This window comes from Caballeronia sp. TF1N1, assembly GCF_022878925.1.
Lineage (GTDB): Bacteria > Pseudomonadota > Gammaproteobacteria > Burkholderiales > Burkholderiaceae > Caballeronia.
In genome coordinates, this window is record NZ_CP084631.1 from 57672 (window position 1) to 114941 (window position 57270).

The 57270-nt window shown below is 58.8% G+C and carries 51 protein-coding genes and 8 pseudogenes (1 of these 59 cut by a window edge); 25 read left to right on the forward strand and 34 right to left on the reverse strand.

Annotation, left to right across the window (positions count from 1 at the left end; genetic code table 11):
- Positions 1–38 precede the first annotated feature (38 nt).
- Positions 39–269: pseudogene (locus LDZ28_RS31250) on the forward strand (IS110 family transposase); the annotation flags it as partial.
- Between the two features lie 314 nt (positions 270–583).
- Here the strand turns inward: LDZ28_RS31250 and LDZ28_RS31255 are convergent.
- Positions 584–2042 (reverse strand): annotated as a pseudogene (locus LDZ28_RS31255) (ISNCY family transposase).
- Between the two features lie 348 nt (positions 2043–2390).
- Between LDZ28_RS31255 and LDZ28_RS31260 the strand changes: the two are divergent.
- From LDZ28_RS31260 to LDZ28_RS31295, 8 genes and pseudogenes are all read left to right on the forward strand, one after another.
- Entirely contained in the window at positions 2391–3029 is a 639-nt protein-coding gene (locus tag LDZ28_RS31260; protein WP_244832296.1) for a TetR/AcrR family transcriptional regulator, read from the forward strand.
- A 125-nt stretch (positions 3030–3154) separates the two neighbouring features.
- Entirely contained in the window at positions 3155–4075 is a 921-nt protein-coding gene (locus LDZ28_RS31265; RefSeq protein ID WP_244832298.1) for an SDR family NAD(P)-dependent oxidoreductase, read from the forward strand.
- A 75-nt stretch (positions 4076–4150) separates the two neighbouring features.
- The gene (locus LDZ28_RS31270) at positions 4151–4891 is read left to right on the forward strand and encodes an SDR family NAD(P)-dependent oxidoreductase (protein ID WP_244832299.1); all 741 of its coding nucleotides are present in this window, start codon (positions 4151–4153) and stop codon (positions 4889–4891) included.
- Positions 4892–4976: 85 nt separating this feature from the next.
- A complete protein-coding gene (locus tag LDZ28_RS31275; RefSeq protein WP_244832300.1) occupies positions 4977–6239 on the forward strand; it encodes an MFS transporter in 1263 nt (420 codons plus the stop codon).
- 203 nt (positions 6240–6442) lie between these two features.
- Positions 6443–6808: pseudogene (locus LDZ28_RS31280) on the forward strand (IS6 family transposase); the annotation flags it as partial.
- A gap of 61 nt (positions 6809–6869) precedes the next feature.
- On the forward strand, positions 6870–7556 hold the full coding sequence (locus tag LDZ28_RS31285) for an IS6 family transposase (RefSeq protein ID WP_244832268.1): 687 nt from the start codon (positions 6870–6872) through the stop codon (positions 7554–7556).
- A 353-nt stretch (positions 7557–7909) separates the two neighbouring features.
- Positions 7910–8842: a hypothetical protein gene (locus LDZ28_RS31290; protein WP_244832302.1), complete on the forward strand. Its 933-nt coding sequence runs from the start codon at positions 7910–7912 to the stop codon at positions 8840–8842.
- A 423-nt stretch (positions 8843–9265) separates the two neighbouring features.
- A complete protein-coding gene (locus tag LDZ28_RS31295) occupies positions 9266–9460 on the forward strand; it encodes a YqaE/Pmp3 family membrane protein (protein WP_244832304.1) in 195 nt (64 codons plus the stop codon).
- A gap of 97 nt (positions 9461–9557) precedes the next feature.
- On the opposite strand, the gene LDZ28_RS31300 is transcribed toward LDZ28_RS31295, so the two are convergent.
- Together LDZ28_RS31300 and LDZ28_RS31305 are read right to left on the reverse strand one after the other, a co-directional pair.
- The gene (locus tag LDZ28_RS31300) at positions 9558–9734 is read right to left on the reverse strand and encodes a hypothetical protein (protein WP_244832305.1); all 177 of its coding nucleotides are present in this window, start codon (positions 9732–9734) and stop codon (positions 9558–9560) included.
- A gap of 43 nt (positions 9735–9777) precedes the next feature.
- The gene (locus LDZ28_RS31305; protein ID WP_244832306.1) at positions 9778–10488 is read right to left on the reverse strand and encodes an SOS response-associated peptidase; all 711 of its coding nucleotides are present in this window, start codon (positions 10486–10488) and stop codon (positions 9778–9780) included.
- A 192-nt stretch (positions 10489–10680) separates the two neighbouring features.
- Here LDZ28_RS31305 and LDZ28_RS31310 point away from each other — a divergent pair, with 192 nt between their 5' ends.
- Positions 10681–11628: a Ku protein gene (locus LDZ28_RS31310; RefSeq protein WP_244832107.1), complete on the forward strand. Its 948-nt coding sequence runs from the start codon at positions 10681–10683 to the stop codon at positions 11626–11628.
- Between the two features lies 1 nt (position 11629).
- Positions 11630–12454 carry a tetratricopeptide repeat protein gene (locus tag LDZ28_RS31315; RefSeq protein ID WP_244832108.1) on the forward strand — a complete coding sequence of 275 codons (825 nt, stop codon included), beginning with the start codon at positions 11630–11632 and terminating at the stop codon, positions 12452–12454.
- 100 nt (positions 12455–12554) lie between these two features.
- Here LDZ28_RS31315 and LDZ28_RS31320 read toward each other — a convergent pair whose 3' ends face one another.
- The 6 genes and pseudogenes from LDZ28_RS31320 to LDZ28_RS31355 all read right to left on the reverse strand — a co-directional run bounded on the left by LDZ28_RS31320 (position 12555) and on the right by LDZ28_RS31355 (position 17080).
- Positions 12555–12908, reverse strand: coding sequence for a hypothetical protein (locus LDZ28_RS31320; RefSeq protein ID WP_244832109.1), 354 nt, complete (start codon positions 12906–12908; stop codon positions 12555–12557).
- Positions 12892–13182, reverse strand: coding sequence for a hypothetical protein (locus LDZ28_RS31325; RefSeq protein WP_244832110.1), 291 nt, complete (start codon positions 13180–13182; stop codon positions 12892–12894). The genes LDZ28_RS31320 and LDZ28_RS31325 overlap by 17 nt, the downstream gene beginning before the upstream one ends.
- 546 nt (positions 13183–13728) lie before the next feature.
- On the reverse strand, positions 13729–14094 hold the full coding sequence (locus tag LDZ28_RS31330) for a type II toxin-antitoxin system VapC family toxin (protein ID WP_244832111.1): 366 nt from the start codon (positions 14092–14094) through the stop codon (positions 13729–13731).
- Entirely contained in the window at positions 14088–14306 is a 219-nt protein-coding gene (locus LDZ28_RS31335) for a ribbon-helix-helix protein, CopG family (protein WP_214884913.1), read from the reverse strand. Before LDZ28_RS31335 ends, LDZ28_RS31330 begins: the two co-directional genes overlap by 7 nt.
- Before the next feature lie 279 nt (positions 14307–14585).
- Positions 14586–16664 (reverse strand): annotated as a pseudogene (ligD, locus tag LDZ28_RS32955) (DNA ligase D).
- 200 nt (positions 16665–16864) lie between these two features.
- Positions 16865–17080 carry a hypothetical protein gene (locus LDZ28_RS31355; protein ID WP_244832113.1) on the reverse strand — a complete coding sequence of 72 codons (216 nt, stop codon included), beginning with the start codon at positions 17078–17080 and terminating at the stop codon, positions 16865–16867.
- 19 nt (positions 17081–17099) lie between these two features.
- Between LDZ28_RS31355 and LDZ28_RS31360 the strand changes: the two genes are divergently transcribed.
- Positions 17100–17354 carry a hypothetical protein gene (locus LDZ28_RS31360; protein WP_244832114.1) on the forward strand — a complete coding sequence of 85 codons (255 nt, stop codon included), beginning with the start codon at positions 17100–17102 and terminating at the stop codon, positions 17352–17354.
- Between the two features lie 33 nt (positions 17355–17387).
- Here LDZ28_RS31360 and LDZ28_RS31365 read toward each other — a convergent pair whose 3' ends face one another.
- The gene (locus LDZ28_RS31365; protein ID WP_244832115.1) at positions 17388–18698 is read right to left on the reverse strand and encodes a hypothetical protein; all 1311 of its coding nucleotides are present in this window, start codon (positions 18696–18698) and stop codon (positions 17388–17390) included.
- Positions 18699–19506: 808 nt separating this feature from the next.
- Positions 19507–19695 (reverse strand): hypothetical protein, encoded by a 189-nt coding sequence (locus LDZ28_RS31370; RefSeq protein ID WP_244832116.1) that lies wholly within the window; start codon positions 19693–19695, stop codon positions 19507–19509.
- 266 nt (positions 19696–19961) lie between these two features.
- Here LDZ28_RS31370 and LDZ28_RS31375 point away from each other — a divergent pair.
- A pseudogene (locus LDZ28_RS31375) lies at positions 19962–21067 on the forward strand (IS5 family transposase).
- A 139-nt stretch (positions 21068–21206) separates the two neighbouring features.
- On the opposite strand, the gene LDZ28_RS32960 reads toward LDZ28_RS31375, so the two are convergent.
- From LDZ28_RS32960 to LDZ28_RS31395, 5 genes are read right to left on the reverse strand one after another with little or no spacing between them, the layout of a single operon-like run.
- A complete protein-coding gene (locus LDZ28_RS32960) occupies positions 21207–21842 on the reverse strand; it encodes a type II CAAX prenyl endopeptidase Rce1 family protein (protein ID WP_370652305.1) in 636 nt (211 codons plus the stop codon).
- Positions 21824–22801 (reverse strand): aldo/keto reductase, encoded by a 978-nt coding sequence (locus LDZ28_RS31380; protein WP_244832117.1) that lies wholly within the window; start codon positions 22799–22801, stop codon positions 21824–21826. The genes LDZ28_RS32960 and LDZ28_RS31380 overlap by 19 nt, the downstream gene beginning before the upstream one ends.
- 19 nt (positions 22802–22820) lie before the next feature.
- A complete protein-coding gene (locus LDZ28_RS31385) occupies positions 22821–24233 on the reverse strand; it encodes a TolC family protein (protein WP_244832118.1) in 1413 nt (470 codons plus the stop codon).
- A gap of 32 nt (positions 24234–24265) precedes the next feature.
- Positions 24266–26416: a peptidase domain-containing ABC transporter gene (locus LDZ28_RS31390; protein ID WP_244832119.1), complete on the reverse strand. Its 2151-nt coding sequence runs from the start codon at positions 26414–26416 to the stop codon at positions 24266–24268.
- Complete coding sequence (locus LDZ28_RS31395) at positions 26416–27351, reverse strand: HlyD family secretion protein (protein ID WP_244832121.1); 936 nt, start codon at positions 27349–27351, stop codon at positions 26416–26418. Before LDZ28_RS31395 ends, LDZ28_RS31390 begins: the two co-directional genes overlap by 1 nt.
- A 177-nt stretch (positions 27352–27528) precedes the next feature.
- Here LDZ28_RS31395 and LDZ28_RS31400 point away from each other — a divergent pair.
- Positions 27529–27667 (forward strand): annotated as a pseudogene (locus tag LDZ28_RS31400) (IS6 family transposase); the annotation flags it as partial.
- Positions 27668–27683: 16 nt separating this feature from the next.
- Here the strand turns inward: LDZ28_RS31400 and LDZ28_RS31405 are convergent.
- Complete coding sequence (locus tag LDZ28_RS31405) at positions 27684–27845, reverse strand: EthD domain-containing protein (RefSeq protein ID WP_244832122.1); 162 nt, start codon at positions 27843–27845, stop codon at positions 27684–27686.
- Between the two features lie 105 nt (positions 27846–27950).
- On the opposite strand from LDZ28_RS31405, the gene LDZ28_RS31410 reads away from it, so the two are divergent.
- On the forward strand, positions 27951–29057 hold the full coding sequence (locus LDZ28_RS31410; protein WP_244829659.1) for an IS5 family transposase: 1107 nt from the start codon (positions 27951–27953) through the stop codon (positions 29055–29057).
- A 526-nt stretch (positions 29058–29583) separates the two neighbouring features.
- Positions 29584–30753: a porin gene (locus LDZ28_RS31415; RefSeq protein ID WP_244832124.1), complete on the forward strand. Its 1170-nt coding sequence runs from the start codon at positions 29584–29586 to the stop codon at positions 30751–30753.
- Between the two features lie 112 nt (positions 30754–30865).
- On the opposite strand, the gene LDZ28_RS31420 is transcribed toward LDZ28_RS31415, so the two are convergent.
- The 8 genes from LDZ28_RS31420 to LDZ28_RS31455 all read right to left on the reverse strand — a co-directional run bounded on the left by LDZ28_RS31420 (position 30866) and on the right by LDZ28_RS31455 (position 40424).
- On the reverse strand, positions 30866–31735 hold the full coding sequence (locus tag LDZ28_RS31420; RefSeq protein WP_244832126.1) for a LysR family transcriptional regulator: 870 nt from the start codon (positions 31733–31735) through the stop codon (positions 30866–30868).
- A 101-nt stretch (positions 31736–31836) separates the two neighbouring features.
- Positions 31837–33861, reverse strand: a complete 2025-nt coding sequence (locus LDZ28_RS31425; protein WP_244832127.1) for an FUSC family protein — start codon at positions 33859–33861, stop codon at positions 31837–31839.
- A 47-nt stretch (positions 33862–33908) separates the two neighbouring features.
- Positions 33909–34712 (reverse strand): SDR family NAD(P)-dependent oxidoreductase, encoded by an 804-nt coding sequence (locus LDZ28_RS31430; protein WP_244832129.1) that lies wholly within the window; start codon positions 34710–34712, stop codon positions 33909–33911.
- A gap of 48 nt (positions 34713–34760) precedes the next feature.
- A complete protein-coding gene (locus LDZ28_RS31435) occupies positions 34761–35258 on the reverse strand; it encodes a DUF3237 domain-containing protein (protein ID WP_244832130.1) in 498 nt (165 codons plus the stop codon).
- A gap of 89 nt (positions 35259–35347) precedes the next feature.
- The gene (locus tag LDZ28_RS31440) at positions 35348–36607 is read right to left on the reverse strand and encodes an MFS transporter (RefSeq protein WP_244832132.1); all 1260 of its coding nucleotides are present in this window, start codon (positions 36605–36607) and stop codon (positions 35348–35350) included.
- 26 nt (positions 36608–36633) lie between these two features.
- Positions 36634–37566 carry a VOC family protein gene (locus LDZ28_RS31445; RefSeq protein WP_244832133.1) on the reverse strand — a complete coding sequence of 311 codons (933 nt, stop codon included), beginning with the start codon at positions 37564–37566 and terminating at the stop codon, positions 36634–36636.
- A 51-nt stretch (positions 37567–37617) separates the two neighbouring features.
- On the reverse strand, positions 37618–39384 hold the full coding sequence (locus tag LDZ28_RS31450; protein WP_244832135.1) for an FAD-binding protein: 1767 nt from the start codon (positions 39382–39384) through the stop codon (positions 37618–37620).
- Positions 39385–39599: 215 nt separating this feature from the next.
- Positions 39600–40424, reverse strand: coding sequence for an SDR family NAD(P)-dependent oxidoreductase (locus LDZ28_RS31455; RefSeq protein WP_244832136.1), 825 nt, complete (start codon positions 40422–40424; stop codon positions 39600–39602).
- Between the two features lie 195 nt (positions 40425–40619).
- On the opposite strand from LDZ28_RS31455, the gene LDZ28_RS31460 reads away from it, so the two are divergent.
- A complete protein-coding gene (locus tag LDZ28_RS31460) occupies positions 40620–41282 on the forward strand; it encodes a TetR/AcrR family transcriptional regulator (protein WP_244832138.1) in 663 nt (220 codons plus the stop codon).
- A gap of 40 nt (positions 41283–41322) precedes the next feature.
- Here the strand turns inward: LDZ28_RS31460 and LDZ28_RS31465 are convergent, their stop codons facing one another.
- Positions 41323–42258: a LysR family transcriptional regulator gene (locus LDZ28_RS31465; protein ID WP_244832319.1), complete on the reverse strand. Its 936-nt coding sequence runs from the start codon at positions 42256–42258 to the stop codon at positions 41323–41325.
- Positions 42259–42439: 181 nt separating this feature from the next.
- On the opposite strand from LDZ28_RS31465, the gene gtdA reads away from it, so the two are divergent.
- From gtdA to LDZ28_RS31495, 6 genes are all read left to right on the forward strand, one after another.
- Entirely contained in the window at positions 42440–43483 is a 1044-nt protein-coding gene (gtdA, locus tag LDZ28_RS31470; RefSeq protein ID WP_244832139.1) for a gentisate 1,2-dioxygenase, read from the forward strand.
- Positions 43484–43539: 56 nt separating this feature from the next.
- Positions 43540–44238, forward strand: a complete 699-nt coding sequence (locus tag LDZ28_RS31475; protein WP_244832141.1) for a fumarylacetoacetate hydrolase family protein — start codon at positions 43540–43542, stop codon at positions 44236–44238.
- A 28-nt stretch (positions 44239–44266) separates the two neighbouring features.
- On the forward strand, positions 44267–44908 hold the full coding sequence (maiA, locus tag LDZ28_RS31480; RefSeq protein ID WP_244832142.1) for a maleylacetoacetate isomerase: 642 nt from the start codon (positions 44267–44269) through the stop codon (positions 44906–44908).
- Positions 44909–44927: 19 nt separating this feature from the next.
- On the forward strand, positions 44928–46130 hold the full coding sequence (locus LDZ28_RS31485) for a 3-hydroxybenzoate 6-monooxygenase (protein WP_244832320.1): 1203 nt from the start codon (positions 44928–44930) through the stop codon (positions 46128–46130).
- A gap of 151 nt (positions 46131–46281) precedes the next feature.
- Positions 46282–46893, forward strand: a complete 612-nt coding sequence (locus LDZ28_RS31490) for a MarR family winged helix-turn-helix transcriptional regulator (RefSeq protein ID WP_244832144.1) — start codon at positions 46282–46284, stop codon at positions 46891–46893.
- A gap of 90 nt (positions 46894–46983) precedes the next feature.
- Complete coding sequence (locus LDZ28_RS31495) at positions 46984–48273, forward strand: MFS transporter (protein ID WP_370652306.1); 1290 nt, start codon at positions 46984–46986, stop codon at positions 48271–48273.
- A 41-nt stretch (positions 48274–48314) separates the two neighbouring features.
- On the opposite strand, the gene LDZ28_RS31500 is transcribed toward LDZ28_RS31495, so the two are convergent.
- The 7 genes and pseudogenes from LDZ28_RS31500 to LDZ28_RS31525 form a co-directional block, all read right to left on the reverse strand.
- Entirely contained in the window at positions 48315–49025 is a 711-nt protein-coding gene (locus LDZ28_RS31500) for a LysR substrate-binding domain-containing protein (protein ID WP_370652307.1), read from the reverse strand.
- Positions 48967–49551, reverse strand: coding sequence for a LysR family transcriptional regulator (locus LDZ28_RS32965; protein WP_370652308.1), 585 nt, complete (start codon positions 49549–49551; stop codon positions 48967–48969). Before LDZ28_RS32965 ends, LDZ28_RS31500 begins: the two co-directional genes overlap by 59 nt.
- Positions 49496–49996 (reverse strand): FAD-binding protein, encoded by a 501-nt coding sequence (locus LDZ28_RS31505; RefSeq protein WP_244832145.1) that lies wholly within the window; start codon positions 49994–49996, stop codon positions 49496–49498. The genes LDZ28_RS32965 and LDZ28_RS31505 overlap by 56 nt, the downstream gene beginning before the upstream one ends.
- Entirely contained in the window at positions 49929–50936 is a 1008-nt protein-coding gene (locus LDZ28_RS31510; protein ID WP_244832147.1) for an FAD-dependent oxidoreductase, read from the reverse strand. The genes LDZ28_RS31505 and LDZ28_RS31510 overlap by 68 nt, the downstream gene beginning before the upstream one ends.
- A 131-nt stretch (positions 50937–51067) precedes the next feature.
- On the reverse strand, positions 51068–52519 hold the full coding sequence (locus LDZ28_RS31515) for an FAD-dependent oxidoreductase (protein ID WP_244832149.1): 1452 nt from the start codon (positions 52517–52519) through the stop codon (positions 51068–51070).
- Between the two features lie 27 nt (positions 52520–52546).
- Complete coding sequence (locus LDZ28_RS31520; RefSeq protein ID WP_244832151.1) at positions 52547–52792, reverse strand: hypothetical protein; 246 nt, start codon at positions 52790–52792, stop codon at positions 52547–52549.
- Between the two features lie 853 nt (positions 52793–53645).
- A pseudogene (locus LDZ28_RS31525) lies at positions 53646–53906 on the reverse strand (ATP-binding protein); the annotation flags it as partial.
- Here LDZ28_RS31525 and LDZ28_RS31530 point away from each other — a divergent pair.
- Both LDZ28_RS31530 and LDZ28_RS31535 read left to right on the forward strand, forming a co-directional pair.
- Positions 53904–54116 (forward strand): annotated as a pseudogene (locus LDZ28_RS31530) (ATP-binding protein); the annotation flags it as partial. The pseudogenes LDZ28_RS31525 and LDZ28_RS31530 overlap by 3 nt on opposite strands.
- Before the next feature lie 704 nt (positions 54117–54820).
- Entirely contained in the window at positions 54821–55855 is a 1035-nt protein-coding gene (locus LDZ28_RS31535; RefSeq protein WP_244832153.1) for an IS110 family transposase, read from the forward strand.
- A 408-nt stretch (positions 55856–56263) separates the two neighbouring features.
- Here the strand turns inward: LDZ28_RS31535 and LDZ28_RS31540 are convergent, their stop codons facing one another.
- Positions 56264–57270, reverse strand: the 3' portion of a protein-coding gene (locus LDZ28_RS31540) for an IS256 family transposase (protein ID WP_370652314.1). Its footprint extends 265 nt past the window's final position; the window shows 1007 of its 1272 coding nt (coding positions 266–1272); the start codon falls outside the window, past its right edge; it ends in the stop codon at positions 56264–56266.

Consider the following 57270-nt stretch of genomic DNA (forward strand, 5'->3'; position numbering starts at 1 on the left):
CGATGAAAACCGATGCCGATTGACAGAGGGAGTCATATCAACGCGGTGACAAACATCTGCGCCGTCTGCTCGTGCAAGGCGCGCGTGCTGTCATACAGCGCGTGCAAAAACGTAACGACAGGCTTGGAGATTGGATTCGTTCGATGTTGATTCGACGACACTCGAATGTGGTTGCATGCGCGCTTGCCAACAAGCTTGCTCGGATCGCTTGGGCCGTTCTGACGAAGCATACGGAATATCAAGGTTCGTTGTTGATTCACAAAAGTTGAGATTTTGCTAACCAGGTTTTGCGACTGCTGGAGTTTGATGGCCAACGGCTCAGCGACCGGACGAATAACCTGACAAGTTCTACAGCTCATTAGCAGCTGCCGACATTTTGAGGTTCGACTGGTGCGGTTTTCATCTCGGAACAACGGACGAGCGTCCGGCACGATTCCGGATAGATTTGCGCAAGCCACACACTGTCACAACCAGAGGTTGCAAAATTCGGGCTGGCCATAGATTTCTACTTGGCGGAAACACGACATCTGAATTTGGGACCTACATAACATGTTGCTGCTAAGTTCAAACGTCGGGGTTGCCGCTAAGTAGAGATGTCGGGTTTTGAACGGATGTTTCGGTTCAGGTTGTGGGGTTGGGGCGGCGCAGCCGCCCCCCGTTCCCTCATCGTTTTTGCACTGACCTCGAGAATCGCTTCGTTCATATCAGCGATGCTCAGTGCGCGTTGCTTCTTCAGTCCTTCAAGCGCCTTCTTGGCCCGAACCTGTTCACCGCGATGCGTGCGTGACGGCGCATCACGCACGACGATCGTCTCGTTTGGCTTGCAACAAGCGTGCGGCTTCGAGTGCATGCGCCAGCCGCTTGTTCTCAACTTCAGCGCCCTGATCAATCCGCGCAATACGGTCGTACTTGCCGCAGCAAAGCACCTCGCCGCCCGCCTGCACCTCGACGCAGCCATTCGGGTATTCGACCACCTCGACTTGCTGGTGAATCAAGAGGCGATTGGCGGGCGTGTCTTCCAGCAGATACATCACCCGGTCATATTGCACCGTCAGCGCGTGCGTGACCTTGCGCCAGACGCGATAGGCCAGCAGTTGCGTCAAATCGTCGTCGGCGCGCAGAGGCCGATGGGCATCATGGTCGCTACGCGGCGTCTTGCCAAAGCGCTGATTGAAATCGGCGATGAAGGAGGGCGCATAAGCGTTGGCCGCCTCCCAGGTGCTGATCCCGCGCAAGCGCAACTCCTTGACGAGCCGGTCCTGCAGGGTCAGGTTGGCGCGCTCGACACGCCCTTTGGCCTGACTCGAATTCGCGCAGAACGCCTCAATGTTCAGTTCGTACAAGGCTCGGCCGAACTGCGTCACGCCTTTACCAGCGGTCTGCGAGCGGTTCTTGACGTAGAAGACGCTAGCTTTGTCGCTGTAGAACGCCATCGGCTTGCCATGCGCTTGCAGATACTTCGACAGCGCCTCGAAATAGCTGAAGGTCGACTCGGTGGCCGTGAAATGCAGCGCCATCAGCCGACCCGTCGCATCGTCAATGAATACCAGCAGCGTGCATGCCGGCGCCCGCTCCTCGAACCAGCGGTGATCGCTACCATCGATCTGGATCAGTTCGCCCAGACACGCGCGGCGGTTGCGCGGCTGGTGAATCCGCGGCGGGCGTTGGCGGCGAGGCACAAGACCCGCTGCCGTCATCAGAGAACGAATCGTCTCGACGGCCAGCGCAATGCCGTGGCATTCCGCAGCTTCTCACACGCCAGCGTCGGACCAAAATCGGCGTAACGCTCGCAGATCAGCGCGAGCGCACGCTGCGCCACGCCGTCCGGCAACCGGTGATTACTCGTGCGAGCGCGCTTGCCGGACACCAGACCACGCGCACCGTCCGCACGATAACGCAAGACGAGCCGCTCGATCTGCCGCACGCTCAGACGCAGCCGCTCGGCGGCACGGCCTGGCGAGTTGGCGTTCGGCGACTGCCTGAATAACTCTCAGTCGGTCCAGCTCGCGCATCGTCATGGTGATGGTCCCGATCGTGTTCATTGCCCGCGCTCCTGACACGCTTGTCCGGCAATGAACTTAAGCCAAAAGGCGACATCTCTACTTGGCAGGAACACGACATTTGAACTTGGGACCTACATAACAAAAACCGATAATTAGGTTTATGTTAAATCAGTGCGCTCTCCGTGTCATTGTTGGCCTGGTGTAAGTGACCAGTCAAATTCAACGCTTGGCCAGAGGCTTAACTTGATTGGAGCGACATGCGTCTTTAGGAAAGGCTTTGTTCCAGCCGAATGTTCAGATGTGCTCCCACCAAATCTTTCGAACCTCCTTTTGCGCGTAAAATCGTGTTCTTTTACCGCGCTATATTCCCGCACCCCTCCCCGCTGCATGAAGACAAGTCTCCCAAACCCGTCCGGCGAGCCGCGCAAGAGACGAGGCAATCGGACAACGCGCATACCGGAAATCGTCGATTGCGCGATTCGCGTCTTTGCTGTCCACGGTGACTCCGGCTTTACACAGCGGCGCATCGCCTCCGAAGTCGGCATTCAGCTAAGCACGTTGCAGCACTACTTCGATACGCGTGACACGTTGCTAAGAGCTGCTATTGAAGAAAGTTCGCGGCGATACCTTCACCATTCGCAAACGCTCATCAGAGACCCGCACAAGTCTGCGGAAGAGCGGCTGGCCGCCTTTGTGGACGACTCCTTCGACACGTTTTCGGATGCATCGACGCTGGTGACTCCGTTCGCGCTAGAGTACTGGTCGTTATCGGAACGTAACGAGTGGGTGCGTGAGTTGACGGAGCGGAACAGCGAACGCTACCACGCGCTGTTTTGCGAACTGGTCGGATGTTTGAACCCCGCGCTTTCGCTGGAAGACATTCGTCTGCGGGGCGCATTTCTCTATTCGCATTGGGAAGGTCTGCTGGTGTTCCTTAGACGGACGACGTTCGGTCGGACCGAGCCACTCGCGCTTAAAGAGCCCGTCAAGGCACGCTGGCTTGCGACGGCAAGAGATGGCTTGTGATCGTGCTTTGCTTAAGATTGGTTAATCCGGTCTTGGCGACACGACACTAGCGGTCGGGTCGCTCGCCGCTCCCCATTTTGCCCTCAGTATTTCCACTAGCCTCGTCTCGCTTGTTTATAGGTCACATGACCTATATTATGAGTCACGCGACCGATCGATGGCCGGTTGCGCCTCTGTCGCATGACGATGATGTGGATGCGAGCGGGCGCGTGGCCGTCGGCCATCGCTATCGGAATTTCCACTTAAAAGACATTGGAGATAAAGGGATGACTGAACAAAGGACCCACCAGTCCAAGAAGAAAGTGGCTGTCGTCACGGGAGCAGCGGGTGCAATGGGCTATGCCATTGCAAAGCGTCTGGATGCCGCGGGAATGACACTCGTCATGGCCGACAAGGACTCGCGCGTCATCGCCCTTGCGGAGGAACTGCGCGGACAGCAGCGCGAAACCAAAGGTTTTCAGCTCGATCTGGCAAATCGAGATCAAGTCGAGGCCTTCGTCGACACGGTCAACGCGCAATTCGGCGGTTGCGATGTCCTGGTCAATAACGCCGGCATCAATCTGGACAACGCCGACGGGTCGAAGATCTTTACCGAAGATATCGACAACCCGAGTTGGGACCTCATGCTCAACGTCAATCTTCGCGCGCCATTCGTGTTGTGTCGCGGCTTTATTCCTGGCATGAAAGTAAAACGGTGGGGCCGCATTGTCAATACCGCATCGCGTGCTGGACGCACCTATATTCCTGCGAGCAACGCGCACTACTCCGCGTCGAAAGCCGGGCTTATCGGGATGACACGGATGATCGCGGGCGAGTGCGGCAACTTCGGCATCACGGCCAATTGCATTGCGCCCGGACGAATCACCTCTCCGCTTGCCGACCGCCAATCTCCGGAAATCATCGCGCAATCCATGCGCGCCATTCCGCTCGAACGAGTGGGAACGCCGGAAGAAATTGCAGCGACGATAGCTTTTCTGTGCTCCGACGGTGCCGGATACATTACGGGCGCAACCATCGATGTAAATGGCGGCGCGTTCATGGGTTGATCCGATTCGGATTTTATTTCTCTTCTATAATTAGGAATACATATGAGTAACAAGAGACTTGAAGGAAAGATTGCGTTGAATGTCGGCGGCGCGCGCGGTATTGGCGCCGCGGAGTCGAAGCTGTTTGCGAGCGAAGGCGCATTCGTCTTTGTCGCCGACATTCTCGACGATCGAGGTGAAGAACTCGTCCGGCAAATCGTCGAGTCTGGTGGCGAGGCTCGGTATCTCCATCTCGATGCCCGACGCGAAAACGACTGGATAAGTGCGATCCGGACTATCGAAGAGTCGAAGCAGAAGCTAAACATCCTCGTGAATAACGTGGGAATCAACGACCGAAACTCCATCATGGGAACGTCGCTTGCCGACTGGAGCAATACGATGGAGAGCAACGCGACCACGATGTTTCTGGGCATCCGCTCGGTGGTCCCGCTGATGCGCAAGAGCGGAGGCGGTTCGATCATCAACATCGGCTCCACTTCAAGCGTGACCGGAACGCCCTATGCCGCCTACAGTTCCAGCAAATGGGCGATGAGAGGGTTGGGGAAGATCGCCGCGCGTGAGTTCGTGGCCGAAGGCATTCGCGTCAATACCGTCTGCCCGGGATTCATTCTCAATGAGTTCAATGAAGGGCAACCTTACGTCGAAGCGCTCAGGAAAAGTGTGCCGATGGGGCGAGCAGGCTCGTCCGATGAAGTCGCGCATCTCTCCCTCTATCTTGCATCGGACGAGGCGGCCTACGTTACCGGTCAAGACATCGTGATCGACGGTGCACTGAGCATGCCGACCTACGTACTCAGCACTTTCGCAGGCAAATAGCACAAGACCGTCAATCCGGATGCTCCGCGCAATTGTGCACGGGGCTTCCCTTGATTCCCAAAGATACGGTCGCTCCGGAGAGCACATGACCACCCCATACAACACAGTCGGCACCGCCCGCGACGAGACCGGAAACCCGTGGCGTCATGTCGTCGCAGGGTTTATCGCACTCGTATTCGGCGTGAATATCGTTCCTGTCATGTTCAATCTGCTCGGCGTGCCTTTTATCGCCGAATTCGGATGGACGCGACCGCAGATATCGAACGGGCTCGCGCTTTTCACTTTCTGCGACGGGCTGAGCATGCTGGCCGTCGGTGCGCTGGTCGACCGGCGCGGCATCAAATCCGTCGTGCCGATGGCGATGGCTTTCGGCGGCGGGCTGATTCTGCTGACGTTAATCCCCGGGCAAATCGAGTGGTTCTATGCCCTGTGCGCGGTGATCGGCCTGGGTGCGGGCGCCGTTGCACCGACCGTCTACTCGATCGTCATCACCGCCTGGTTCGATACCCGACGCGGCCTTGCGCTGGGTATCCTGAATGTCGGTCTCGGCTTGTGCGGCGCTTTGATGCCCTTTCTGCTCTCGACCATTCTCAGGACGGAAGGCTGGCGCGCGGCGATGATGATCGTCGGCGGTATCTCCATGCTCCTAGCGCTCGCGAATCTGCTGTTCGTCCTGTGCATGCCGCCTGCGTGGGAAAAGGACCGACGTGCGGCGCGAGGCCACGGGACCGTGGCCGGACCATCGCTCATCAGTCTTGCCCGATCGAAGCACCTGTGGCTCGTTTGCCTATCGATCTTTTTTGTGTCGGCGGCGACGTACGGCCTTCTTGCTCAGCTCGTGCTGGTGACGACCGATCGAGGCATCGCGATGTCGGTCTCCCTGGCCGCGCTGTCGACCATCAGCATGAGTTCGGTTGGTTCGCGAATCGTGGTGGGCGCATTGCTCGACCGGATTTTCGCGCCCCTGCTTGCGGGCGTCATCTTCGTTCTCACTGCTGCAGGCGTTCTTCTTCTGAACCATACCCATGGCGCGTCCGGCGTGTACCTCGCCGCGCTGCTCGTCGGCGTGGGCCTGGGCGCAGAGGGCGACATCGCCGCCTATATCCTGAGCCGATACGTGCCTCGCGCAAGCTATGGCCGCGCCTTCGGACTCGTCATGTTTCTCTTTGCGCAAGGCGGCGGCCTCGGTGTCTTCGTCCTCGGGAAATCATATGGATTGCTCGGCTCGTACACCGCGGCCTTGTATCTGATCGTTGCGCTAGTGCTGGTGGCCGCCGTCTGCATCTCCCTGCTCGGGCCGTACCTCTACTCGGTGTCACACACGGCTGACACGTCGCAAAGCAGTTGAACACATGTCCGCAACATCGCGTCTTGAACGGTTGACGCGTCGCTTAAACAATCGAATGTCAAGGAGACAAGAAAATGGGCAATGAAGCCGACGCAGCATATGCCGAGCGAGTTGCCGTCGTGACAGGCGCAGCAGGCGCAATGGGCTATGAAATCTCCAGACGGCGTTGTCAAGTTGGTGGGCCGGTCGCGTAAGATGGCGTGATGAAGAAACCGAAATCGCTCTATCACGGTCACCGTTTTCCAGCCGAGGTCATCAGTTGCGCCGTGCGCTGGTATTTCCGCTTCCAGTTGAGCTTGCGTGACATCGAGGAACTGCTCTTCGAGCGCGGGGTGACCGTGACATACGAGACGATTCGTTGCTGGTGCGACAAGTTCGGCAAGGGCTTTGCTCATGGGATGAAAGCGGTGCGACGCAAGCCAGGTAGCACGTGGCACCTCGACGAGATGTTCGTCACACTGCGTGGCGAACCGTACCTGCTGTGGCGTGCGGTCGACGAGCACGGCGCCGGACTCGACATCCTGCTACAAAAGCGGCGCGACAAGGCCGCAGCCAAACGGTTCTTTAGGCTCTGTCGCATTAAGACGATCTGCTATCGTAGCGCCCGGAAAATGAAAGACTTGATCGACGATGACAACGGACAAGGTGTTCAAACGGTTGCACTATCCGCTGGATGTGATGCTGACTTGTGTGCGCTGGTACGTGGCCTATCCGCTGAGCCTGCGTCATCTGGAAGAGATGATGGCCGAACGAGGCGTATCGGTCGATCATTCGACCGTGCATCGCTGGGCCATCAAACTCCTCCCGGCGCTGGAAAAGGCGTTTCAACGTCACAAACGCGGAGTCGGTAGAAGCTGGCGAATGGACGAAACCTACGTGAAGGTCAACGGGGAGTGGAAGTACTTGTATCGTGCCGTTGATAAAGCGGGCGATACAGTTGACTTTCTGTTGCGAGCCAGGCGCGACAAGGTTGCCGCGCGGCGTTACTTCGAGAAAGCCATTGATGAAAACGGTGTTCCGGAGACGGTGACGATCGACAAGAGCGGCGCCAATCTCGCGGGGCTACATGCGATTAACGCCGAACGCGAAACGTCAATTAAGATTCGTCAGGCCAAGTATCTGAACAACATCGTCGAGCAGGACCATCGAGCTATCAAGCGGCGCATTCGTCCAATGCTGGGATTCAAGAATTTTCGTTGCGCCCGCATCCTGTTGAGCGGCATCGAAGTCATGCACATGATTAAAAAAGGGCAGATGATGTGTCGCGACAGCACTGCGCGGACTGCAGCTGAGCAGTTCTATACATTGGTGGCATAAGCAGTACTCAAGATATCACCTCCGCTTGGCCCAACCTCCTTATTGCGACAAAACCCGTTGCCGCGCCAGCGTTTACCCTTGTGGAACACTCCGCTGACGAAGACGCGGTGTAACGCCGGCGCGTGCCGGGGGACCGGGTTCCGACTTTTTCTCGTTCTTCGCCGTTGGAAGCCCGACTTACAAAAAATCCGCGCAGCGTTCTTCCCCTCTAAGAGTTCGAACCTTTCCACAGTCGGCTCTTCTCTTTTCGCTGAAGCGGGCGAGAAGTCCATTACTTGACTCTGCTGAAACGTTGATACGTTGAAGATGATGCGAGCTAACTCGCGTCGCAATGAAACTTAAAGAGATCGCACATGGAAAACAACAAGAAGCAACCCGTCGATTCGATCAAGTCACTTATCGACCTCACTCAAGCATCGTTTGCAATCGCATGGAAAGCAGTCCTCCTTCTCGGGGGGCTGATCGTCGTCGCCTACTGTTATTTTGAGAGTATCGTGCCCGAAGGGCTTTCACTCAGTGATGCTTTCTTTCTCGCGTCAGCCGCCTTCTCACTCACTTGTATCGCGATAATCGGTGTTGGCTTCTGCGCCTTCGCAACGGTGTGGGCAATCAAGTTTCTCGTCATCGGCAACAACTTCAGGCTTAGGCACCGCGGCCACCCCCCAGCCCACTCGCTTCATTCTGCATTCGATAACGGATCGACGGTCTTCATGTCGTTCCTCGTGGCGCTTCCGCTTGCCTATCTGTTGATCTTCGTCCGGGACCAAGCACCCGACACCCGCATGCACGCGACACTGTTGTTTTTCACGGCGGTAGGCGCAATCGCAGCGATCCTTCTTCTCATTGTTCCCGTAACAACACGCAGGCGCAATGTACGCATTTCATTGAGTTTCTTTGCGATGACGGTATTTGCATCGCTGGTTGTAACCCAGCCTGCTATTCTCAATCTCGCAATGGTCAATCTCGGTGTGCGATCCGCGCCCGGTCAAGTCGTGCTCTTTTCAGACGCCGAGCACACGCAGTTGGCGGCGATCGCGAGTGCCAACGGCGTAAAGGTCCAATTCTGCAAATTGAGCGATACCGACAAATGGGGCACGCGTGACGCTCGCGCCGTGTGGCATGGCGTAGGCGGAAGTTCTTACGTTCGGCTCTTCGACGAAAACGACGCGTCGCGGAATGTTCTCGTACGGGCTAATCGCGCGGATGTAGAAGTCCTCCGAGCGGAACGAACCCGTTTCAATTGCCCGTCCGGATCCACGAGTGCACCGGTCAACAAATCTTCCTGAGTCGCCCCGACTGACCGGGATACCCGCGGCGCCAGTGGATAGCGAGGGACTTGTCATCGTTACAGGGCGCATGCCGCACAGGCGAGATGCCCTGACTGTGAGTGGTGCTTTGGCGGCTTCGCAAACTCAGCCAAGTCAAAAGCGCATCAAAAAGGCTGCTCTTTCCAACACTTCCAGCATTTGATCAGCAGATAATCTGTCAACGCCCTGGGAGATTTGATGCCCTTCACTGGCGTCAACGACCTCCCCGGCACGTATCACCCTTGGCGCAGTGCCCCCCATCTCCAGATGGCGGCCCACACCTCCCTAAACGCATGCAGGACCCGGCCTAGCTGGAGCTAGCCGGGGTTGTACTGGATTCGACAAGGCTTGGCAACCTGCTGACCTTTCCCTGAACAGAACACGTAACCTTTAGAAAACGACATGCGCCTCTTTCTCGCGATCATCATTCCCTGGCTACAGTTTTTTACGATCGGCCGCCCGATCGCCGGAGTGATCTGTCTTCTCCTGCAGTTCACACTGATTGGTTGGATCCCCGCAGCAATTTGGTCGGTCTTTGCGCTCAGCCAGTACAAGACGGATCGCAAGATCGAGCGCGCACTCGCGAGCCGCGCCTGATCGGTTCCATCGACCTCAGTAATGAACTATCGTTCACGCAGGTAAGGGCGCACGGGCGACTCGCGCGCCTACTATATCAACGAAGATTCCCTTCATTTCATTCGATCCAGTCGCCGATCACGATTTCGCCATCGACGTTATTGTCCGCCGCAACCTGCTGTGCGATGGCCATCAATTCTTCGCCGCTCAGAGAAGCGTGTTCTTGGGTCGTAAGTACCACGTCGACTCCATTCGATGCCGCGTCCGATAGCGCGTAAGCTGCGCGATACGTCATTTGATGTCCTCCGTTCTGTCACTGCGCGGCATCGACCGGCCGCTTAACCACCCTCGTCCGCGAGAAGGGATGCCTGAGCGAGATCGGCCTTGGGCGTTGCCATTTTCTTGGTTGTACGCGGCGGCAATGGAAACGGCTCAGCGTGCATTGCGTCCGCCGGATATAGCTGCAGGAACGATCGCGCCTCATCTGTGCTCTTACAAGAGAGCCAATTTTCGTACTCGGTCGGCTCAATGATCACGACCGAGCGTTTCTCCGCCCCAGGCCGGTGGAACCGCTTCATCAACGGATGGTCATCTGCGTTGACGGTCAACATTGTCATACTCAAGCTGGTCGAGCCGTCAGCCGGGTCTTTCCATGCACGCCAGAGCCCCGCGATCGCGAGCGGCGATTCGTCCGCCATTCCGATCCGCCAACGAACAGCCTTGCCGGTTTCATAATTCGGCTCGTAGAACCGCAGGCACGGGATCAGAGCAAGCTGCAGTTTGTTCCACGCGGAGCGGAAGCTCGTCTTCTGCCCGACCGACTCAGCTCGCGCGTTCATCGTGTCGAACGCCTTCACGCCTTGCGGGATGAATCTGCGCGGGACAATCCCGAAGCTGGCCGCGTCAGTCGAATTGTCACGGTCAATGCGGCGGAAGATCGGGGCAGCGTAATCTTTGTAGATCTCCGGCTTGTAATCAAAATTCGGCACAGGGAAGAGGCTGAAGACGTCGAAACGGTCCTTCGGATTAGACTCGTAACTTGTGCACACTTTTTCGCTCCTCGGCCAAACTTACAAACTGCGGAAAGATAGTGAGCGCCGCCGTCCGAGTCTGACCGGCGACCTCCGTCATGGCACCTATTTTGCACGAATTGCTCATTTGGCCTTGCCGCTGAGCAGGACGCTGCCTCCTAAACGAGGCGCGAACGTGGCCGGCCTAGAAACCTACCGCAAGGGGATCTTATGGCTGCCCGCTCGATTGCGTCGCTGACGCTCAGTTTTGGCCTTGTATCCGTACCCGTTAAGGTCTATACCGCGACCGAAAGCAAGACAGGGGTCGGCTTCAACCTAATGCACAAGGATTGCGGCACCCGGCTTAAACAGCAATACGTCTGCCCCCACGATGGCAAAGTCGTCGAGCGCGCCGACATGGTCAAGGGCTATGAATTCGAGAAAGAGCGGTACGTGATTTTTGAGAAGTCGGAGCTTGACGCACTTGAGGCCAGCGCGAGCCACACCATCGATATCGTGTCCTTCATGCCCACCGAGGCAATCGACCCCATCTATCTTGACAAACCCTACTATCTCGCCCCCGACAAACGCGGCGGCAAACCGTATCGCCTTCTACAAGAGGCGATGAAAGATAGCGGCACCTGCGCTTTAGCCCGTTGGACGTGGAAGGGGAAGCAGCATATGGTGCAGATTCGCGCCGGCAGCGACGGTTTGATTCTTCAGACCTTGCTTTATGCCGATGAGGTTCGCTCCCAGGCCGATATCGGCATCGACCAACCGGAAATCCAGCCGACGGAGCTGCAGCTTGCCGAGCAGTTGATTGAGCAGTATCGCGTCGACAGCTACGACGCGGCAGCGTACAAGGATGAGGAGAAGGAACGAATCCTTGCGGAGATCGATAAAAAGATTGCGGGCAACAAAATCACCGCCGTGCCAGCCGTCGAGCAGCCCGGCGCGCAGGTCATCGACCTTGTAGAAGCTTTGCGGGCCAGCTTGAAGAAAAAAGCAACCGCGGTACAGCCGGCAGCGGCACCGCGCGCTGTACGAAAGACAGCCCGAGCGGCCGAACCGGAGCCGGAAGTGGCAAACCAAACCGCGGCCACGAAGCGCCGCTCGGTTCGCCGCGCGTCCAACGAAGTTCAACCCGCACCTGCACGCAAGACCGGCACGAAGAGGTGACATGCCCCACAATGGCTACCGCCTTCGCGACGTTCAGCGCATGCTGGGCGTTTCTCGAAGCGTCGTAGAGAAGCTTGTTGCGGCCGGCTTTGTTTCGCCAGACGGCGAGCGGCGAGACTGGCGCTTTACGTTCCAGGACATCGTCTTGCTTAGGACCGCACAGGCATTGCGCGCGGCTGGCGTGTCTTCTTCGAAGATCGTTCGCGCGCTTGATCATCTGCGCAAGAGTTGGGGCCACCAGGGAGCGCTTACCGGTGTGCGAATTGCGGCCGTCGGCGACCGTGTCGCCGTGCGGGACGATGCGAGCCGCCAGTGGGATGCCGAGACCGGTCAATTGCTTCTAGATTTCGACGGCCTGCCCGCCACGTCAAACATCGCTTCGCTGCAGGCGCCGTTGGCAAACAGAATGCGGGAAGCGGCAAGCGAGCTCTTCCATCGCGCCCAAGCGCTCGAAGATGAGGACATTGACGCTGCCGAATCTGCCTACCGGGAAGCACTTGCGCGGGCCCCCGACTATACAGACGCATCACTGAATCTTGGCGGCATCCTCGTCGACACAGAGCGGTACGACGACGCCATAGCGGTCTATCGCGACGCGCTTCGCCACCGACCGACCGATCCCGTATTGCACTTCAACATCGGAGTTGGGTTGGAAGATTCTGGCCGCTTACGGGAAGCATTACAGTCCTACGATCTTTGCATCAAATACGCGTCAGACTTCGCGGATGCCCACTTTAACGCCGCGCGCATCTATGAGGAGCTTGGCGAGGCGAGGAAGGCGATCCGCCACTTCAATGCTTACCGCAAATCGCAGAACGGGGCGTAAAAGCGATCGGGACATGTGTTGTTGCATGCCAACCGGGACAAGAACGAGACGCGAAAAGGCAGACCAAACAAACCCGGCTGGAAGCCCACCCCTTAAGCATTTACGAAGTGTGTACTTGAGCTTTCTTAACAGCGTCAAAGCCGTCCGTAGCATCGAACAGCGATACCGATATTTCTTTGACGAGCCTCGCTTGGCACTCAGGCGTAAGGTGCTCGCGACGGCCAAACTGTTCGACGGCTGCCCGCAGGCTTTCCGCGGCCGTCCCGCCGTCTATGGAGTCGATCTTGCCAGCGTGAAAAACCGTGGCGATACCATGACTGCGCAGAATCCGGGCAAAGTCGCCCAACTGTGAAGGAAGGTGCGGCGCAGACTGCTTGCTCGCAAGCTCTCTCTCCAGACGCTCGATTTTCTCGGCCATAGCCTGAACCGCAACTGATTCAGCTTGTGTGCTCACGTTTTTTTGTTTCCTTTGGGTTGGATCGCAAGCGAATCGCACGTGCCGCTGCTCGAATCCGTTTTGCCGCGCCATGCGGGGTATCGCACACCGCAGTCCAGTCATGGTGCCACCACTGGATGACTTCGGCCGCTTCATTCAACGAACGCGCAGCGACCACCTCGCGAACTTCGTCCGCGACTTCATTCCACCATGCCGAACTTTCACCCTCGCTCGCGCGCGGATCGACAGCGTGGCGGTAGATTGTCTTTGCGGCTTCAAGTGCGATCGCCATTGTTATCCTATGTCAAACGAGCCGTCCGATCCAACCGACCGGAACGAGCCAGACCACGAGCGCCGCGATAAGCGCGATGAAGAGAACCCATAAGCCAAGTCGCAACGCAAGGTTCCTTTTCGATCGGCGCTCAGTCATTGACTATCCTAAGAAGTGTCTTCCGAAATTTATTACTTACCTCATGCATCGTTGCGTGCGGACATCACAATCTTCACGTTGTGCGTCATAGTTACCTCGGCTTCGGTGGCGTTGGTTACGCGTTCTGATATGCGATGCAAACCTCTCGCGGCAAACTCGTCACCGCTATGAGAAATTCGACAGCCGATTCATCCGACACGCGGCCTTCACCCGAAGGCGAAACTGTCAGTAGATGCGCATAGGCAAGCCAGTCCGACTCGGCTTGCGCGTCGAGCTTCCCACCATGCCCCAAGAAATTGTGGTATCGGAGATTTGCTGCTTGAAGCTGATCGAGCTGAGTGTCGGACAGGCTTCCGCTGTTGACGGTTCTTCGTTTTCCCACGGTAGCTTAAACATCATGCGGCTTTTCTAAATCTTGTACGGCACGCGGACACCCGGCTCGTCCGCTGGAAAGTCCTTTGTATTTCGCGAAACGAGCAGCAGCGAGTGAACCTGTGCCGACGCCCACACGATCGCATCGGGAAGACGAATCTTTTTAGCCCGGCGAATGTCGACGGCGCGATTGGTGACGGCACTGTCTACCGCGATGACATCAAATGAATCGAGCCATGCGCGGATCGCGGCGTCTTCTTCTGCGGATGCCCCGACCAGCACCTCCATCCAGGTGATCGCGCTGATCGCGCGATACTCATAGCGGGCGATTTCTTTCTTGGCTGCGCTGACCCCGTTGAGATAGTCAATGAGGATATTCGTATCGAAGAGCGCCTTCACCATTCGGAACGAAGCTCCTGCTGGTACGCAAGGCCATCCGTCTTCCGGCTCTTCCACAGACCGAATACTTCGGTTCCGAGCGCGCGCTTGCGCTGTGAGATATACGCCTCAATGGCATCGCGGATGACGGCTGCGCGTGGCCGCTGTTCTGCCTCCACAATCACCGCGAGGTCGTCAACCTGCGACTCCGGCAGATCAACCAGGATACGACTCATAACCACCTCCGTTGCATGATATATACATCGTATATCAATCGAAGATCTTTCGCAAGCGGTGTGTCCGGTTTATCGGCAGAGAAGCGACGGTTATTTAGTCACGCGTTGCGCATCCGACGCCGCGTCCCCCTTCGGTTTCGTAGCTCAGACGGCGGCCGTGACCGGAGCCGTCGGCGTCGCGCGGCGGCGGATAAATTCGGCCGACCCGCTTCAACTGGCTGTTAACGGTTAAAGCACGGCCCGGTATGATCGTATGCCCCGAAATGTCGCGGTGCACTGTCAGTCGTGCCCAACCGCCCGTCGCATGGCAGCCGTGATACCTTGGCGCGTTCTGAAAAAACCGTCCCAAGGATCCGCCGACAGAGTTTGGACGCGTTGCGCAGCATTCTGGATGGTCCACTGGTCTGCCGCCCTGACACTCTCGAGCTCTTCCCAGGCGATCGGCATTGATACGCCAAGCCCGGGTCGGGCGCGCGCCGAGTACGCCGCCGCCGTGCTGGCGCCCTTCCCGTTGCGAAGATAGTCAATGAAGATCTTTCCGACTCGATTTTTTGGGCCGAGGACAGCAGAGAATCGCTCGGGCATGAGGCGCGCCATGTAGCGCGCGACGGCGCGCGAAAAGGCTTTGACTTCGTTCCATTGCTGTCGGCGGGTCAGCGGCACGACGATATGAAAGCCCTTGCCACCGCTTGTCTTGATAAAGCTTTTGAGTCCGATCTCATCGAGCAGCACCTTGGACAGCTTCGCGGCGTCGACCATCATCTGCCACGGCAGCGCCGGGTGAGGGTCCAGATCAAGGATGAAACGATCAGGATGATCGAGGTCTGGCTGAACAGCGTTCCAACTATGCGATGACGTTCATCTGAGCGAGGCCGATCAGTGCTTCATGTTGGTCCACAACAAGCAACGGTGAATGTGTCGCGTGATGCCGGGGATCTTGGAACGCTCCTCGTGCTTCTGGAAGAACATTTCGGATTTGATGCCTTCGGGCGCGCGCACGAGCGATATCGGTCTGTCCTTGAGGTAGGGCAAGGCAAACTCGGCGATCGTATCGTAGTAGCGAACGAGATCGATTTTGGTGACGCGCGTCACGTCGTCAATGACGCGCTCGGCATTCGACACTTTCACGCCGGCGACGATGAGATTCCCGCTGCGGCCGGGAGTGCTGCGGCTCGCGCCTTTGCGTAGGCTCTGGCTTTTCGGCTTCTCTATGTCGACTACCGTCTCTTCGGTCACGGTATTGGCGGACTTGTCATCTCGCATGCCATGAAAAACCGGGTGACGAACCTCACCCGCAGGCGTCCATTCAAGGAACGATGCTTCCACAACGAGCTCGGGCTCGATCCATACGAAGTCGCGATCCTTCTCGCGCTGCGGCGGGTTATAGAATGGCGGATCTTGCCGAACCAGCACGCGCGCTCTCTCTTCGAGCTCGGCTAGTGGGCGCGGTTTCAACTCTGCCTTCACGGTCCCGGCGAAACGCAAGCTACCGTCTCGCTCGTGCACTCCGACCATAAGCGACCGTATGCCAGCTTTAGCACCGGCGAGACGCGTATAGCCGCCCACGACGAATTCCTGCCTGCTCAGGCATTTGAGCTTGATCCAAGCCGTCGAGCGACCGGAGCGATAAGGCGCATCGGCGCGCTTGCCGATAATCCCCTCGAGCCGCATTTGGCACGCCGATGCGAGCAAGGATTGCGGATCCTCATTGAACGACTCGCTGAAGCGGACGCGCTCGCTCGGGGTCCGGGCGATCAGTTCGCCCAGCAATTGCCTGCGCTGCGCGAGTGGTAATGCCCGTAGGTCGCGCCCGTTCAGAAACGGAATGTCGAAAGCGAAGAATGTAAGTTGTGCCGTGCTGCGGCGGTCGAACGCATTTTGAAGCGCGTTGAAGTCTGGAACGCCGCTTTCGGTGAGTACGACGACTTCGCCGTCAAGCCATGCATTATCGACTGGTATCGCCTCGATCGCGTTCGCAAGCGCGGGCATCTTGTTCGTCCAATCGTGCCCGCCTCGCGTAATAAGCTTTACGCGCCCGCTATCGAGCCTGCACATCAGACGATAGCCATCAAACTTGATCTCATAGGACCATTCGCCATTCGTAGGCGGACGCTTGCGAGCGTCGCGAGTTGCGGGGCGATCGACTCGGGAAGTACGGCACTCGATGGTGCACGGGAGGGCACGGATAGTTTCGCCATTCGTTGGGCGAGATCGTCTCAGAACCCTACGCCTACGCCGACACCACCTCCGCCTCCGAACCTGCCGCCTCCTACGCCCACGCCGATGCTGGGACCGGGCGCATAGTAGCCGGGGCCGTATGCAGGATCCTCGTAACCATAAGGGGGCGCGGATACGCATCCGGAGGACGCCGCCACAAGCGTCACACTGAAAAAAAGTCTGAGCATGATCTTCTCCCGTGTTGCACGTTCCAGCAAAAACTAATCCCAGATTGGAAACTGGAGTGAGCTGTCGGAAGCGCTTTCGGTCCTCTCACACACCGTTGGTGGCGCGATACTATGGCCGAGACGGTAAGTCAAAACCCGCCGGTGCATGCTCGGTTAGAAGTTTTCATCGAGCCAGGCTTTGGCCCACCCGATCGCACGCAGATGTGCGGCGCTCGCAGTGTCAAAATAGCCGATGTCGGAAAAATTAAAAATTTGCCCATCCGCCTGATCCTCAGACGGCTGCCGCTCAACCGAGCACCGCGAATGCCAATAGTGGCCAGTCTGCTCCGGCCGGGATTCGATGGTCCATTCTTGATACTCAACTTTCATATGATGCTCAGAGACAGCCATGGTTTCGATTTTTAACGAGAGGACGCGAGACGGCGAAATCGCTCGCGCGTTAAATCTTGCGCTTCATGCTTTTAGCGTCCACTCCCGCGCCGAGGTGACGATGGAAGGTGAACGTATCGTGCTGGATTTTACGCGGGAGACTGCTGCCCTGATGCACGCCCTCCGATTGCTTGGCGTGCAGCCCGGTGAGATTCTGCCAGCGCCCAACTTCGACGAATTCGATCTCGGAAAGAAAAACGTCCCGGGGTTTTAGCCCGGGACGTGTTCGAAAGTAGATGGGCGGTTGCTACGCCGCTTCTGCAAAGAGATTGAGTTGCCTCGCGTCATAGCCTAGCAACTGGTCGTGGACCGTATCGCTGATCGCATGAGCAACAAGATGCGCGTCGAGGTCGGCGGGCGTCATGTTCAGACGCTGCGCGAGCCGCGAGAAGTACTGCCCGCGCTTTGCCATCTCCTGATACCGCTGGGCCATGCCAGTCGGCAACTTCACGATGCCCTCGTTCAGCCAAAAATGCGCTGAGTCGATTGCGTCGCGATGCTGCGTGTCCAGCATGCACGCGGTGTCGTAGGTGCAGGTGACGAACAAGCATGCTGCTTGCGCATCGACGTCGAACTGCGAAGTCTCCTCGAAATACACCGTCTGCTCGCCGCCGGTCGTCCGCGCATATCGCCCAGGGCGACCTGGATGCCGGTACGGGTTCCACTGTTCGGCGTCGAAAGAGCGCAATCCAGTTGCAGGCGCGTCCTTGTCGTACTGCCCGACTGGATACCAGCCGTGCAACACGATATCAGCCTTAGGCAGCGCTTCTAGCTTCGAGACCGGATAACGACGCCCCAGCACATTGACGTCGTGCCAGACAGCGAGCGCGGGAAACGCATGCGGCGCGTAGTGATGCATCGACAGAAAGAAGTCGATGGCCACCAGTTGCTGCGGCGTCACGAACTCAAACTGCGGCTCGCACAGCATCCGATTTTCTTCAGTGTCAGGAATCAACCCGGTCGCCAGTGCACCGGAGTGCGCTTCGGCACGATCACGCTCGACCGCGTCGATACTGCAGAGCTTCTTCAGCAAATCGACTCGCGTTAGATAGCTGTAAGTGTCGGCCTGGATGCGCGTGTACCCTGCATTGCTCAACGAGCGCCCCACCAACTCCCGGCGCGACATATCCCACTGGATCGCAAGTAGATAGTTGCGGAAGTCGTTGAGCGGTCGAAGATGCCCGTACTGCTCATCCTCGATCATGGCCTCAAGCGACTTGTCGCGGTCGCCAGAGACAAGACAAATCGCGCACCCAAAACGACTCCCACAGGAAGCCCTGGCACCCGAGTCGCCTACCACCACGCCGCACGTTCCTCCGTTCCCCGCCCGGTAAATGTCGGACAGACGATGAATCGTGCGAGGCATCAATGGCGATCGAAAAGTCAGGTCCTGCCCGTCGGCCAATAGCGCGAGCATGGTCCACACATCATCTGAAGTCCAATCGCTCAGCGGTGAAAGTGTGAGCGCCCCGGTTCGGCTTCTGACCGCATCTTCAGCGCTGTCTCGCCGTTCTGCCATCGCGACCGCACGCGAAGTACTTTCGTCAAAGCCAATCACATCTACGGCTGCCCGTCAAAGTGTTACAGCCATGCCGCATTGACGAATTCACACAGTAACACTCTCGACGTGTCTTGCCTCGCAATCTTTCCGGGTTTCAGCTACCAGCTTCGGGAAGGTGTTACCGTTCCATTCGACGGTGCAACGCCCCGTGAACGGGCTGGGACCGATGGCCCATTGCCCCATTCAGATGAGCGGCATTCAGCGTCGGCTTTTGATGGCATTTGAGACACTGGATGCATGATCGAGATCTCGATCGATACTTTCCTGCGATGAACTATCCGATATGACTAGACCGCGGGTTGTGCTGCGGGGAAACGCCAGCTCCCGTCCGAAGATGGCTGCACGCGGGAGGTAAAGCCGGAGCATGCGTCAGGAAGCGCGCTTCCGAGCGCGCGTTGCTGTCACATTCTTTGCGCTGGTGGCCATGAGGAAGCCGGCCCGCCACAAAGTGCGCCTGTAGCCGCACGCTCGCGTTCGACGCTCAGTTACGCGAAACGTCCCGCCCTCGTTGAATGCACCCCGTTCCCCGTTTCGATTGTCCGATAACAGAATAGGCACGTGCGCAAGCTTGCCGCCCCTGCAATCCGCCGACACCCGCAAACTGGAACACCTCAGTGTTGTAACCAAATGCCCGCTTCGTCTTCGAACGCACCGAGCTTCCTGGCACGCAGGCTCGCTTTGTCCTAACGATGCTTCACCCGCTGGGCACCGAATAAGCGCGGTATGGCCCCCGTGGCCGGGGGCCGCATTGAAGGACTGGACGCCGGTAAAGAGGGCAGCTACCGGCGTCATACAGCTGCAATCTTTAGCCGTCGTTATCCGCCGTGACAGGCACGATGTTGAAGTCCCCCATCGCGTTGTACATGGTCACGTCGGTATAAGGAAGGTCGTTGTTCGCGATATACGTCGCAAGCGTGACCGTCTGGTCCCACGTGAAGTTGAGAGCCTTCTCGGCAGCCCAGTACACAACGAATTCGATTGCTTTGTCGACCAACCCTCCGCCAGAGACCGCGGAATATTCTGACACTTCAAGCGTCTGCATTGTTTTTCTCCAAGTAAAGTTACGACTAGTTGCAAAGGACTACGAACACATAAAGTGATCGAGGTCAAGTGCTCTTGATGAGCCGCCCTTCCAGGGTAGCCCCGTATTTTGCGCCGACGGATAGGTCTAGCAGGCTGTTGAAATACCCTTTGCGCGGTCATCCGTGCGTAAGGGAGAGACGTTGATTTAAAGAATTCGACGACACAGAGACAGAAGCGATGCGCGGCCCCGACAGCTACACTGAATCGATGTTCACGATGTCCAGACTGGACGATTTCGTTCCGGCCAATCATCCGCTGCGACCGATTCGCCTGTGGCTGAACGAGGCGCTCAGGCGCATGGACGAGGTGTTTTCGCGCATGTACGAGAGCGAGGCCAAGGGCGGTCGCCCGAGCATCGCGCCGGAGAAACTGATACGCGCGCTGTTGTTGCAGGTGTTGTATTCGATTCGCAGCGAACGCATGCTGATGGAGCAAATCTCCTACAACATGCTGTTTCGATGGTTCGTCGGACTGGCGATGGATGATGCGGTCTGGGACCACTCTACCTTCAGCAAGAACCGCGACCGGCTGATGGTCCACGATGTCATGGTCAGCTTGTTCAACGAGACTGTCGAGACGGCGCGCGTGCAAGGTCACCTGTCGGGCGAGCACTTCAGCGTCGACGGCACGCTCATTCAGGCGTGGGCGGGACACAAGAGTTTCGTGCCCAAGACAAAGTCGGATGACGATTCGCCGCCTGAGGGCGGAGACGGCTCGCAGGAGAACTGGCGCGGCGAGAAACGCAGCAACGACACCCATGAATCCAGCACGGACAGTCAGGCGCGCTTGTTCCGCAAGAGTCGTGGCACGGGCGCGGTGCTTTGTTACATGGGTCACGTGCTGACCGATAATCGGCATGGTCTCGTGGTCAACGCACAGGTCACGCAGGCCAATGGCACGGCCGAACGGGATGCGGCCGCGCAGATGCTGCGGATGCTGCGCAATTTGCCGGTACGACCATAACGGTCGATGCTGACAAGAACTACGATACGGCGGGCTTCGTGGCGACGTGTCGCGAGAACAACGTGACACCGCACGTGGCGCAAAACGATGCACGCGCGGGCGGTTCCGCGATTGACGCTCGAACCACACGATGGCCAGGCTATGCAATCAGTCAGTGCAAACGCAAACGCATCGAGCAGGTGTTCGGATGGGCAAAGACCGTTGGCAGAATTCGGCAGGCGATGTATCGAGGTCTGAAGCGAGTCGACCAGCTCTTCGTGCTCACTCAGGCGGCGTACAACCTCACTCGCATGCGAACGCTTGCTGCTAAGGCAGCTTGAAAGAGTAAGCGAGAAGGAACGCGGCATCGGCGGCATCTGAATCAAGGAGAATCGGCGTCAATTTATTTGGAACATTCCAACGCGCTAGCTCTTCCGAATAATCGAGCCCACGTTCATTGAGGCATATTTCAACAGCCTGCTAAGCGTTTCTCAGAAAGAATAGCGAGGAGTTGTAAAGGGAGTGGACCACTATTGTTGTCGCAATCGGCCGCCCATCTTTTCTCGCTTCAATCACAAACGTCGCGGCGAAAACAACTCCGCCGAAGATCGCCTTTGCAAGGAGCCTTCCTTCAAGGCCGTGAGCCACGCCGAAAATCAACGCGGAGCATGAAGCTGCGATGAGATACGGCATCCTCAACCACTTTTTACCCGCTCGTATTGGCGCCCACTGAAAAACCATGGTCTCCACGATTGGTGCCAATATGCACACTACGAGCGGATTGGTGGCCAGGCGGCTGGGCGGTAGAGCCCGCGCTACCGCTGATGCTCCGAACAGCGCATCTGCGATCGACTCAATCATATATTGTGCGACGTACAAAACCGAGATAGCGGCCACGACGATGCCCCCACGCGTAGCGACCGCGGTCCTTGTAGAGTGCGATACGTAGGGTACCGATACGATGTAGCCGAGGTGCCCTGCCCACCTGCGGTACATCCGCCGCAGGGTCGATGTCGCAACGGAACTGGCAGTCGTCGGAGTCGGCTCGCCGTTGATGACTCGTCGTGGCATAAATGTTCCTCCTGTTGCAAAGTAGGCTACGAATCCAGCACACATGCAGATAGGCCCGACGCTGCTAGTAGAATTTCCCGTACGTCCTGCATTTCCTCATCGCTGAGAGTCCAGCCTCCAGCAGCTGCATTCGTTGCAACTTGCGCAGGGGAGCTTGCTCCGGCGATGACGCAAGGAACCACAGAGTTTTTCAGCAACCAACCGAAGGACAGCTCGATGAGGGATCGTCCCCTTGATGCTGCATACTCACCCAGCCGTCTAACCCTGTGAAAGTTTGCCTCTGTAACGTACCGCTCAGCTATGTGAGGTGAAGACTTCAGGCGGGAGCTCGCGGGTAGAACGTAGCGGTCCAGATGCAGACCGGTGAGCATGCCGCCGGCAAGTGCCAGGAAAGGCAGGAGGGCTCCACCGGCATCGGCCAGCTCCGCTAAATCGCTGAAAAGGAGGGGAGCGGGACTGAGTAGGCTGCATTCCGCTTGGAGCGAGACGAAGCGTTCACGTCCGGTAGAGCGCGCTTTGACCAATCTAGACAAAAAGGGTTTATTGCCAATGTTGCAGTAACCAAGGTAGCGAACTTTCCCGCTACGAACCAATCGCTGTAGTGTCTCGTCCGTCTCATCCAGAGAGTCGAGACCGGATGGCCCATGTAGCTGGTACAGATCAATGTAGTCGGTGCCCAGTCGTTTGAGACTGGCTTCAAGCGATTCTTCTATGAAACGTACGGGCGACAAAGGGGCTCGCGCGGTGGGAAGCAACCCTCGTCCGAACTTCGTCGCAACAAGCACATTTTTTCTGTTGCTACCAAGGACTTCTCCAAGAATTCGCTCAGAGCTTCCGGCGTGACCGTAGACGTCAGCAGTATCGAAGAAGTTAACGCCTTCGTCGAGCGCTGCGCGAATCACACGGGCCGCGTTGTCAGGCGGAATGCGGCTTCCGAAGCCGTTGCATCCGAGGCCTATCACTGACGTGTGAAGGGAGGATTGACCGAGGCGTCGCGTTTGCATGGTGGGATCTCGTGTCGATTTACGGCTTAAGGGCGCCCAGCGCTTGCGCCAGCGTCGACCTCGATAGCTCGATCTGCTTTACTGCGTCCAGCGTCTCGAAGTTAGCGTTGGAGAAGTCCTCCTGGGCTTTTAGTACCTCAAGCGCGTCCCCCACGCCTGCTTTCAATCGACCTTGCGCAATATCAACACTCGCGCGGGCGACGGCTAGTAGGTCCTTTGCGGCATTGAGGCGTTGGACTCCGTTTTGCCAGCCTAGGTAAGATTGCCACGCGTCGAGTGACACATCGCGTTCAACCTTCTCCAGTTCCACCTGGCGACTGTACATGTCAGCGCGAGCGGCCTCCGCCTTCGCACGCTGGGAGAAACCATCGAAGAAGGGAATGCGCACCTGCACGACTGCCGATAATGCTGTCGTTCGTTGTGCCACCTGGTCACTAGGGAGAGCGTTGCTTCGACCTGACGAGAGTGCCAAAGAGATCGTTGGCAGTCCGCCGGCCGTTGCATATGCGACATTGCTTTCCGCTGCGGACAACTGCGCGCGTGCCGCTTTGATGCGGGGATTCGCGGCGAGTGCATCGGTTACCACAGAGCGAAACTGGGATGGGTCCGTCAGCTCGACTGAATCTCGGCTCGGAAACTCGATCTGCAACGGGTCTGAAGGTGCGAATCCAACGAAAGAAAGAAGAGATGCCCGCGCCGCATCAACCGCACCACGGGCTTGGATAGTGTTCGCTCGTGCTCTCGCAACGTTACTTTCTAGAAGCAGCTTGTTCGACAATTGCCCGACGCCTGCGGCGTTTTGTGCTTGAGCCACAGCGAAGCTGGCTATTGCAAGCTTTTCCGTTACCTCGTAGGCGGTAAGCGTCCCTTCCTTGCTTTCCAGATCATAGAAGCGCTTGGCCGTTTCGTGGAGTATTTCCTGGATGGCCGCGCTTCGACTGTCAATGGCGGCTTCGACTGAGAATTTTCCTGCCGACAGATTGCTGCTGCGAGATCCAAAGTCATACAAGAGCCAAGTTAGGTTGGCTTGCAGATTGTTTGTGTTCGCCCGGGTGCGCTGAGAAACGCCGATGTCAGTGTAGTCAGTATCCTTGCGCAGTTTCCCAACGTATCCGGATCCTTCAAGTTGCGGGTAATACGGTGCACGCGATTGCCTCTCGAACGCCTCGCTTCTCATGACCTGCGCCAGGGCGGCTTTCGCGTCCGGGTTGCGACAGAGCGCCGCGGAAGACAAAGCCGTGAGGGTCATGGGCGAGGGAACGGCTGCGTCGCATTCCCCGAATGCGCGAATTTCTGTCTCTATAGGCACGTTTTCTGGAAGCACGGTATCAACGACAGCGCTATGCGCGGGTGCGGCTATCTGCGAAATAGCAATTGCGAAAGCAAACGAGACATAGCTGCTGACGCCTCTGCCCATGAGCGGCATCGACATGGTCCGCCCTCGGGCCCTATGGGTGAGAACTGTCATGCGATATAGTCCCGTACGGGAGCGGTCGTTAGATCGTCCCCCATACGTGGGCCTCGCGCGACGCGACTGAGATCCAAGATCCGGTCCGCAGAATCTATAGTTTCTTTCCGATGAGCAATAAATATCCGGGTGATCTGCATCCGACGGATGTTTTCGTTGATCAGCTTTTCGTTGAGGGTATCGAGGTGGCTCGTCGCCTCGTCTAACAAAAGGATCTTGGGCTTTTTGTAGAAGGCTCGCGCTAACATGATCCGCTGTTTCTGACCGCCCGATAGGCCCGAGCCTAGATCGCCGATGAGGCTCCTGTATCCCATCGGCATGGCGACAATCTCGTGATCCATACGGGCCATCGCGGCACACTCTTTCATCCATGCGCGGTCCGGAGTTGGATCGAAGAATGTGATGTTTTCTTCGATGGTGCCTGCGAATAGGGAGTCGTCCTGGAGCACCGCACCGATCATGTTACGCGTCTCGTCAAGGCCGATGTCGGAAACAGCGACGCCGCCGATACTGACAGATCCCGAGGTCGGCGAATAAAGCCCCAGCAGGATGTTGGCTAGCGTCGACTTACCGCATCCAGATGGGCCGACGATGGCTACGGACTCGCCCGAGCGGATCGACGCACTCACGCCGCGGAGGACATACGGGTCGCTGGGCGAGTACTGAAACGATATGTCCGAAAGTTCGACAGAGTATTCATTGAGCTCGTGGGAAGAATATGGGCCTGATCCAACGGTGGTTTCCGCGGGGGTATGCACGATGTCAGACAGCCGTTCCATTTGAACGTGAAGGAGCCTGAATTCAAAAAACCTGTCGATGACGGAGGTTACCTTGGCGTCGAACTGATTCTTGTACGATATGTAAGCGACAAGAAGGCCGACCGAGAAGGTGTGGTCGAGGACAAGCTTAGCGCCCACCCATATGACCATGATGTTCTCAATAGCAGAAAGCAGCGAGTTCGCGGAATGGTATGCGATACCGAGCTTCTGTATCCGCAGGCTCGCGTTGACCTGGTTGACCAGCAGCGAGAGCCAGATATTCGTTCTTGAGGCTTGGCGGACAAAAAGCTTGATGGTCTTGCTGCCTCGCACGGACTCGAGGAAATGACTCGCTGACCGGGCAGAGTGGATAGATTCCTCCATAGTGGAGTCGCGCAACGGCCTGTAGCGGAGAAATCTCCCGAGAGCATAGACGAGCATGAAGCCGATCGGTATTGCGGACAGCTTGGCACTGTATAGGAGCATCAGTGCGCAGGTAACAAGCGCGACGCATCCGTCGATAATCCCGGTTACGAGGGAGAGGGTAACCGTGCTTTGTATTGCGTCGACGGTCCCGAAGCGAGACACGATATCGCCCGCATGGCGCCGTTCGAAGAACTCGGCTGGCAAACGAATAAGACGAGCGAAGACGTTTGCTTTCCATTGCACGCTAAGGGACGTACCGAAGTACATTACGGCCCAATATCTTGCGACAACGATAAGTTGCTGGATGAGCGTGAGTATTATGTAACCTATAACCAGGACGGTGAGGAGGTCCGCGTCCGAGGCGACGAGCACATCGTCGATCACTACCTGTGTCAAGAGCGGCAGGAGCAGGGCCATAATCTCTAGACATGCCGCCATGACGAATATCTGTGCGAGCGAGCGGCGGAGACCAACCACCGATCCCCATAAGGATCGTATCGATATTGACTCGGCTTTTTCTCGCTTCTCGAACAACGGGGAGGGCCAAAGCTCTAAGGCGACACCCGTAAACCGCTGAGAAAACTCATCTCTGCTTATGCGCCGTTGACCGACGGCCGGGTCAAGGATGGTAAAACCCCTAGGAGTGACCGACTTCAGTACGACAAAGTGATCGAAATTCCAGTGGATAATCGCAGGAAGTCGAAGTTGACTCGCTTCGTCGATGTCGAGCTTCAACGGGCGGCTTCCCAGCTTTAGTTCGTCCGATATAGATATCAACTGCCCAATGGTCGAACCCTTCAGAGACTGGGGGAAGCGCGACCGAAGAGACGAGAGCGTCGTTGCGTGCCCGAAATAGTTTGCGACTATGCCGATGCATGCAAGTCCACACTCCGCAGCCTCTGTTTGTAGGATAGGTCGAAGACGGCGTGCAAATCCAAGATTGAGTACGTTAGAGAGATCCATCACAGCTTCCCAGTAATGCTGTACAGGGGTTCGAGTGCCCACTCGTAGAGTGCTCGCTTGTCCTGGAAGACACTAGCTTCAACGGTCATACCGGCTTGTAAGGGAATGTCTGCTCCATATGCTCGGATCGCTTGACTGTTCAACCGAATCGAAACTCGGTACAGTGGCTCAGCCACTCTGCTGTCGCGGGGATCAGCGACAGCGGCACCTGGCAGTTCGGTCGCGGGAAGCGACGTTCGGGACACGTGCTGAACCGTACCTTGCAGCTGCCCAAACTTTTGATACGGATACGCAGGAAGCCGTACGAGGACCGTTTGGCCCGGCCGTATGAAGCCCACGCTGCTCGACAGCGCGTAGAGTTCAGCGATAAGTTCGTCGCCAGTCGGAATAATCGACGCGAGAGGCTTCGATGGGTCGGCCACCTGTCCTTTGTAGGCCGTTACCGTGGTAATGATCCCATCAACGGGGCTCCGTATCTGCAGGCCTCCTTTTGCTTCGTTCTCGGTGGATTCCTGTGTGGTTGTGCTTATAAGACGATCCAGCTGGGAGATGTCGTTTTTCACCTTTATCGCCGCCGTAGCCATTTCACTACGGCGAAGTGCCAGCTCTCTCGAAACGGTTGTCAGGTCTCGCTCAAGAGACCGCTTTCTGGTCAACTGATCTAGGTAGTCACCGCGCTTCTGCTGGTATTGCTCATTTGTGACGTAACCCTGTTTCACGAGCGAGGCGTAGGACTCAGCTAAGGCCGCGGCGGCACCTGACCGCTCAATTGCGACATCAAGAAGGGAATGTACTTCGCCGAGCTCGCGCTCAAGACTTCGAACGCGCTCAATCGCGCCCTGGTTGTCACGCTCGTAAATCTCTCTCACAAGCCGTCTCTCTGTCTTTGCCCTGTTGAGACGATCGTTGACTTGGGCCGCGACAAGTTCGGTCATTTCCCCTCCCGCGATGCGGCGGTCCGTTGACAACGTGAAAAGGGCTTGCCCTGCCTGAATCCGTGTCCCTTCTCCAGGCGGCATGTCGACAATGCGACCGGGCTGAGGAGCGAATACTTTAACCATCCCGCGTGAAGGCGTCAGTTGGCCGACAAGCTCCGTCCGGCGTGTGTACGACTCTCGTGCTTCGGGCCGATCCGACAACATTTCGCACTGGAAGCGGCACCTGCTGCGCGCCTCACTTTATCGCAAACAACTCGCAGCCCGGTTCGTTGCATGGCGCGAATTCGCCCAAAATCCGTCGACTACCTTCTGACCCGTCGTCGCACCTGTCATCGTGCCGGCTTGCACTCGGCAAGTTGACAACGCCTTTTCCAGTACGCCGGGATCGAGGCGAGCAGTGGACCGTGCACCGTGTGCCAATGCTCGTTGAACTGCTCGCGCGTGAGGTCTGGGCGGCGCTTGAGCAACGAGAATTTCTGAATCGTATCCATGGATGAACCTTCTTTAGCAGGCTGTTGAAATACCCTTTGCGCGGTCATCCGTGCGTAAGGGAGAGACGTTGATTTAAAGAATTCGACGACACAGAGACAGAAGCGATGCGCGGCCCCGACAGCTACACTGAATCGATGTTCACGATGTCCAGACTGGACGATTTCGTTCCGGCCAATCATCCGCTGCGACCGATTCGCCTGTGGCTGAACGAGGCGCTCAGGCGCATGGACGAGGTGTTTTCGCGCATGTACGAGAGCGAGGCCAAGGGCGGTCGCCCGAGCATCGCGCCGGAGAAACTGATACGCGCGCTGTTGTTGCAGGTGTTGTATTCGATTCGCAGCGAACGCATGCTGATGGAGCAAATCTCCTACAACATGCTGTTTCGATGGTTCGTCGGACTGGCGATGGATGATGCGGTCTGGGACCACTCTACCTTCAGCAAGAACCGCGACCGGCTGATGGTCCACGATGTCATGGTCAGCTTGTTCAACGAGACTGTCGAGACGGCGCGCGTGCAAGGTCACCTGTCGGGCGAGCACTTCAGCGTCGACGGCACGCTCATTCAGGCGTGGGCGGGACACAAGAGTTTCGTGCCCAAGACAAAGTCGGATGACGATTCGCCGCCTGAGGGCGGAGACGGCTCGCAGGAGAACTGGCGCGGCGAGAAACGCAGCAACGACACCCATGAATCCAGCACGGACAGTCAGGCGCGCTTGTTCCGCAAGAGTCGTGGCACGGGCGCGGTGCTTTGTTACATGGGTCACGTGCTGACCGATAATCGGCATGGTCTCGTGGTCAACGCACAGGTCACGCAGGCCAATGGCACGGCCGAACGGGATGCGGCCGCGCAGATGCTTGCGGATGCTGCGCAATTTGCCGGTACGACCATAACGGTCGGTGCTGACAAGAACTACGATACGGCGGGCTTCGTGGCGACGTGTCGCGAGAACAACGTGACACCGCACGTGGCGCAAAACGATGCACGCGCGGGCGGTTCCGCGATTGACGCTCGAACCACACGATGGCCAGGCTATGCAATCAGTCAGTGCAAACGCAAACGCATCGAGCAGGTGTTCGGATGGGCAAAGACCGTTGGCAGAATTCGGCAGGCGATGTATCGAGGTCTGAAGCGAGTCGACCAGCTCTTCGTGCTCACTCAGGCGGCGTACAACCTCACTCGCATGCGAACGCTTGCTGCTAAGGCAGCTTGAAAGAGTAAGCGAGAAGGAACGCGGCATCGGCGGCATCTGAATCAAGGAGAATCGGCGTCAATTTATTTGGAACATTCCAACGCGCTAGCTCTTCCGAATAATCGAGCCCACGTTCATTGAGGCATATTTCAACAGCCTGTTCGGCAATCGGACCTGACACACTAGGCGAACTCGGCCTCTCATGGCCAATGAATTAGCACGCTCAGGTATGCCGCAGCGGATATGCCGGCGACGGCACCCGATCGACGGACGGCCTTATCGAAATTGTCGAATCGTTGTATCGAACCCATGCTATGGACTGCTGTAAACAGATGCGGTCCAATCATTCCCGAGGCGCCGCAAAGCGAACGTGACGGGATCGATATGACCCTTCCGCCTCTGAATAAATGCCTGCCGTGACTCACTCGGTGGTCTAAAAAAACAAATCAAAACGTCTGGCAATGTGTGATCTGAAGACCTGGGAATTTCATCTTCTCCCCAGGGATGGCAGGTGCAAGTCAAAGACGAAGTAAATTTTGGAGACAGCATGAAAGGCAAGGGAGCCCTGCTCTTGGGCACACTCTTCGGGACGATGTGCTCGTCCGTCCACGCGCAAGACCGCGTTACCTTGTATGGCGTGATCGATCAAGGCATTCACTTTCAGAACAACGCCGGACCCGGCAAGAAGGTGTCGTTCGACTCGTTGGCCGGCATCGTAGGCAGTCGATGGGGCGTGACGGGCGAGGAAAACCTGGGCGGCGGCATCAAGGCGATCTTTGCGCTGGAATCCGGCATCAGCCTGGGCAACGGTCAATTCGGGCAAGGCGGCACCGAATTTGGCCGGCAGGCGTTTGTAGGATTTAGCAGCAAGGAGTACGGGCAATTCACGCTTGGTCGTCAGTACGACATGATCTGGTACTTCCCCGAGCCGTTGACCGCCAACGCGCTCGTGGGCGCTTCGCCGACCGCTCACCCGGGTGACTTTGACAACGCAGGGAACACCGTTCGTTTCAACAACGCCTTGCGATACATGAGCCCGGACATTCGAGGCATCACGTTCGGTGCCGAGTACAGCTTCGGTGGCGTGGCCGGCGATTTCACTTCCACGTCCGGCTATTCCGTCGGCGCTCAATACACGAACGGTCCGTTCAAGATCGCTGGCGCATTCGACTACTTCAAGAACCCGACATCCGCGCCGGGGACCGGATTCTTCACTGCATTCGCGAACGGGGCAAGTCCCCTTGCTTTCTCGCTGAATCGCGCTTATCGCGTGGCGCAAGCCTATCAATCCGGCGTGATCGGCGCGAACTACGCAATCGGGAACTTCACGATAGCGGCGTCCTATTCGAACGTACAGTACGCAAATCTCGGTGCCGGCTTCAACAACGGCACGGCCGTTTTCAACAACTACGATATCGGCGTGAACTACCGCTTCACTCCGTCGTTGTTCGCCGGCATCATGTACGACTACATGAGCGCGCGCGCCGTCACCACGTCAGCGGGCAGGATCGTCGGCAACCAGCATTACAACCAGGTCGGCTTCCTGGTGGACTATTTCCTCTCGAAACGCACCGATATTTACGGTGGCATGGGCTTTCAGCAAGCGTCCGGCACCTCGTCGCTTGGGCTGCCCGCGGTCGCGAATATCGACAACCAGGCGGATTCGTCGACCAACAAACAAATTCTGGTCCGGCTCGGCATTCGCCACAAATGGTAATCGGACGGGCTCGGTCGATACCCGTTCGGGCCATGAACGGGTATCGACGTCTCTTTCAAGTCTGTTCGCCTGGCTGCTTCCGACGCCGTAGGGTGCAAACTCGCCTGAACGTTCAGCCCTGGTCCAGAAAAAGCTCGGCCAGCAGGTTCCGCAGCCAACGATGAGCCGGATCGTGGTGATATCGCGCGTGCCAGTGTTGCTTGACGTCGAAATTCGGAGCGTCGAAAGGCGCAGCGAACCGGACCACGGGAATCGTCGGGCTAAGCAGGTCGCCGAGTTTTTCAGGCACGGTTGCAAGCAGGTCGGTCTGTGCAACGAGATCGGCCAGCCCGAGATAATTGGGCAGTTCCAGCACGATACGGCGACTCAATTGCTTCTCGCGCAGCACTTTGTCCACGATCGAATGCCCGGTGCCCGACGTCGTCACGGCGATATGGTCGGCTGCCAGATACGATTGGAGCGTCATGTTCGCACCGACCCCTCGTCGATTCGACGAGGCCAGCACAACGTAGCGTTGCTGGAAGAACTTCTGTTGATAGAAGCCGGCCTCCAGTTGCGGCATGAACCCGACCGCAAGCTCGAGTTCACCCTTCGCTAGCAATTGCGGCGTATCGGCGGAGATATGGCATATCTGCACGCGCGCCTTGGGGGCGGCATCCCGCAGCTTGTTCAAAAGCGTGGGCAACATGACGATCTGGCTAATATCGGTCATCGCTATGCGGAAAATCTTGCCTTCGCTCATCGGATCGAACGTCGTTTGAAACGACGTCAGTTTTCTGAACGAAGCCAGCACGTCGACGACATGTTCGTACAGGTCCACGGCGAACGGCGTGGCCTCCATGCCGCGCGGCGTGCGCACGAATAGCGGATCGCGAAAGTGCTCGCGCAGTTTCGAAAGGCTGAAGGAGATCGTGGACTGAGACAGCCCGAGCTCTTCCGCAGCCTGCGTCACACTGCTCCGCTTATAGGTCTCGGCAAACACCGAAAGCAACTTCACGTCAATTTCGCACATGGTTCAATTCCGTTAGCCTCGACGGCAAACTCGATGCCACATCGCGCCATCCGTTGCCGAGAGATCGTCGATCAGCGACGCGCAGGTCGCTCGTTCGGGAAGATGGCCAGGCGTATGCCCGACAAAGCAACGGCAAGCGGGCCTGCGCGGCCCGCCGACCATGCCGATACATCGATGAGGACGTCGTCAAGTTCGTAGAGCAGCGCGCGAGGAGGAGCGGCGACTCTGCCCGGCGCCGCGTCGAACGCCGCTCCGATATGCGCAAGAAGTTTCTCCACCTTTTCCAACAGGGGCGGCGGCAACGCGCGAGAGAGCCGGCGGAGGTCCATGGCGTTGGCCCCGAGACGAAGTTCACGCAGCAATGCCTCGTCGAGCCGATGCGCCTCCGTATCCTCCATGCTCTTTAGCTTGATCGTGACCAGATAGAACCGGTCGAGCATGCGCCGAACGAACTCGATTCTCGCCGTCCTCGAATACGCGGACCGATGGCGGGCCTGAAGCGCCTGCCGCAGATCGAGGCGAGCAGCGTCGGCAATCCGCGCGGCGCTCCATTGCGCGCTCCTCGCCCGCATGACCGCGATAACCAGGGTGGTGAGAACGATGCCGACCATCAAGGCAAGCCCCGCGTTCAAGGACGCGGAGAAGTCGGAAACGTACCGGTTGTTCAGGCCGACGAGCGTCGACACGTTTGTCGAAATGACCATGCCCACGAAGTTCGTGCGCGGGTTCGCGATAAGAAGCCCGAGCACCAGGAAGGCCGGCGCCATGAACAGCGCAGCCAATTCGAAGGTGGTGGCTGCCGGAAGGATGACGGTCGAATAGACGAGACTGATGACGATGGCCACCAGCGCGAACGTACCAAACTTCTTCATCGACGGCAGCGGGCTATCCTGCGTTGCGAAGAACGAGCAAGCGACGGCCGCGATCATTGGCACGGACGCTCCGTCGGTCCAGCCGGTGAGAATCCAGACCGCACAGCCGGTCAGAATAGAAATGACCGCGGTGGCGCACGAAAGCAACGCAAGCCGCCTGTCCACGTGACGCCGGAAGCCGAAGCGCCGTTTCCTGGCCGGCAGCCGGACGCCGGGTGCCCGAAGCCGGGTCTCGTACCGCGCATAGTCACGCATCACATCAATCAGCTCGCGCAACCGCTCGAGCAAACCCAGATAAAGCAGATCGTTCGGGTCGTCGCCCTCGCTATGCTGCGTTCTTAGCTCGGCGGTTCTGCGGCCAAGCTCGTCAAGCGACGGCGCGCCCTGATCGTCGTCGAGATACGCATTCAGAAGCGCGATCAACTCGTGCATTCGAGGCGGGAGTGCAATCTTCTGCGACTGAAAGAATGCCATTCGCTCTTCTATCGAGGAGAGAATGGGCAGCAGCTTCTCGAGACTCCACTGGAGTGAATGAAGGGCTTGCTGCTCGCTTCGCAACTCGGGGCTGTCGAAGGGCACGTTCACGAGCAGCGCATCCAGATCGATCGGATGCCTCGACATTAGAGGCACGGAAGCGGCCGGTAGCGACGCATTGTCGATCAACGCGCCCAGCACGAGCGACGCCCATTGCCTGCTGTCGCGCATCCACAGGTCGATACGTGAACGAACCGCATCGGCCACGCTCTTCGGCGCGATGAGACCATGAATCAGCGCGCTGCACACCACCGCGAGCGAGATTTCCTCGACACGTGCAACAGCTGTGTTGAAGATGTCCTCGGGACGGTCTACTCCGGGAAAAGCGATGAACGCCACGCTATACCCCGCGAGCATAAAAATATAGCTCCGCGGTGAACGGTCCTGGAGCGAGATATAAAGGCAACCCGCTACCCAGAGCGCCAGTGCGAGACAGAGCAACTCGGGCGCCTGAACCAGCGCGGGAACCAGCAGCACGGAAGCCGCCGCCCCCAGAATCGTGCCGGCCACGCGATACAACGACTTCGATGCGGTCGCGGCCGCGAACGGCTGCGACACCACATACACGGTCGTGACCGCCCATCCCGGCCGGTCCAGCCCCGTTGCGAGCGCGATATAGAGGGCGAGCAAGGCAGCGCCATACGTTTTAACCGAGAAAAGCCACGCTTCCCGGTCACACAGGTTGTTCATCTGCCCCGCCGCTCTCTCTCATCCGTCAACGCTTCCGTCCATAGCCGTCAATGCGGCGTCAGCACGGCGCCACCGCACACTGAAATGACCTGACCGGTCACGTACCTTGACAGATCGGTCACGAGAAACTCCAGTACGTTCGTGCAGTCTTCGGCCACACCGAACCGGCGCAATGGAATGCCTGCCATCTCGTCTGCCGTTCCGACGCCCCGTTCCGCGGCCTTCGATGCGACCCGTCCCGTCATCATCACGCCGGGCGAGATGCAATTGGCCCGAATGCCGGACGGGCCGACTTCCGCCGCCAGATAGCGCGTGTAGGTCGTGATCGCGGCCTTGCTGGCTCCGTAGGCCGAGAGCTTCCCTCCTTTGTAGGTCGTAATGCCGCTCTGCGCGGACGTATTGACCACCACGCCGGATTGCTGTTGCTTCATCACCGGCGCGACTGCCTGACAGCAGAACACGGCGCTCATGTAATTCAGGTCCATCAGGAAGCGTGTGTCCTCTTCCGGCGACTCGCTGGCGGCGCTTCGCTCGGCAGGCGTCAACGCCCCGCCTGCGTTATTGACCAGGATGTCGATCCGGCCGAACTCGCCGAGCACGCGCTCGACCATTGCCTTGACCTGCTGACGCTCGGTCAGATCGGCCTGAATGCCGATGCTTCGCCGGCCGAGTGCCTGCACTTCGTCGCTTACGGTCGGGGCGCTCAACTTCTCGCCGAACTCGGCAGCTGCGGCGAGGTCGATATCGACCACCACGACATCGGCGCCGAGTTCCGCGAGCCGCAGCGCATACGAGCGCCCCAAACCTCTCGCACCGCCCGTGACGATCGCTACTTGTCCCTTCAACTTCATCGTTTTCTCCCTCGACGAAATTCTTGCGTTTGTGATGTCTTCGCCGGGTTATTTGATTTCGAAGACGCTGTACACGGGACCCGTGCTCAAGCGATGGCCCACGCCGACGGCGAGGATGTTGTTGAGCCACTGATACTTGCCCTGAGGCGCTTCGAAAGTCGGCGCAATGCGGAAGTAGTACGACGCCGGGTCGACTTCCTGACCTTTGTCCATGCGCTTCTTCACTTCGTCCGACATCTGCCGGATGCCGTAGTAGGTCATCGAGATATGGACGTCGTCGTCGGTCTTCAGAATCAGCCGTGCATCGAGCGTGGTACTGCCATCGCTGCGCACGGCCAGCAGGTCGCTCGATCCCTCCAGCACGCTGGCTGAAATCTTTTCTCCTTCGACGGACCCCGATACGACCACGCCGATACGCCGGTTGGCCGCGGGCGTTTCGCCGACGACGATGATCGGCTTGACCGACAGCCTGAGCACGAATATCGGTTCCGCTTCGAGTGTTTGCAGCGCAGCGGGAAGTTCCTTGAGCGAGGAATGACGGGTCATGGATAAACCTCGATACGATGTTGGCGATCAGGTGCGCAGCGCGCTTGACGAATCTGGCCTCGGGCGGCCGCGCACCTGGTGAAATGGACTTACGCTGCCGCGGTCTCGCTTCCGTCGGTCTCGTACTTGTACGGGCCGAGACACAGCACGAGCACGCCTGCGATCACCACCGAGATGGCGATTCCGATAATCGCAAGCTTGTAGGAGCCTGTCAGGGTGTAGGAAGAACTGAGCGCGAAGATCCCGAACGCACCGCCTTGCGCGAACAGGAACATCGCGACGCCGAGGACTCGCGCATACAGTTGCTTGGGGATATAACGGCTGATGATGTAGGCGACGATATCGCCCTCTGCGCCCAGTCCGAGCCCGATGCACACCGCGCCGACATAAAGCATGTCCAGCGAGTGCGTCGTGGAAAGAACGATGACGCCGGCCGTGCAGATGGCGAAGATGATCGCCGTCAAAAGCGGCGCGAACATGCGGTCGAGCAGTGCGCCGACCACGAAACGCGACGCAATCGAACTGAGGCTGACGGCCGACAGGACGGCCACCGCGGTGGCGGCGGGAAATCCCCGGTCGATCGTCATCGAGACCATCTGCGACATCATTCCGTAAGTCGACGCGGACACGAAGAACACAGCGAAGCAGATCAGCCAGAACACCCGGTGACGAATCACCTCGCTCATTGGCATCCCCGCCGAGCGGCCTTTGCGCTTGGCCGCAAGACGTTCCTGTTCCCATGCCTTAGGCATGCGCACCACGAAAATGTAGGCGAGCGCGTGCAGGACGCCGCCGATCGCGCCCATCGCGACGAATACCGAACGCCAGCCGTAGTCCTTGAGGATGAGGGAAACGATGAACGGCGTAACGGTTCCGCACAGTCCAAGGCCCACGTTCAGGACGCCCAACGCGAGTCCCCGGTTACGTTCGAACCAGGCCGTGACGACGATCGAATAGACCGTCGGGGTTACGGCGCCGGCGCCCAGACCGATGAACGCACAGATGACATAGAGCATGGTCAGGCTGGGCGGCAGAAGCGACAGCACCATGATGCCCACGCCGAATAGAATGGCCATCGGCGTAGCGATTCGAATGCCGTATCGATCCACCAGGAAGCCTAGCGCCAGCAGCCCGATGCCGTCGCATACCGTGAAGATGGACAGGCCCGACGAAATCTGCAGGCGATTCCATCTGAAGGTCGCGACCAGGGACGGCGAGAGCACGTTGAACAGAACGTTCATCATGTTGACGCCGAAAATGAGTGCGACGAATCCCGTCAGCACGTAGAGCCAGGGACGTAGCCTGCTTGTCTGCCCGACGGCGATGGCGCCGGTTGATGTCGTTTCCACTGACAGTCTCCTCAAAGTTCTAGTTCTTAGGGTTTCGTCTGGCAGAAGCCCCAACGGACACCGAGGGTCTTCGCTGCGTCGGTGAACAGGCCTTCCTTCGTTTCGATGAACGGCACGCTTTGAGCCTTCAGATGCTGCGCGGCTGCCGCAACGTCCTTCACCTCGAACGAGATGCCGACATAGCGATCGCCCATCGCTTTGTTTCCGTCGATGTCGAGGATCGACCCGCTACGCGGAGTCGTGAAACGCAGATTCGACTTCGCGTAGGCGATCGTCACGTAGTCGGCGTCGAGCGACTTGTCATAGCCTTCGGAAATCACCTTGCCGCCTAGTACATCGACATAGAGACGCTGAGCGCGTGCGCGGTCGTTCGTGTGAATGTCGTGATAGGCCGACCGGACGATGCCGAGCGGATCCTTCGAATCGACGCAGCCGTCCTCCCATTTGTCGCTGAGACGGGGATCGCCTTTTTCCGCGTAGTAATCCCAATGTCTGCGCCCCATTTCGAAGAACTCGTAGGTCAGGCCGGTATCTTCCGGAATCGACCAGATCATCGGGCAATCCGCCACCATGTTGGACGCCGGCACATCGCCATCCCTGATGACCTCGCCTTCCTGATTTCTCGTCCGGAAGCCGTGCTTCTCGAGGTGAATCGACACGGCCTTGATATCGTCCGTGTACCAGGCGATGTCGACGAGTTGTCGGACTTCCGGATAGACCGCCTTCTTGCCATCCGGCAATTTCAGCAGTGACGGGCAGAGCGCATCGAGGCAGACATCCGCGATGACGTAGAAGTACGAGTAGTTCAGCGGATAGCTCGGATTGAGCCACTCGATATGCCACTTTTCTTCCCAGCGCACGGCGGGCCGATTGAATACTCGCGCAAACCAGCTGGACGTTTCGTCAAGGTTTTCGACGAGAACAGTCGGGTGAAACATCATCGGCATCGGGTTAAACATTCGTCTCTTCCTTTCTTCGTGAGCGCAGGGAACGGCTCGTGGTCAATGCATTCAATTGGTGGTCCGCTGCCTGAGCACCGGATTCGTGATTCGCTGCATGGCTGTCAGTGCTTCGGCATCAGACTTTCCCGCGGCATGCATGGCCGCGCGATAGGCAAACGTCAGAGCCGGTCCGAGCGTCGTGCCTGGGCCCGGATAGGTTCCGAGCATCACGGAAGCCATGTCGTTGCCGCACGCGTACAGTCCTTTCAGGGCGTCGCCGTTTTCGTCGAGCACCTGGGCGTCTTCGTTGGTCCTGAGCCCGGCGCTCGTCGCGATATCGCCCGGCCACACGGCAAGCGCGACGAAGGGTCCGCTCTTGATTTCCGCGAGACAGGGATTGGGCTTCACGTCTGGGTCGCCATTGAAGCGATTGAGTTCGGTCTCACCCTTGCCGAAATCGACATCGTTGCCCTGTCGGGCGTAGGCGTTGAAGCGGTCGACCGTCTTCGAGAGTTCGCAGGGATCCACGCAAATCTTGGCGGCGAGTTCGGCAATCGTATTGGCAACCTGGACGTAGCCCGACCGTTCGAAGGGTTTAAGATTCTGCGTGCCCGGATAGATGATGCCGAGCCCGTAGCGCGTCACGAAGCTCGCCTCGCAAAGCAGATACGCGGGCGTGCCTCGCGCCAGCCCCGTGTCGGAGAGCATGGCGTCCACGAAGTCGTGATACGAGCATCCTTCGTTGACGAAGCGTTGCGCCCGGTCGTTCACCGCAATCAGGCCCGGCTTCGCACGGTCCAGCAAGAGATGGGGAAACAACCCGGAGCTTCCATCCGCGCGCTTGACCACCGACATTGGCGTCCAGAATCCGCCTCTGCCGTGCTCCTTCACGTCGACCGCAGCGCCGGTGCGTCGTGCGAGTTCGATGCCGTCGCCTGTGTTGCCGGGGCTTGCGAGCGAGAAATCCGCCGGGTTGGTTGGCATGAGTTCCGCCCGGAGCGCGGCGCTATGCCCGAAGCCGCCAGTGGCGATCACCACGCCTTTGCGTGCCCGGATTCGCTGGGTCGATTCCCCCGTCCGCACGACTGCGCCGAGCACCGTATTCCCTTCCCGGATGAGTTGCGACGCATGCGAGTTGAGAAGCAAGGGCACATTGCGCTTGCGCAGGCTGAAAAAAAGACGCGCCACCAGAGCATTGCCCATCACCAGACGCGTGCCGCGGCTGAATCTAAGGCGGTCCATGAAGTACCGCGAGACCAGCCGCCCGGCGTAGACGAAATTCTTGACCGAACGGAAGCGCCCGAGCAGCGGAGGCAGATCTGCCTTACCCACCATCATGCCGCCGAGAACGAGAAACTCCGGAATGGGCGGACGCACCTTTTCGAAATCTGTCCCGAGCAGGCGCCCGTCGAACATTTCCGGCACCAGCGCTCGACCGAAGACGGCCGCGCCCGGCAGGTCACGGTAATCCGGATGCTTGCCGCACGGTACGAAGCGAACGTCGGAGCGCTCCCTCAGATAGTCGACCATCTGCGGACCGGTCGCAAGATACGCATCGCGCACCGGGTTGCTGCCATCTTCCCCGGCGAGAAGCCGCATGTACTTCTCCGCGTCCCTCGGGTCGTCCTTATACCCTGCATCCCGACTCTGCTTGTTGCCAGGGATCCAGATGGAACCTGCGGAGGTCGATGCCGTACCGCCCACCCTGTCGGTCTTCTCCACAACCAGGGATTCGAGGCCCTCGATAGACGAGACCAGTGCGGCGGCAAGCCCACCGGCGCCGGCGCCCAGAACCAGAACGTCCACTTCCTTGTCCCACTGTTTCTCGACCGACACAGGGTTTCTCCAGTTTCAAACGAATGTGCCGCCTCGCGCGATGCGCAGACGGCGTCGAAGCCGCGCCTGAGGATCACCACGTCCTTCAGTCTCGCGTCGACACAAACAAAAACAACGTAGTTGTACTACGCGCCTCGTCCCCGCGCCGCGCCGCTTTTGCCGCGCCGGCTTCGAAGTCACGTCATGGCGTGCCGGACATCGCGCAGAAGGCGCGCTTAGCCCATGAATGCGCCGCCGTTCACGTCGATGGTCGCGCCCGTGATGTAGGCCGACCCGTCCGATGCGAGGAAACTCACCGTCGAGCCGATTTCGGCCGGCGTCCCGACGCGGCCGAGCGGAATGCCTTTCATGGACTTGGCGATGATGTCGGCAGACTGGCGCGAGGAGATATCCGACTCGATCCGGCCCGGAGCAATGCAGTTGGCCGTGATGCCGGACGCGCCGCATTCGCCCGCAAGCATCCGTGTCATTCCGATCAGGCCGGCTTTGGCGGCCGAGTAATGGACATTGCTGGCGGCGACGTACGTGCGACCCGCGCGCGACGTGACATTCACAATGCGCCCCCACTTCCGCTGCTTCATGGCCGGGACGAATCCACGGCAAAGCAGAAACGGCGCTCGCAAGTTCACGTTCATCATGAGTTCCCAGCCATCGTCGGTGACTTCTTCAACGAAGAATTTCGAACCATCCGGCTTGTCCAGATTGATGCCCGCGTTGTTGACCAGCACGTCGCATCCGCCGAAGGTGCCATGAACCTCGTCGACGAAGGCGTTGATCTCCTGCTTGTCCGACAGGTCGGCGACATAGCCCTTGACCTTCGCTCCGCCGCGCTCGAGTCGAGCGGCCGCATCGATGACGCTCGGGTCACGGTCAAGCATCAGCACCGTCAGTCCATCGTCGTGCAATAGGGCGGCGATCCCGTGGCCCAGGGATCGAGCAGAACCGGTAACAACGGCAATGCGGTCTTGAGGTCTCTTATCCACGCTGTAGCGCCTTCCAGAGTTGGTTTGCGGCGGCCGATCGACAGCCGGGGCCGACACTCGCCGCTTAAAACAAGTCAGATGACCAATATTAACAGGTCGTTTGACTTGTTATCAACGCCTGCCCTATAGGGGAAAACGCGACATATCCTGGGTATTCATCAAAACTATACTGTTTATAAACGACATTTTTCGCTCGACGGTGACCGAGTATAATTATGCAAATGACCGGTTAATGATAAATATCCGAACTTGATGACGACTCTTACTCCTTCCAATGGCAGTCAGGCACGAAGCCGCACACGAACCGAGGCAGTCAAGCGACGAGGCAATCGCACGACCCGCATTCCCGAGATATTGGATGTCGCCATTCGCGTGTTCGCGCGTCACGGCGACAATGGCTTCACGCAGCGGCGTATCGCTGCCGATGCGGGCATTCAGCTAGGCACGCTCCAGCACTATTTCGATAATCGCGACAACCTGCTCAAGGCGACGATCCAAGAGAGTTCGCGGCGCTATCTGGCCATTTCGCACGCGCTCGTCTCCGATTCGATCCTTACGCCGACCGAGCGACTGGAAGCGCTGGTCGATCACACCTTTGCCACCTTCACTGACCCCGAGACGCTGGTGAGTCCTTTCGCGCTCGAATGCTGGTCGCTCGCCGAACAGCACGAATGGATGCGTGAAATCATGGAGAAGGTCAGCGAGAGCTATCACGCGCTCTTCAGCGAACTGGTCGGACAGATCAACCCGAAGCTGACCGTGGAAGAGAGCTGGGTCCGCGCAGCGCTCATCTATTCTCACTGGCAGGGCCTGCTCGTCTTCCTGCGACGCTCGAAGTTCGGCCATACCCATCCCATGATTCTGAAAGGACCTGTCAAGGCACAGTGGGTCGAGCTTGCGCAGAACATGAAGTGACAGCATGACGCGACGTCATGCCGCCTCATGCGTTCGGCGGCTAGGACACCGTCCAGCCGCCGACTGTCGGTGTTGCCGATTCCCGCAAGCTCTCGATGGCCATTTGCACGGCCGGACGCGCGACGCCCGGCGCATGCCAGTACATCGAGACCGAGCCGTATCCTTCGAGGTCGATCGGCAGGATGCGAATGGCATTGAGTGCCTCGAAGCGCCTTGCGGCGCGATGGGAGGCGACGCCGACGAGATTCGAGTTGTTCAACAGGGCGAGATTCAGCAAGGACGAGTTCGACTCGACGCAATGGCTGGGCATCGACTTGCCTGCGGCGACCAGCGCGTCCTGCATCGCGTTTCGAACGGGCGTGCCTTGCGGCCAGACGATCCATGGAAAGCCGATCACGTCGTCCCACGTCAGCGACCCCCGAGCGACCAACGGATGCTGAGGTCGCGCCACCAGGTTGATGCGCTCGTCGTAGAGCTTTTCCACGAAGAGTTCGGCATCGTCGTGCGGATGGTCCGAACGGCCGACGACGATATCCAGTTCCCCGCTTGCGAGTTGCGGCATCAACTGGTTCATCGTGCTCTCGACGATTCTCACCTGCGCGCGCGGCATTTTTTCGATGAGCCGCGCGACGGCGAGCGGGACGGTATCAGCGGCGGACACGCCGGACGTGCCGATCGCGACCAGCCCGCTGCCGCCTTCCCTCATCGCGGACATATCGTCCCGCGTCATGTCCAGTTGCCCCTCAATACGGCGGGCATGTTCGATGAGTGCCTCGCCGTACCGCGTTGGACGCAACCCTCGCGCGTGCCGTTCGAAGAGCGGCAAGCCGACGTCTTCCTCCAGTTCCCGAAGCCATTTCGACAGCGAAGGCTGCGTCGTGTTGAGCGCGGCCGCCGACTGTGTCAGGTTCCCCGTTTTGGAAAGACTGAGCAGCACCTGCAGGTGCCGAAGCCTGAGCCGATAGGTCCAGTCCATGAGCAAGGTTGTCCGCGTTGGCATTTGGCGCGCCTTGAGCGAGGTATACCAAAAACCATATGGGTGAGAAGAAAATCCCATTTTACGAAGTATGGGTGCTGCGAATATAAAGCATCTTCATGGAATTGCGAAAGGTGCCTTGAGGCTGCCTTCGAGCCACTAACAACACGATGGAGACATCATGACGAAGACACCCAACCCGGCCCGCGCCGCTTACTACGACAAGATCGCCACCCGCGGCATGGCGCCGTTGTGGGAATCGCTGCACAACCTCGTTCCGAAGTCGCCGCAGCCGGCCGCGCAACCGGCGCACTGGAAATATGCCGACGTCCGCGATCTGGTGATGGAAGCCGGTTCGCTCATCAGCGCAGAAGAAGCCGTGCGCCGCGTGCTGGTGCTCGAGAATCCCGGCCTGCCCGGCAAGTCGAGCATTACGCCAAATCTGTATGCGGGTCTGCAACTCATTCTCCCGGGTGAAATCGCGCCGAGCCATCGCCATTCGCAGTCGGCGCTGCGCTTCATCGTCGAAGGCAAGGGCGCGTGGACGGCGGTCGATGGCGAACGCACGACGATGCATCCGGGTGACTTCATCATCACGCCGTCCTGGACCTTCCACGACCACGGCAACCCGTCCGTAGAAGACGGCGGAGAACCGGTCGTCTGGCTCGATGGTCTCGATATCCCGATCGTCGCGCACATGAATGCGGGCTTTGCGGAGAATCATCCGGAGAAGGTGCAGCCGGTCTCGCGCAAGGAAGGCGACAGCTTTGCTCGCTTCGGTCACAACATGGCGCCGGTGCGGCACAAGGTGAGCGACCCGACATCGCCCATCTTCAGTTATCCCTATGCGCGCAGCCGGGAGGCGCTCGACAGCCTGTATCGAAACGGCGAACTGGACGAATGGGACGGCTCGAAGCTGCGATATGTGAATCCGGCGACCGGGGGCTGGCCGATGCCGACCATCGCGAGTTTCATGCAATTCCTGCCGGCGGGTTTTTCCGGCCGCACGTACCGAACCACCGACGCCACCATCTTCTGCGTCGTCGAAGGCTCGGGTGTCGCGGCGATCGGCGACGCGGAGTTTTCATACGCGGCGCACGACGTTTTCGTGGCGCCTTCCTGGGCACCCGTGCAGTTGCGAGCATCGACCGATGCAGTCCTGTTCAGCTTCTCCGACAGGCCCGTTCTGAGCGCCCTCAATCTCCTGCGCGAAGAGCGCGTCTGAGCGAGCGGCACCACACGCATCGCACCATTACACCACTCCATAGCACTCAAAAGATCATGAACTTTGTTTTCTCCCCTGAAGCGCCCGTAGCCATTCCCGTTGTTGGCAGCGATGCAAGCTTTGCGGTACGCCGCGTTTACTGCGTCGGCCGCAATTACGCGGCGCACGCGCGCGAAATGGGCTTCGACCCGGACCGTGAACCGCCGTTCTTCTTCTGCAAGCCTGCCGACGCCATCGTTCCCGTGGGCTACGACGAAACGCTGGAGCTTCCGTATCCGGCGCAAACCACGAACTACCACTACGAAGCAGAACTGGTTGCCGTAATCGGCAAGGGCGGTGAAGACATCGCGCTCGCCGACGCGCTGAATCACGTCTACGGCTACGCGGTCGGCCTCGACATGACCCGCCGCGACCTGCAGATGAAAATGCGCGAGATGGGACGTCCCTGGGAAATCGGCAAAGCCTTCGACAAGTCCGCGCCGATGGGCCCGATCCATCCGGTCGACGCGTCGGGACACTTCGAGAAGGCCGGCATCTGGCTGACCGTCAATGAAGAAAGCAAACAAAAGAGCGACGTTTCGCATCTCATCTGGTCGGTCGCCGAGACCGTGGCCGATCTCTCGAAGTATTTCCGCCTCGAACCGGGCGACGTCATCTTCACCGGCACGCCTGAAGGCGTCGGCCCCGTCGTATCCGGCGACGTGATGAAGGTCGGCATCGACCGTCTCGGAGAATTGACTGTGCGGGTCGGTTAACGCGCTCGATCGACTCGGAGTTCCGCCCATGAAACTGCATAGCTTCTTTAATAGTTCGACATCCTATCGGGTTCGGATCGCCCTAAATCTCAAAGGCATTTCGTTCGAGACGTTGCCGGTCAATATCCGCACCGGCGAACATCGCGCCTCCGCATATGTCACCGATGTCAATCCGTCGGCGGCCGTACCCGCCCTGATCGACGACGACTTCGGGCTCGGGCAGTCGCTTGCCATCATCGACTACCTCGACCAGAAATTTCCCGAACCGCGTCTGATTCCGGAAGCAATCGAGAAGCGGGCTCGCGTTCTGGAATTCGCATCGCTCATTGCCTGCGACATTCATCCCGTCAACAACCTGCGCATCCTGAAGTATCTCGATCAGGTCCTCGAGGTTTCACCCGAGCAGAAAAGCGCCTGGTACAGGCACTGGGTCGCGGAAGGCATGGCGGGCGTCGAGCGGATGCTCGACCGAAACAACACGGGGCCGTGGTGTTTCGGGGAGCAGGTCACGCTTGCGGACGTTTGCCTGATTCCGCAGATCGCCAACGCGCTGCGCATGGATTGCGACCTGTCTGCCTACAAGCGTTCGATGCGCATTTTCGAGCATGCCGGCCGCCATCCTGCGTTCGCCGCGGCCGAGCCCGCGAAGCAACCCGACTACAGCAAATAAGCATCCGAAGGAGACAGAGATGGAAAAGCAAGCCGGTCAGTCGGTTTTGGTCATCGGTGGCGGTATCGGCGGTCTGGCGGCGGCACTTGCCCTCGCCAAGCAAGGCATCCAGGTACTCATTCTCGAACAGGCACCGGAGATTGGCGAAATCGGCGCAGGCATCCAGCTTGCCGCGAACGCCTTCAACGCGCTCGACGCGCTGGGCGTCGGCGAGGCCGCTCGCAGTCGGGCCGTATTCACAGACTATCTGAAGCTGATGGATGCCATTGACGCACGCGAGGTTGCATGTGTCGAGACGGGCGATGCCTATCGCAAACGATTCGGCAACCCATATGCGGTCATCCACCGTGCAGACATTCACCTCTCGATTCTGGAAGCGGTCAAAGTCAATCCGTCGATTCGCTTCAAGACGAGCACGCAGGTTGTCTCTTTCGATCAGAACGGTTCGGGCGTGGTCGTGATCGACCAGCACGGCGAGCGCTATCACGCCGATGCGGTGATCGGTTGCGACGGCGTCAAATCCGTCATCCGGCAGGCGCTCGTCGGCGACCAGCATCGCGTGACGGGACACGTCGTCTACCGCGCTGTGGTCGACGTGCAGAACATGCCCGACGATCTGCGGATTAACGCCCCGGTCGTGTGGTGCGGGCCGAACTGCCACCTGGTTCACTATCCGCTTCGCGGCGGCCAGCAGTACAACCTGGTCGTGACCTTCCATAGCCGCGAGCAGGAGGAATGGGGCGTTCGCGATGGCAGCAAGGAAGAAGTGCTCAGCTACTTCCAGGGTATCCATCCGCTGCCGCACCAGATGCTCGACCGGCCGACGTCGTGGCGACGCTGGGCAACGGCCGACCGCGACCCAGTTGACCACTGGAGCGCCGGACGTGCAACGGTGCTTGGCGATGCCGCCCACCCGATGACGCAATACATCGCTCAAGGTGCATGCCAGGCGCTCGAAGACGCCATCACGCTGGGCGAGGCGGTGAAAGTGACGCAGGGCAACTTCGAAGATGCCTTCAGGCTTTACGAAAAAGCGCGCATTGCGCGGACCGCCCGGGTGCTGTACTCGGCGCGGGAAATGGGCCGTGTCTACCACGCCAAAGGTGTCGAGCGTCTTGTGCGCAACGGCCTGTGGGCCAATCGTCCGCAAGAGCGGTTCTATGACTCGCTTGAATGGCTCCATGGCTGGCGCGCGGAGGACTGTCTGAAAGACGCGCTGTAATCGAAGTAGAAAGGTCGGGCGGGCCGTTCGATGCCAGACATCGTACGTCCTGCCCGGCGTCCATGCGGCGTAGCAACTCGAACATACCGACTGTTTTGGTGATGGATATGAATTTCCCCTGTTCGAAAAAGCGTCTCCAGACACGCTGAGCATGAAGAACAAATACGAACGGAACAGTCTCGAGCAGAATTTTTCGACGAGCGTAACGCCGTTGCAGCGGCTCTGGAGCGTTTCGGCCGACAAGGCCATCGCGCCGGGGAATGGTCTTTCACCTGCACTCTCTTGGCCTCTTGTCGTCATGACTTACCTCGACCAACCGCTGACACAAACCGAACTGGCTCTGCTTCTGGGTGTGGAGCGCTCTTCGTTCACCAGACTGCTGGACCGACTGTGCGAAAGCGATCTTGTCGAGCGGTATCGCATCGAAGAAGACCGTCGCGTCAATCTCCTTCGCCTCACACGTCAAGGTTCGGTCCACGGCGAAACGCTTAAATCGGCTGTGAGCGACTTCAGAAGCCAAGCGCTCGACGGTATTACGAACGAAGGTCTGACGACATGCCCGAGGGTCTTCGAGCGGATACAGACCAATCTTTCTGAGGCGAGCCCGCCAGCTGCGATTCTTCGCTTTAGCTTAAACGCAGTGCCTTCGCTCAGGTCGTACATGACTGTCGATCGAATCGGCCGATTCGCCTGTCGACGCAGTGGTCCGGACGCGTTCTGCCATCTTCGTAACATCGATTCACGCAGTAACCCAAATACATAAATACACTGGAGACAACCCTATGCGAACACCTAGCGCGATTACCGTCGATGAATTCGTCGATTCGAGACAGGTGTCCGATTTCAAAAGCGCGTGCTTTTTCTGTGCTTCATCATCGTGGCCATCGATGGCCTGGATACCGCCTGCGTAAGTTTTATCGGCCCGGCCATCCGCGCGCATTGGAACCTGACCGCGGCTGCGCTCGCGCCGCTCTTCGGCGCAGGACTTGCCGGACTCATGGTTGGTGCGCTGTGTTTCGGACCGATGGCCGACGAGATCGGCCGAAAGAATGTGCTCGTGATATCGGTGCTGGTCTTTGGCCTCGCGAGTCTTGCCTCGGCATTTTCGACCTCACTGCAGGCGCTTGTCTTGATGCGGTTTATCACCGGCCTCGGGTTGGGCGGCGCCATGCCGAACGCCATCACGCTCACTTCTGAGTATTGCCCCACGCCTCGCCGCTCAGGCCTCGTCACCTTGATGTTCTGCGGTTTTACAGTAGGGGCCGCGGGCGGCGCATTGATGAGCGCACAGCTCGTGAGTCTCATGGGATGGAAGGGTGTGTTGATTGTGGGTGGCGTATTGCCGCTTGCTGCCGTTCCATTCATGGTCCTGTGGCTGCCCGAGTCGATTCGATTCCTCCTGCTTTCGCGTTCTGACAAGAACCTTCGGCAGGTGAATGCCATTGCCTCGAAAATAGCGGGAGCCAATGAGCCCGTTCCAGCTTTGTACGCAGGAGAGGCTGTCGCTCGCTCGTCGGTGGGAGCGCTCTTCGCGCCGGGTGTCTTTTTCGGCACCATGTTGCTCTGGTCGACTTTCTTTATGAGCCTGCTCGTTGTCTATTCCCTGACGAACTGGCTGCCGGTCTTGCTCACCACGTCCGGAATGTCGCTCAAGCAAACGTCGCTCATCATTATGCTGTTTCAGGTCGGCGCCACGGCAGGCGGCATCTGGCTAGGCCGCCTGATGGATCGGCACGATCCACAGGTCGTCTTAGGATGGTCCTATACTGCATCGGCCGGACTGATCCTGATCTGTGCATTCGCGGCGCAGTCCGCGATCATCGTGTCGCTGTGCGTGTTCGGCATCGGCTTATTTGCGAGCGGCGGACAGATGGGAGGCTACGCACTGGCGGCCGGCTACTATGCAACCAGCAGCCGGGCGACGGGCGTGGCATGGTCGAACGCCGCCGGACGCACAGGCTCGGTACTGGGTTCTGTCGCGGGCGGCGCGCTTCTCGGGATGGGACTCGAACAACGCGACATCATCCTAAGCCTGGCGGTTCCTGCTTTGATTGCAGCGATCTCATTGTTCGCCTTCAGCCGGGTTCGTAACGGCCAAGCCGCCCGCGCTGCCGACAATCTCGTTGGTTCAGCCACCGAATAACGAGGCGCCCGGCGGCGAAAGCGATCAGGCCGGCGGCAGGTTCACTTCTGGACCACACGATCAGGCGCGAGTGCGCCGGCTGGAACTGACGAATCTTCACCCGTCGATGTGCCGCGTACTGCCTTGCGCAATCCGTCGAGCGCGATTCGCACGGTGTTGCGGGTCCGCGAATTTTCCCGCCAATAGACGGTTACGGCACCGCTCACCGAAAGCGGATAGTCCAGGATGGCGAGGATGTTCATCTTCTCGAGCCGGAGCGCTGGCCGGCGGGCTGCAATACCGAGCAAGTCACTGCCGGTAAGGATAGAGGCATTCAGAGAGGCCGAATTCGACTCGATAAAATGACTGGGCAGCCGTTTCCCCGACTCCATGAGCGAAAGGTCGAAGGCTGTTCGGACCGGCGTGCCCTTGGCCCACAACGCCCACCCGTAGCAGCAAAGCTGCTCCCAGCTCGGCTGCCGCTCGGAGGCAAGAGGATGGCCGCGTCTCGCCACGACGTGAACACGTTCCACATACAGCGACTCGGCGTGAATTTCAGGATTCTGGAACACTATGTCGCTTCGGGCCACGACGATATCGAGTTCTCCGGCGCTCAGCTTGGCCTGCAATGTTGCTAGTTCGTTCTCTTCGATTCGAACGTGGGCAGCCGGAATCGCCCGCTTCAGATTCAGAATCGCAAGGGAAATGACCGTATCAACGGAAGACGCTCCGGCTACGCCCATCGCGACGAGTCCCGCGCCGTTCTTCCGCATCGCCGCGAGATCGTCGCGAGCCTTTTCGAAGTGGGCGACGAGTCCGCGCGCGTGTTCGATGAGCGCTTCGCCATAAGGATGTCGGCCGAATGCCGCGTGCGCGTCGCTCGAATAACGGCAAGCCGACGTCTTCCTCCAGTTCCTTGAGCCATTTGGATAGATTGGGCTGGGTCGTATGAAGCTCTTCAGCCGAATGGCTCATGTTGCTGCTTCGCGCGAGGCTCAGCAGCATCTGCAGGTTTCTCAGGCGAAGACGGTCGGTCCAATCCACGGTGTAAGACGTCTGATGAACGTCAGCGTGACATTGCGGTGCTCGGCGACGAGACGCGGCCCGGAGTGCGGCAAAGTCGCCCGCGCGGCGTCCTGACACCATGGCCCAGCCGATGTGGTGACCGTGTCCCGCGAGGATGACGCCGCCCTGTTGATGCGCGCGCAAAACTGACCCCCAGTGGGTCAGTTTCCGGTGCAAATCAACAGCCGCCCTGCCCCGCCGACCCGGCGGCATAGAGTCCAGGCACAGGGACATTCTCTCCGTTCACGACCTGATGCTCCCGCGAGACCGCCAGGCCGCCCTCGGTGAAGACGATCCAGCTTTGAACCGGTCCGAGCGCATAGAACGGCCCCTTTCGAATCGGCTGCCTTGCATCGTTTGCGGAGCCTGCCAACGCGAGGCCAGCGTTGAACTCATCGGCGGCTGCGTTCAGTCCGGCCTTCGGCACCCCGATCTTCGCCGCAAGCCCGTCCAGGGATGAAGCTTCGTGATACAGGTCCTGCCGGGTGCGCTCGTAATCCTCAAGGTACGCGTAAGCGATGCCGGGCGCAGTCGAAACGAAGTTCGGCCAGCGCGAGAACAGTGCTGCCACGCGCTCGTCGAAGACGATGAATGCTTCCTTGTCCGGCTGACTAAGGACCTTCAGCTCCGGCTTGTCGAGCTCGTCGCCGAAGCGCGCGCCGTTGCGGTTGACCAGCATCGCGCCCGCCCTGAACAAAGCCGGCTCCGGCGCCAGCGACGAGGTCATGAACCGGGTAATGAACGGTCTGAACATCGCTAGCGGCAAATAGGCCAGCGCGAAGGCCATCGGCACGGTCAGGGGCGCGGTGTGGCGGCAGCCTCTTAAGCAGCGTCTCCTGCGCCGGGGCCTTGAACCGCATGCTGGGTCCCCACATCACATCGGGATTGCGAATCCACGCGCCGACGCTCGCGGCAATCGCATGTCCGTCGCCCGTGCTCGCCGGATTGACGGCGTCCACGTGCGCCACGTGCGGCAGGTTCTGCGCCTTGAGCGCGAAGCTTGCGCTGAAGTCGCCGCTCGCCAGGACGACGCCGCTCCGCGCGAAGTATTCCACGGGTCCGGAGGCATTGGATGCAACCAGGCCGACCACTTCGCCGTTATCGACGATCAGCGACTGAGCGCGCACGCCCGCTTGAATGTCGACGCCGAGGCGCCGGCACTCGCGCGACAAATAGTACGGATACGCCCGCGAGTTCGGCAGCACGTTATGCATACGAGGCTTTTGATGCGGAGGCTCGGGCATCGGGCCGTAGAAACTCAGACCGATGCCGATGAGCCACTCCGGCGTCTCTGGAATATGGTCGACGAGCACGCGGCGCAGTTCCAGGTTTTCCTTTACTGCAAGCTCGGGAGTCAGGAACAGCGACATGTCGCTGAAATGCTCGTCCGGCGTGTCGTGAATGCCTTTGCTTTTCTGGAAGCGGGTCCCCGAAGCGGTGATCGACCCGACGGACAAGCGCGTCGTGCCGCCGAGATGGGTGTTCTTCTCCAAAACGATGGTCTTCGCCCCCGCGCTGGCTGCCGCAGATGCCGCCGCAAGTCCGGACCCGCCTCCGCCCACGACAATCACGTCGGCGACGTGGCGGCGCAGGCCGCGAACACCAGATTCCGAGTGCATCAAAGCGTTTCCTCTTCGTTGATGGAGTTGAGGCTATCTAAAGGTTGAACCGGCTTACGGACAATTTCGCCCAGTAGGGCCATGTCCGACTCGAATGCAAAAAGCGTCGCGCGAGACCGTAGTCGCTTCGTTCAATCGATCTTGGAAAACCGAGGTCGCGCCTCGACTGACTCTGACGAAGACCTGAGAATCGACTCGCCGGCGAGCATGCCGAACACGCTCGATTTGGAGAGGCCGCCGGAATAGCCCGCCGCGCCGCCTTGTCCTTCGAGTCCCCCGGTGCAGGCACCGGCAGCGTAGAGCCCTGGTATCGGGTGATACGACCTGTCCAGAACGCGGGCTTGCGCGTCGGTCGCGATGCCGCCCACAGTGTAGGTGATGCCCGCACACAACTCGATCGCGTGAAACGGCGGGACGCGCAATGGCCAGGGCTTGTACACCGCAGTCGTGCGCGGCGGTTGGTCGCCAGGATTCCCCGTATTGCACATTGTGTTGAATGCCTCCACCGATTGAACGAGATGTCGAGGCTCAATACTCAGCGCACGCGCAAGCGCCTCGATCGAATCCGCGGAGATCAGATTCCCGCCCGCAGTCAAAAGATTGGGATTCGCCGGCAAAATCCAGTCGCGGCCGGGACCGTTCCAAGCGGCATCGTCGAATACGACGACGGAACTCAGCGGGTCATCCAGTCCTGCGATTGCGTTCGCGATAAAAACACCTCCAAGACCTTCGTCGCAGAATCGACGTCCGCGCTTGTCGACTACCATTCCCGCCGTCGCCAGGGCATCAACGACTGGATAGGGCCACAGCCCCGGGTTCGTCATCGCCTGACGGTCGTGGACGTGCCCGTAAAAGCGATCGGTCCCGACCAGCTTCGCGCCAACTGCTTCTGCCATGAGAAGTCCAGCACCCGCCCCGGAGAGAGCATTGCGTTGCAGAAGGCGCTCCGGGGCCGCCGAGACGAATCGCCGAAGCAGATCGAGATTGGCCTGGAATCCGCCGTCGGCAATCACGACATACTTGGCGCGGACGACACTTCGCTCGAACGCAGTGTTCGACCATTCGGCGCCTACGCATCGCCCCGCTTCCATGTGGAGACATTCAGCCTGTGCTCCCCGGATGAGTTGCCCGCCCTTCTCGAGCAGCCGTTGGCCGAGTGTGCGAAGCAGTACGTCGCCGGAACGTCCTCGCCAGTTAAGGCCTGTGCGGCGCATGCCCGGCGGCGCGAGCGAGTTGCGTCGCAGACCGTCAGGACCCGCCTTGATTAGGCGAACCCCTTGGGCCGACAACCACGCCAGAGTTCGGCGGGCATTCTGCGTGAGCGCATTCGCGAGGGCGGAGTCCGCCGTGTTGCGGGTCACTCGCATCAGGTTGGAGCGCGTCCAGGCGGGGTCACCCGTCATGTCGTCCATCGCGATGTGGAAAAGACCACCGGTGTATCGGCTGTTGCACAGATAGGCCGCGTCCGTGCTCTTTTCCAGTACCGTGACCGTGAGACCGCCCTCAGCAACCTTGTTGGCCGCAACGAGCCCTGCGATCCCCGCTCCCACGACAAGCACGTCGCAAGTCGACTCCTGTGTCATGACATCCTCTGGAGGCCGCATCCGAGCCTAGTATTTAGGCAACAACGTATCGGCGATAATTTTCAAAACCTCGACGTAGCTCATCAAAATGATGAAAACCCCTGCCGCGCCGACGATCGACGCGGGGTAAAGCCAAAGCGTCGTGGTTGCGTAACCTGCGTACGCCATGAGCAAGAACGTGCACAGTGCGACGATTACCGCAAGCGCAGTTCCCTTACCCACGAGGAACTGAACGACTGGATACGAAGGCGGCCTGTAATCGGGTTGGTTCACTTGAGCTCCGAAGCAAAAGAGGCCCCCGTTGGGCGTTTCAAAAGCTCGGATGGCTGCTATAAGATGCATGATCACGCATCCGCTCGCAGCCTTTGCGATGAGCAGCGGCTTTCGCCTCAAGCCTTTACTTCCTGGCCTTAACGCATGTCTCCGATCTTTCTCGACGGCTTGGGACCGTGTGTATGATTGAGTATGCGGCAAGCGCTATGCCCATACCAATGAATAATCTTTCTGCGCTATATGGTTTTCTTCATGGCTCGGCGACACACGCGAGATTTGGGCGCCTTGCCTGCGCAAACGTCAGGCGTTGCGACGTCGTGAATTTGTCTACAACTGAAAGTATCTGCATTTGCCGTCAAAGCCGGAGTTAGAGTCCAAGTCGGTGAGTGCAAGCCACCGATAACTCATGCGCAGCAGGATGACGTGCATCGAAAGTGAGGGATGCCGAGAATTATATGGGTCGGAAGAAAATATCATTTTACAAAGCATGAGTGCTGCGCATATAACCACTTTCATGGGATCAGCGAGAGTATCGTATTCTTTCTGGCCAATCCCTGTTACTTAAATCGCTGATTGTGCACTACCGCTTAGTGGCGATCCCCTTGATATTCAAGCGAGCAAATTCATGCAAACAAAAAGGGGGAAATAAAGCGTGCGTCTCGAAATTTGGCAAGTAGAACACGCAGGATAATATCGATTTCAATCTTTCGACAAAAAACACGAGCGAAGCTCGATGACACCAACGGCGACAATCAAGACCCTGGATGGCTTCGACTTCGCAGCTGTCAACGTCGGACTCAATTTCCTCAGAATCGTCGAAGTAAATTTCCCCCACCCTCTGTATTTGCGGTGATCAGCCGCTGAATGGATCAGTTGAGCTCTTTCGGGGGCGACCCGGGCGTCGGCGCGCAGGTTCGATCGTTGCCGGGTTCAGGACGGATGGTCGGTTGCGCAGGTGGTCAGGCAAGAGATCGGCATGCTCGCGCAGCCGGTACGACGAACCCTCAAACTGGACGACGATCGCGTGATGCAGCAACCTGTCGAGCAGCGCCGCTGCAACAACGGTGTCGCCGAATACCTCACCCCATTCGCCGAAGCTGCGGTTGGACGCAATCTTCCCTTTGGGCAATGGGACCAGACATTCGCCGATGACGCAACACTCACCGCCACGATGCTAGACCGGCTGTTGCATCACGCCCACGTGGTAGCCATCCAGGGCGAGCGCTATCGACTACGCGACAAGCGGCGAGCCGGACTGGTTGCGAAGAGATTAACCACGACGAAGGTGAACACCGCTAACGCAGTGCGGTCGGCACCACAATAACACTACAAACCGGTGTATCAAAACTGAAATGCCGATGCCGGTGGAAGCCGTATCAATTCCAGAGTGCCGTTGACAGAAACAGCTTGTGCTTTCATGGAGGCTTCCACATCTTCCGATGTGGCCGCGTAGTCCAGCTTCATATGAAGCACAGCATCGAAATCATTACGATTTCGCCGAGCTAGCCCCGCAGGCCTGGACAGGCACCGAGTCCTCGTGACCAGAACAGGCGATAGCGGATAACTTTCGCTCTACCCGTCATCGAGCGACACCCTGTATCAACCCCGCCGAACTTCCGCCTGAAGTCGGTGATTGCCTCACCTAACGTGTCGGCTAACGCGCTCTGAATTAGTCTAGTGCACCTCGCATTCGGATTTTTCCGGAGATGTGCGTCTAATTTAAACCCTACAACATGTCTCCAAGGAAAATAACACCGTGATGCCGTAATACTTCGGCGCGAAAAATCGCTCAATGGTCCGCACCTAGCCTATTGTGATTGCAATACAAAATATTCGCTTGCACCGTCTTTTGCGTTTATCATTTCGATGTACGATCCAGATTCGCGCCCACCATTAACCGTCATATCCGTTGGTCCAGAGCTAGAGCTATCGTCAAGAGTAATGGAATGGACGCCCCCACCCGAAACGGCATCGATGTGCCAAAGTGGAAGTGTCAATGCAACCACTTGAATGAGGGGAGCGTCCATCATGAAGGTTACGACAGTTGGCATCGATCTGGCGAAGAACGTTTTTTCCGTCCATGGTGTAAATGAGCATGGCCGAACTGTTCTGAGGAAAGTGCTCAAGCGGAATCACGTTGCGGAGTTCTTCGCCAACCTTCCGGCCTGTGTGATCGGGATGGAGGCATGTGCTAGCGCACACTACTGGGCTCGCAAACTGCAGGCCATGGGTCACACAGTAAGATTAATCGCACCCCAGTTTGTCAAACCGTACGTGAAGACGAACAAGAATGACGCGGCCGATGCCGAAGCAATCTGCGAGGCAGTCGCGCGACCGAACATGCGTTTCGTGCCAGTTAAGACCATCGAGCAGCAATCGGTGTTGTCGCTGCATCGCGTACGCCAGGGTTTTGTCCGGGCACGAACGGCGCAGGCCAACCAGATTCGCGGACTGCTCGCTGAATTCGGGATCGCTGTTCCAAAGGGAATCGGGTATCTCAATCGTCAGGTACCTGAGCTGATAGAAGATGCGGAAAACGAACTAACAGGCTCGTTTCGATTGCTCATCCAGCGCCTCATGGACCATCTGAAGGAGCTTGACAGGCAGGTCCGGGAGCTCGAGGCGCAGATTCAGGCCTGGCACCGTAGTGACGACACGAGTCGACGGCTCGCGCGTGTCCCGGGCATCGGGCCACTTACCGCAAGCGCGCTTGTCGCATCTGTCGGTGACGCGAAGAGCTTCCGGAACTCCCGGCAGCTTGCGGCGTGGCTCGGTCTGGTACCCCGACAGAACTCCAGCGGCGGCAAGAACGTGCTGCTTGGAATCAGTAAGCGCGGTGATACCTACCTGCGAACATTGCTGATCCACGGCGCGCGCTCGCTGCTGCAGGTTGCCAAACGCAAGGAATGCAAGGGCGGCTGGCTGAGTGGCCTGCTGCAGCGGCGGAACGCGAATGTCGCCGCCGTCGCGATCGCGAATAAGAATGCGCGGATCGTCTGGGCGCTGTTGGTCCACGGCCGCGAGTTTCACCCTGATTACCACGCGCCTGCAGCGACCGCGTAACCATCTGCCGCATGCTTACCGCTCAACCGCCAGCAGGAGACTACAGCCGATTGCTCAGGCGATCATGACGTGATGGCGAGACAGGTTAGACCGTGGCTGGGAAACTCTGGGTACACCAATGTGCGCGAAAGCACGCAAGAGTGATGAGAGTCCGGCCAGCATATTCCATCAGGGACAGCCGGCCGTGGGCCGGATAGCGAAGTCCGGATGCATGGCTGCAATCATTACCTGCCCGACGTTACGAACGAGAGCTTGGCAAGCCGGGGCGTCCATGCATGGTGTATGGGCAGCTTGATAGCGTTCGGACTTTAGGCGGCGAGTTTCTGCTGACCCGGTTGATCGCCTTGCACCGGTTCGCCGTCCCTGAAGAACCTGTCCGCATTTTTGTGTGCGAGGCGGTAAGCGGAGTCACCCGCGTGCGTTGGTAAAACGCTCTCCAAACAAGATGGCAAACTGGTTCATCGCGGACGACCAGTCGAACGCCGCGCGTACTGACTTTGCCAGCACGTTGCGCAATGCCAGCCACAGCAGCTTGATGGCGGCCTCGTCATTGGGGAAGTGGCCGCGTGTCTTGATGATCTTGCGTAGTTGCATGTTCAGACTCTCGATGGCGTTTGTGGTGTAGACGACACGGCGTATGTCCGGCGGAAACACGAAGAACGGTGTGACGTTCTCCCACGCCCGTCGCCACGACTGCACGATAGTCGGATACTTCGCACCCCACGGGCCTTCGGCAAAGGCCTCCAGGGCCTGCTGAGCGGCCTGTTCACTCGCGGCGGCATAGACCGGCCGCAGCGCTGCGGCCACGCTCTTGCGGTCCTTGTAGCTGGCGTACTCCAGACTGTTGCGGATCAGATGCACGATGCAGGTCTGCACGGCCGTGCGCGGGTACGCCGTGCCAATTGCCTCAGCCAGTCCCTTCAGGCCGTCGACCACCGCGATCAGGATGTCCTGGCAGCCCCGGGTCTTCAGTTCGTTGAACACTTTCAGCCAGAACTTCGCACCTTCGGTCTGTTCGATCCACAGGCCGAGCACATCGCGCTGGCCGTCGGCCTGAATGCCCAGCGCCAGATACACCGCCTTGTTGCTCACCACGCCGTCGCCACGGATCTTCACACGCAGCGCGTCGAAGAACACCACCGGGTACATCGGCTCAAGCGGACGGCTTTGCCAGGCGAGCGCTTCAGCCATGACTTCGTCGGTGACCGAGCTGATGAAATCGGGCGAAACCTCGGTGCCATAGGCTTCGGCCAGAAACGCCTGGATCTCGCGCACACTCATGCCGCGCGCGTACATGGCGATGATGCGCTCGTCGAAACCGGTAAAACGGCGCTCGTGTTTCGGAATCAGGATGGGTTCAAAACCGCCGTCACGATCACGCGGCAGATCGACCCTGAGCGGGCCATAATCGGTGA

What these genes read in the sequence shown, in the direction of transcription:
- LDZ28_RS31260 (WP_244832296.1), top strand. Translation starts at nt 2,391, where the DNA reads ATGAAGACAAGTCTCCCAAACCCGTCCGGCGAGCCGCGCAAGAGACGA.
- LDZ28_RS31265 (WP_244832298.1), top strand. Translation starts at nt 3,155, where the DNA reads ATGACCTATATTATGAGTCACGCGACCGATCGATGGCCGGTTGCGCCT.
- LDZ28_RS31275 (WP_244832300.1), top strand. Translation starts at nt 4,977, where the DNA reads ATGACCACCCCATACAACACAGTCGGCACCGCCCGCGACGAGACCGGA.
- LDZ28_RS31285 (WP_244832268.1), top strand. Translation starts at nt 6,870, where the DNA reads ATGACAACGGACAAGGTGTTCAAACGGTTGCACTATCCGCTGGATGTG.
- LDZ28_RS31290 (WP_244832302.1), top strand. Translation starts at nt 7,910, where the DNA reads ATGGAAAACAACAAGAAGCAACCCGTCGATTCGATCAAGTCACTTATC.
- LDZ28_RS31295 (WP_244832304.1), top strand. Translation starts at nt 9,266, where the DNA reads ATGCGCCTCTTTCTCGCGATCATCATTCCCTGGCTACAGTTTTTTACG.
- LDZ28_RS31300 (WP_244832305.1), bottom strand. Translation starts at nt 9,734, where the DNA reads ATGACGTATCGCGCAGCTTACGCGCTATCGGACGCGGCATCGAATGGA.
- LDZ28_RS31310 (WP_244832107.1), top strand. Translation starts at nt 10,681, where the DNA reads ATGGCTGCCCGCTCGATTGCGTCGCTGACGCTCAGTTTTGGCCTTGTA.
- LDZ28_RS31315 (WP_244832108.1), top strand. Translation starts at nt 11,630, where the DNA reads ATGCCCCACAATGGCTACCGCCTTCGCGACGTTCAGCGCATGCTGGGC.
- LDZ28_RS31325 (WP_244832110.1), bottom strand. Translation starts at nt 13,182, where the DNA reads ATGGCGATCGCACTTGAAGCCGCAAAGACAATCTACCGCCACGCTGTC.
- LDZ28_RS31330 (WP_244832111.1), bottom strand. Translation starts at nt 14,094, where the DNA reads ATGGTGAAGGCGCTCTTCGATACGAATATCCTCATTGACTATCTCAAC.
- LDZ28_RS31335 (WP_214884913.1), bottom strand. Translation starts at nt 14,306, where the DNA reads ATGAGTCGTATCCTGGTTGATCTGCCGGAGTCGCAGGTTGACGACCTC.
- LDZ28_RS31355 (WP_244832113.1), bottom strand. Translation starts at nt 17,080, where the DNA reads ATGAAAGTTGAGTATCAAGAATGGACCATCGAATCCCGGCCGGAGCAG.
- LDZ28_RS31360 (WP_244832114.1), top strand. Translation starts at nt 17,100, where the DNA reads ATGGTTTCGATTTTTAACGAGAGGACGCGAGACGGCGAAATCGCTCGC.
- LDZ28_RS32960 (WP_370652305.1), bottom strand. Translation starts at nt 21,842, where the DNA reads ATGTGTGCTGGATTCGTAGCCTACTTTGCAACAGGAGGAACATTTATG.
- LDZ28_RS31380 (WP_244832117.1), bottom strand. Translation starts at nt 22,801, where the DNA reads ATGCAAACGCGACGCCTCGGTCAATCCTCCCTTCACACGTCAGTGATA.
- LDZ28_RS31385 (WP_244832118.1), bottom strand. Translation starts at nt 24,233, where the DNA reads ATGTCGATGCCGCTCATGGGCAGAGGCGTCAGCAGCTATGTCTCGTTT.
- LDZ28_RS31390 (WP_244832119.1), bottom strand. Translation starts at nt 26,416, where the DNA reads ATGGATCTCTCTAACGTACTCAATCTTGGATTTGCACGCCGTCTTCGA.
- LDZ28_RS31395 (WP_244832121.1), bottom strand. Translation starts at nt 27,351, where the DNA reads ATGACCGAACTTGTCGCGGCCCAAGTCAACGATCGTCTCAACAGGGCA.
- LDZ28_RS31405 (WP_244832122.1), bottom strand. Translation starts at nt 27,845, where the DNA reads ATGGATACGATTCAGAAATTCTCGTTGCTCAAGCGCCGCCCAGACCTC.
- LDZ28_RS31410 (WP_244829659.1), top strand. Translation starts at nt 27,951, where the DNA reads ATGCGCGGCCCCGACAGCTACACTGAATCGATGTTCACGATGTCCAGA.
- LDZ28_RS31415 (WP_244832124.1), top strand. Translation starts at nt 29,584, where the DNA reads ATGAAAGGCAAGGGAGCCCTGCTCTTGGGCACACTCTTCGGGACGATG.
- LDZ28_RS31425 (WP_244832127.1), bottom strand. Translation starts at nt 33,861, where the DNA reads ATGAACAACCTGTGTGACCGGGAAGCGTGGCTTTTCTCGGTTAAAACG.
- LDZ28_RS31430 (WP_244832129.1), bottom strand. Translation starts at nt 34,712, where the DNA reads ATGAAGTTGAAGGGACAAGTAGCGATCGTCACGGGCGGTGCGAGAGGT.
- LDZ28_RS31435 (WP_244832130.1), bottom strand. Translation starts at nt 35,258, where the DNA reads ATGACCCGTCATTCCTCGCTCAAGGAACTTCCCGCTGCGCTGCAAACA.
- LDZ28_RS31445 (WP_244832133.1), bottom strand. Translation starts at nt 37,566, where the DNA reads ATGTTTAACCCGATGCCGATGATGTTTCACCCGACTGTTCTCGTCGAA.
- LDZ28_RS31460 (WP_244832138.1), top strand. Translation starts at nt 40,620, where the DNA reads ATGACGACTCTTACTCCTTCCAATGGCAGTCAGGCACGAAGCCGCACA.
- LDZ28_RS31465 (WP_244832319.1), bottom strand. Translation starts at nt 42,258, where the DNA reads ATGGACTGGACCTATCGGCTCAGGCTTCGGCACCTGCAGGTGCTGCTC.
- gtdA (WP_244832139.1), top strand. Translation starts at nt 42,440, where the DNA reads ATGACGAAGACACCCAACCCGGCCCGCGCCGCTTACTACGACAAGATC.
- LDZ28_RS31475 (WP_244832141.1), top strand. Translation starts at nt 43,540, where the DNA reads ATGAACTTTGTTTTCTCCCCTGAAGCGCCCGTAGCCATTCCCGTTGTT.
- maiA (WP_244832142.1), top strand. Translation starts at nt 44,267, where the DNA reads ATGAAACTGCATAGCTTCTTTAATAGTTCGACATCCTATCGGGTTCGG.
- LDZ28_RS31485 (WP_244832320.1), top strand. Translation starts at nt 44,928, where the DNA reads ATGGAAAAGCAAGCCGGTCAGTCGGTTTTGGTCATCGGTGGCGGTATC.
- LDZ28_RS31490 (WP_244832144.1), top strand. Translation starts at nt 46,282, where the DNA reads ATGAAGAACAAATACGAACGGAACAGTCTCGAGCAGAATTTTTCGACG.
- LDZ28_RS31500 (WP_370652307.1), bottom strand. Translation starts at nt 49,025, where the DNA reads ATGCGGAAGAACGGCGCGGGACTCGTCGCGATGGGCGTAGCCGGAGCG.
- LDZ28_RS32965 (WP_370652308.1), bottom strand. Translation starts at nt 49,551, where the DNA reads ATGTCCCTGTGCCTGGACTCTATGCCGCCGGGTCGGCGGGGCAGGGCG.
- LDZ28_RS31505 (WP_244832145.1), bottom strand. Translation starts at nt 49,996, where the DNA reads ATGCTGGTCAACCGCAACGGCGCGCGCTTCGGCGACGAGCTCGACAAG.
- LDZ28_RS31510 (WP_244832147.1), bottom strand. Translation starts at nt 50,936, where the DNA reads ATGCACTCGGAATCTGGTGTTCGCGGCCTGCGCCGCCACGTCGCCGAC.
- LDZ28_RS31515 (WP_244832149.1), bottom strand. Translation starts at nt 52,519, where the DNA reads ATGACACAGGAGTCGACTTGCGACGTGCTTGTCGTGGGAGCGGGGATC.
- LDZ28_RS31535 (WP_244832153.1), top strand. Translation starts at nt 54,821, where the DNA reads ATGAAGGTTACGACAGTTGGCATCGATCTGGCGAAGAACGTTTTTTCC.